This window comes from Mesorhizobium sp. M0808 (assembly GCF_040320025.1).
Taxonomy (GTDB): Bacteria; Pseudomonadota; Alphaproteobacteria; order Rhizobiales; family Rhizobiaceae; genus Mesorhizobium.
On record NZ_JAMYOX010000014.1, the window covers coordinates 55,420 to 110,868 of the forward strand.

The following is a 55,449-nucleotide window of genomic DNA, read 5'->3' on the forward strand; positions in this document are numbered from 1 at the left end:
ATCGCCTTGAACGTCTGGCGGATGAGGTCGGAGCCGATGTCCTGATGGGCGAGGCGCTCGGCCAGCCGGTGAATGACCGCTTCTTCCAGGTTTTCCTGATTGAGGATGGTCGAATAGAGGAACGCCGCCAGCAGCGGATCGCGGTTGACCGCTTCCATCGCTTCGTCGCGGATCGAACGCCAGATCGGATCTACCGGCTGCACCCTGGTGGGACGGGAAATCGTAACGCTGTTCATCTGATGTCTCCGGCCATCCAATGTCTCGGCCATCCAATGTCTCGGTTGGCGGCTTGCCTATTCTCCGGCCGCACCTATAAGCCAGATCATAGCACGGGTGAACTCAATTTTCCTTAGTGCTTCGTGAAATGGATTTGGTTGGCGGAATTTCAAGCAGCCATGGAAAACGCAACCTTGATGGACGAGACCCTGAAGCGCGAGCTTTCCGCGCTCTATGAGGCCGAAGATCGCCACTACCACGACCTTGGCCACATCGAGGCGATGCTGGCGCTGGCCAATGATTACAAGGCGTTGTTGCATGATCCTGAAGCTGTCGAGGCAGCGATCTGGTTTCACGACGCGATCTACGACAGCCGCGCCAAGGACAATGAGGCGAGGAGTGCCGAACTTGCCGAGGAAAAGCTCGCCGGTCGCGCCGATGCACAACGCCTCGGCCACATCGCGGCGATGATCACTGCCACCGCCGGCCACGAATTGCCGCCCCTTGGCGACCAGCATTCGGTTCGCGACGCGGCGCTGTTCCTCGACATGGACCTGGCGATCCTGGGTGCTGCGCCCGACGTGTTCGACGCCTACGAGCAGGCGGTTCGCCGCGAATATAAGTGGGTCGATGAGCCGATGTGGCGGGCCGGCCGTGCCGCAGTGCTAGAGGGCTTCCTCGCGCGGCCGCATATCTTCCACAGCGAGGAATTCCGCCGGCGCTTCGAAACCCAGGCCCGGCATAACATGACGCGCTCGCTCAGGGCGCTGGGGCACAGCCCGCGCCGATCGTAGCCCGACGCGTCGCTCGCTTGCCTGCCGGAGAGTTGCCCGAAATCAGGTAAACGCGCCGATGGTCGATGCCATTCCCCACAGCATGAACACCCCGGCCGCAAGCGACGCGCCGTTGACTACGATGCCAGCCAGACCGAGCACACGACTGTCGTTCGAACGACCGAGCGCCATCAACCCGAAAACCACGCCGGTAAGATGTGCCAATGGCCCGGCCAGAAAAAATACGGCGGCGAAGAAGCCTGTCGCACTGTTCTGGAGCAGTGGGGACGCGTCGCTCGGCATTGCTATCAATGCGGTGATCGCAATCGCCCCTGCCGCCAATGCGGTCAGCGCTAGAATAACGGATCGTTTGCCGAACGTGCTTTCCGCAACAACGCCCGGCAAAGCGGCGTCGCTTCTTCCCCATTGTGCCATCGTACCCCCTGCCCTCGTTCAGCGCGCGGCGGGTTTGAACCGATCCACACGTCGCTCTTATTAATTCCTGTATCGTTGCAAAACCGCTAAGAATCCCAGCTTCAGGCCCTATGGCCGCTTTTGGAACCATCCATCAAAGCGGATGCTCGGCATAAAACTCCAGCACGCGCTGCTTGAAGGTCTTGTCGCCGACCGCCAGCATATGGTCGCGGCCTTCGATATGAAAAGCCCTGGCGTTGGGCATCAGGGTGGCGAGTTCATCCGGCGAACCACCGATGTCGTCCTTGCTGCCGACGGCGATCAGCGTCGGCTGGGCAATGCGGGCAAGGTCGGCCTCGCTCAGCAATTCGCGCGAGGTGGCGATGCAGGCGGCGAGCGCCCGGCGATCGCTGCGGGTCTGATCGGCGAAGGCGCGGAACGAGCGGCCGCGCGGATCGCTGGTGCCTGCCGGATCGTCGGCCAGAAGGGCGTCGGCTATCGGATCCCAGTCGCCGACGCCGTCGACCATGCCGATGCCGAGACCGCCGAAGACCAGCGTCGCCACCTTCTCCGGGTCGGAGAGCGCCAGGAAGGCCGATATGCGCGCGCCCATCGAGTAACCCATGACATGAGCGCGTTCGATGCCGAGATGGTTCAAAAGCGCTGCCGCGTCCGACGCCATTTTTGCCGGCGTGTAGTCGGCTTCGTCATAGCTCTTCGACGACGAGCCATGGCCGCGATTGTCGAAGGCGATCGCACGGTAGCCGGCGTCGTTCAGCGTCTTGAACCAGCCGGGCGACACCCAGTTGACGTAATGGCTCGAGGCAAAGCCGTGGATCATCAGCACCGGATCGCCCTGCCCCGATGCCGGCTGGCGGTCAAGGAAAGCAAGGTCGAAACCGTCATGGGAGAAGAACTGCATCGGCCGAAGATCCTGCCCGCTCAGTCGGAATCGACACTCGGCGCATCGCCCTTGTCGGGCGGCGGCATGGCCGGCCCCGCCGCCGTGCCGATGGCCGGATGGCGCAGCAGGTCGCCGTCCTCAATGCCCTTTTTGGCAGCCGTGCCCGCCTTGAGCTCGAGCACGAAGCGCACCGGTTCGTCCGGCGAGATGATCGCCTCCGACTGCGGCTCGCCTTGCTCGATCGCCCGGATCCGGCCGTCCTGGCCGACGAAGATCAGGTCGAGCGGCATCGGCGTGTTCTTCATCCAGAAACTCACATCCTGCGGCGCGCCGAACACGAACAGCATGCCGTGATTGTCGGCCATGTGCCGGCGGAACATCAGCCCGGCTTCGCGCTCGGCGGGCGTGTCGGCGATTTCCACGGAAAAAGAACGCTCGCCGGCCTTCGTCACCGCGACCAGCGGCGCCGGGTCGACGGGAAGGATCATCGCCTTGCCGTCGGCGGAACTCGGTTGTTGAAAATAGAAGAACGCACTTGTGGCGACGATGAGGAAAATCCCGGCGCAGAGCGCGCCCGCCGTCACCCGGTTCCTGTGAGCCATATGAAATCCTCGGCCGGAACTAATGCGAGACCGGCAAGGTACCCATATCGGGGTGAATTTCGGCAGCCATAAGGCCTTTGTCGCCGCGTCCGAAGCGGACCAGCACCACCTGGCCCGGCCGGAGTTCGGTGATGCCGTAGCGGCGCAGCGTCTCCATGTGGACGAAAATGTCCTCGGTGCCCTCGCCCCGGGTCAGAAAGCCGAACCCCTTGGTACGGTTGAACCATTTGACCAGCGCCCGTTCGAGGCCGCTTTCCGGCGTCACCGCGACATGGGTGCGCTGCTCCTGTAGCTCCGCCGGATGCACCGCCGTGGTGACATCCATCGAGAGCACGCGGAAGGCCTGCAGCCCGCGCTCGCCCTGCTTGACCAGGCAGACGACACGGGCGCCTTCCAGGGCGGTCTGAAAACCATCCTTTCGAAGGCATGTCACATGGAGGAGGATGTCGCCCGAAGTACCATCATCGGGAAGGATGAAACCGTAGCCCTTGGCCACGTCGAACCATTTGATGGCGCCGGCGATTTCGACGAGATCGGCCGTATCGGCGCTCTCATCCCGCTTCAACGTATCGTTACCGGCCCCGTCCCGCCCCATGAAAGAGGCCTTTTCCCCCATAAGAACGCCCCCTTTTTTCAAGAAACACTGCAACTGATTCTTGGTATCAGATTAACACCGCGGCTTCCGGTGTGTGCAAGACCTGACGTGCCTTTTTTCACGGTTCCATACAGGAATAGCGGATTTGCCGTTTGCCGGCGCCGGCAAACGTGGCCAATTGCCCTTTGGCCGGGCCGCCCCTATGTTGCGCCGCAACGCAACATAAGGAGGAAATCATGCGCTATCTGCACACCATGGTCCGCGTCGCCGACATCGATGCTTCGCTCGATTTCTACTGCAACAAGCTTGGCCTCAAGGAAGTGCGCCGCCATGAAAACGAGCAGGGCCGCTACACGCTGATCTTCCTCGCCGCCCCCGAAGACGAGCAAAGCGGCATCAGCGAGAAAGCGCCGCTGGTCGAGCTGACCTACAATTGGGACCCGGAAGACTACAAGGGCGGCCGCAATTTCGGCCATCTCGCCTATGAGGTCGACGACATCTACGCCACCTGTCAGCGGCTGATGGACAATGGCGTTACCATCAACCGGCCGCCGCGCGACGGCAACATGGCGTTCGTCAAATCGCCGGACGGCATCTCGATCGAGCTGTTGCAGAAAGGTCCGGCCAAGCCGAAGGCCGAGCCGTGGGCGTCGATGCCGAACACCGGCAGCTGGTAACCGATCACGCCATCTTGAGCCGGCATTGCTGGGCGGGTTGTGTCTAATGGGGAGGATCGCTCGGCAAGCCTTTGGCTGGTGAGCCGTGGTCCTTCGGTGAGCTTGCTACTCAGGCAGCAGCGGTACAATCCTGACGGTGGCGGACCGAGCGCGCGCACCGATCATCGGGCTAAGGTACGGGTTTCCGCGATGCTTCGCCCGATAGGCGTCATCGATACGGTCGTTGATCGGCCCGTCGACCGGCTCGAAGGCGACGTCCTTCGTCATGCGAGCGGCGATGATCCGTCCGCCCTTCTGCCGGATGGCGGCTTGGTACCATCGTGAGTCCTGTCCATTGTAGCCGCGCGCATAGAGGACGCCGTCGACTGCCACGGACCAGATCCAGGTTGGGGTGCCATATGTCACGCCATCTTCCCTGAACGGCGCAATGTGCAAGTTGTCGGCTTCGGCGATCTCGCGCAATTCGTCTTCAGACCATCTCGTCATGTCTGGGCCTCCCCTCTTCGACGAGTCCGCAATATTCATGTCCCATCGGTGTCGGCCCGGAGGACGCTTGCAGGCCGCGGTAGGGCCAGAGGTCCGACCCGCATACGCAGGTCGCCGCGATCCGGATGATGGCATCGGTCGAGGCCAGGATTTTCGGCTCGGCACGGTCCTCGAAACGCACGTCTCCCGGACCGTATAGAACTGCTCCTTGCATGGTTTTCCTCGTCCTCTTCAGCGCATGACAAAACCGCCGTCCACCGAGATGGACTGGCCGGTCACATAGCTCGCAGCGTCGCTGCAGAGCCACAGGACTGCATTCGCAATTTCCTCGGGGCGGCCAACCCGTCCCATCGGAATGCTCTTTTCCATCGCCCTGAGCGCATCGCCCTGACCGCCGGCCACCATCTGGTCGGCCATCGGCGTCCAAATGAGCCCTGGGCATATGGCGTTGATACGGATGCCGCGTGCTGCATATTCGAGAGCCGCGCTCTTGGTGAACCCAAGCACTCCGTGCTTGGCGGCATGGTAGATCCCGCGCTCGGCACCTCCCACAAGTCCCCCGAGTGAAGAGCAATTGACGATCGCGCCGCTACCCTGGTTGCGCATCTGCTGCAGTTCGAATTTCATGCAGCTCCATTCGCCGCGGAGATTGATCCCCATGACTCGGTCGTAATCTTCCCGGGTGGCGTCGGCCGTTTCCGCGAGGACATTCTGCACGCCCGCATTGTTGTAGGCGGCATCGAGCCGGCCGAAGGCCGCGACCGTATGCGCGACCATGGCTTCGACCTGTGCGTCATCGGCGACATCGCAACGAATGGCGAGGACCTTATGGCCTTGAGCGGTCAGTTCATCGACCGCAGCACGCACCGCGTCTTCGTTCCAGTTGGCGAGCGCGACGGACGCCCCCGATTCCGCGAAGGCTTTCGCTGTGGCGAGGCCCAGTCCGGACGCCGCGCCTGTCACCAGCGCGACCCTCCCCTCGAATGCAATGTTCATGGAAATATCTCCTGTAAATGTGTCGGTTCGGCGTGTGCGCCGCTAACGCCGCGTGAGCTCCGCCTCCGCCTGAGGGTAACGGTCGCCTTGCACGGTGATTTGCGCGGCAGCGTCCTCGATGTGCCGTAGATCGTCGGGCGAGAGCTCGATCCCTGCCGCGGCGATGTTCTCCTCGAGCCGGTTGAGCTTGGTGGTGCCTGGGATTGGGACGATCCAGGGCTTTTGCGCCAGCAGCCAGGCGAGCGCGATCTGTGCGGGCGTCGCGCGTTTCTGCGCGCCGATTCTTTCCAGCAGGTCGACCACGGGGCGGTTCGCCTTGCGGGCCTCGGGCGTAAAGCGCGGCAAGCTGGCGCGGTTGTCGTTACCGCCGAAGCTGGTGGTTTCGTCGATCTTGCCGGTGAGGAAGCCCCTGCCCAGCGGGCTGTAAGGGACGAAGCCGATCCCCAGTTCCTCGCAAGCGGGCAACACCTCCGCCTCGGGCTCACGCCACCACAGGGAATATTCGCTCTGGATCGCCGCGACCGGCTGAACCGCATGGGCGCGGCGGATGGTCGAGGCGCCTGCCTCGCTGAGACCGAACTGCTTGACCTTGCCTTGCGCGATCAGGTCCTTCATCGCGCCGGCGACGTCCTCGATCGGGACGTCGGGATCGACCCGGTGCTGATAGAACAGGTCGATCGCATCGACCCGCAGCCGCTTCAGCGACCCTTCGGCCGCTTGCCGGATGCGTTCGGGGCGGCTATCGAGCCCGCTGGATCTGCAGCGACTGAAGTCGTGGCCGAACTTGGTGGCGATGACGACGTCCTTGCGGAACGGCTCCAGCGCCTCCCCCACGAGTTCCTCATTGGTGAACGGACCATATACCTCGGCGGTGTCGAAGAAGGTGACACCGCGCTCGACCGCCGCCCGGACGAGCGCGATCGTCTCCTGACGGTCTGGAGCCGGGCCACGGTGATAATTCAGGCCCATGCAGCCCAGCCCGATGGCCGAGACCACAAGGCCGCTGTCACCGAGCGTGCGGTTCAGCATTCTCATTCTCCCGCGTCGGTTTCTTCGAAGACCTTGCGCGCGATTCCGACCGCCGTGCTGGCGGTGGGCCAGCCGGCGTAGAAGGCGAGATGGGTGATCGTCTCGACCAGTTCGTCGCGCGTGACGCCGTTCTGGAACGCAAATTTCAGGTGGAACGGCAGCTCGTTTGTCCGGTAGAGGGCGATCAGCGTCGCCACTGAGATCAGGCTGCGGTCGCGCGGCGACAGGCCGGGCCGCTTCCAGACATCGCCGAACAGAACGTCATCGGTGTAGCCCGCGAGCGCGGAAGCGATGTCCCCAAACGGACTGCAGAAGGCTTTGGGCTTTTCGCTCATCGGAGACTCTCCTTGGTGGGCCGGCGAGATATTCCTCATCCGTCACTTTCTCCGTCCACTCGACCGCCTTGCCGTCGAGGGCTTCGGTGACGGGAAGATGGATCATGGCCGTGGTGGGCGTCGCGCCGTGCCCGTTGTGTGGCAGGCTGTTCTGCTCGCAAGCAATATAAGGGTCGCCCAATCATGCGATTAGGTGCTAGTTTGTGCATGTATTTGTGAGTGAGATTCAGCAATGGCTCGAGCGAACCTCAACGATCTTGCCGCCTTCGTCATGGTCGCGAGCGAGCGAAGTTTCACTCGGGCCGCCGCCAAGCTCGCCATCTCTCCATCCGCCCTGAGCCACGGGATGCGTGCGCTCGAAGAGCGCCTGGGAGTTCGGCTGCTCACGCGGACGACCCGCAGCGTGACGACGACAGAGGCGGGTGAACGCCTCCTTCGGACCTTGGCTCCGCGGTTCGCGGAGATCGACTTCGAACTCGCGGCGCTCAGCGAATTGCGGGAGAAGCCGGCCGGCAACATCCGTATTACGACGGATGAATATGCCGTTGGGGCTGTGCTCTGGCCCGCGCTTCACAAGCTGCTTCCGCGCTATCCCGACGTAAAATTGGAGATCGTCATCGACTACGGCCTGACCGATATCGTCGCGGAGCAATACGACGCCGGCGTGCGGCTCGGCGGGATGGTGGCCAAGGACATGATCGCCGTGCCCATCGGACCGAATTTGCGCATGGCAGCGGTCGCGGCGCCGTCCTACTTCGCCGGACGCCCAATGCCGCGAACGCCTCAGGATCTGACGAGCCACGACTGCATCAATCTTCGCCTGCCGACCTATGGCGGACTTTATGCATGGGAATTTGAGAAGAACGGCCGGGAGCTGCGGGTGCGCGTCGACGGACAACTGACGTTCAACAGCGGGAATCCGATGTTGCAAGCCGCTCTGGATGGTTTCGGCGTGACTTACTTGCCGCAAGGCCAGGTTCAGCCCTACCTCGACAGCGGCCAACTCGTCCAAATGCTCTCGGACTGGACTCCGCCCTATTCGGGATATCACCTCTATTACCCGAGCCGACGCCAGCCGACGCCCGCGTTCAGCATCGTTGTGGAGACCCTGCGATACCGGGGCTGACGCGGGAGAAGATCGGCGGTCAATCGACCTGAGTTAATGATCGCGAGCACGTTCGTCCGCGCGGTCCGCGTCGGGCGCCTATGTGTCGCGAGTTTTGGCCCCGCCTGGGGGCGGATGCGTCCGGCAGCCTTTGCCGATCCGCGAGACGGCACCTATCTATCCGGTTGTCGCGCCCGCCTCCCAGGCTGGCGCCCAATCACGCCAACAGGGGCGTGCCCCAGGAGAATTCATTTATGCCGACCAGCCATGTCGACGTCGCCACCGAACACGCCAGCCGCTATCTGCAGCAGCTGTGCAAACATTGGGCGCACAAGTTTCCCGTCGAATTCGACCCGAACCACGGCACCATCGATCTGACGCTCGGCCGCACGGTTCTCGATGCCGACCCGGCTGCGCTGCACATTGCGGTGACGACCGATGAAGCCGGCTCGCTCGAGCGCCTGGAAACGGTCGTCGCCGAGCACATCAAGCGCTTCGCCTTCCGTGAAGAGCTGGCATTCGACTGGAAACGCGCTCCGGCCGCGTAGACGACCTGTCAACCGCCGGCCTGGGCCATGTCCAGCAGCATCAGCACGGTGCGCCAATTGCGCGCCGTGCCCGGCACCTTCAGAACGCGCGGAATGAGATTGGCAAACACCGATTTGCCGAGCCCGTCAGGCGCATGCAGGTAGAGCACGTCGCCCTTGATCTCGAAGCGTTCTGGCCCGGTACATTTTTCCGCCAGCCGGGCGACCTCCTCGGCGGTCGGCCGGCGCTCCAGCGCATAGGCATGCAGCTTGGTCGGCTCGCCGGCCACTTCCGGATAGGGATTGTCCGCCGCCAGCCGCTCGAGCCAGCCGAGATCGCGCACCATGATGCGTGAATGGAATCCCCATTTCTTCTCGAATTCCGCTTCCAACCGCTTGGTCAGCGTCGCCGCATCGCCATCTGGCGACCGGAACACGGCGTTGCCGCTCTGCACATAGGTGGCGACATCGGAGAAGCCGAGCTGCTCGAAAAATGACCTGAGTTCCGCCATCTTGACGATGCGGTTGCCGCCGATATTGATGCCGGAAAACAGCGCGATAAAAACGTTCGCCGGAGCGTTCGGAAGATCGTTGCTGCTCATATGATGAACCCGGCGAGCGTCTCGTTGTCTGTGATGTCCTGGTAATGGACGCTCTCGGCGTCGAAATTCGCCTTGAGCAGGTCGAAATTGCGGCGGTCCTTGGTTTCGATGCCGATCAGCACCGAACCGAAATTGCGCGCCGATTTCTTCAGATATTCGAAGCGGGCGATGTCGTCGTCGGGACCCAGCAATTCGAGGAAATCGCGCAGCGCGCCGGGCCGTTGCGGAAAGCGGATGATGAAGTATTTCTTCAAGCCCTCGAAGCGCAGCGCCCGTTCCTTCACATCGGGCAGCCGCTCGAAATCGAAATTGCCGCCCGACACCACGGCAACGATGGTCTTGCCCCTGATTTCCTTCCTGGAAAAATCCTTGAGCGCATCGATCGCCAGCGCGCCGGCCGGCTCGAGCACGACGCCTTCGACATTGAGCATTTCGATCATGGTCGCGCAGAGCCGGTTTTCCGGGATCAGCCGCACGGTGTCGGCGGCAAACTCCCTGAGGTGGCGCAGCGGCTCGCGGCCGATCTCGGCCACCGCCGCGCCGTCGACGAAATTGTCGACCTTGGCGAGCTTGACCCGCTTTCCGGTGGCGAGGCTCTCGCTCAGGCTCGGGGCGCCGGCCGGCTCGCAAAAGACGAAGCGTGTCTCTCGCTGCTGGTCGGCGAAATAATGGATGACGCCGGCGGCCAGGCCGCCGCCGCCGACCGGCAGCATGACGATATCAGCCATGCGCGCACCGGGCATCTGGCCTGATATCTCGTAGGCGACGGTCGCCTGCCCTTCGATAATGTCCTTGTGGTCGAAAGGCGGCACCATGTGGGCGCCGGCAGTTTCGGTGAATTCGAGTGCGGCGCGGTAGCAGTCGTCGAAAAAATCGCCGACCAGCCTGATCTCGACGAAGACGCCGCCGAACAGCCGCGTCTTGTCGATCTTCTGCTGCGGCGTGGTCACCGGCATGAAGACGACGCCCTTTTTGCCGAAATGGCGGCAGACGAAGGCAAAGCCCTGTGCATGATTGCCGGCGGAAGCGCACACGAACAGCTCGGCCTCGTTGCCGGCGGCGAGCGTCTTGCGGAAGAAGTTGAAGGCGCCGCGGATCTTGTAGGAACGCACCGGCGTCAGGTCCTCGCGCTTCAGCAGCACCCGCGCGCCGGTCTTCTTCGACAGATAGTCGTTTTCCTGCAGCGGCGTCTCCGGAAAAATCTCGCGGATCGCCGCAGCGGCAGCAGCGACGCGAGAGGAGAAACTAGTCATGGCAAGAGCACTCCACAGGCTACGCGAGTTCGGTCCCGCTATTGCATATCCGGCCTCGCGAAGCCATTGTCCGGCCGCCCCGAAGGGGCATTTCCGGAATCAACGTAAGCATTTGGGGGCGTTTGCTCATGCCTGTCGCATCGGTTGCCCGGAAAACCGTGTCGCTGCCGGAATTCGGCGAGCCGACGGTGATGCCGCTGGTTACGCGCGCCACCTGTGAGGCCCGCATCGCGGCACTGGTCGCGCGCGGCGGGTTCGATGCCTTCGTCGTCTATGGCGACCGCGAACATGCGGCCAATGTCGCCTACCTCTGCGGCTACGATCCGCGCTTCGAGGAGACGCTGCTGGTCATCGTTCCCGGCAAGCCGCCGAAACTGCTGGTCGGCAATGAGGGCTGGGGCTATGCCGAGATCTGCGATGGGCCGTACGAGCGCGTGCTCTACCAGACGTTTTCGCTGCCGGCGCAGCCGCGCGACCGCTCGCAAGCGCTGGCCGACATCCTCGTCGATTGCGGCCTGAAAGCCGGCCAGCGCATCGGCGCCATCGGCTGGAAGCCGTTCGGCCCCGGCGATGCGGGTTTTGGCGAAACGACGCTCGACCTGCCGTCCTTCATCGCCGACACGTTGCGCAGCCTTGCCGGCGATAGGGGCGTGATCGTCAACGCGGCGAACCTTTTGATGAATCCTACCGACGGCCTGCGCGCCATCAACGAGGCCGACCAGCTGGCCGCGTTCGAATTCGCCGCGACCTATTCCTCGCAAGGCCTGCGCAACGTCCTGCAAGGCATCGAACCCGGCATGACCGAATTGCAGGCGGCGCGGCTGATGGGCATCAACGGCCTGCCGCAATGCTGTCACCCGATGCTGTCGACCGGCAAGCGTGCGGCCTATGGCCTGCCGAGCCCGCGCCTCGACATCATCAAGCGCGGCGACCCGATCACCATGGCCTATGGCATCCAGGGCTCGCTCAATGCGCGCGCCGGTTTTCTGGTCGAGGACGCGGCCGAGCTTCCGAGGGGCATCCAGGACTATGTCGAGAAGCTGGTCGCGCCCTATTTCTGCGCCGTCGTCGACTGGTACGAGACGGTCGGCATCGGCGTTCCCGGCGGCGCGTTGTGGCAAGCGGTGCACGACCGCATCGGCGATCGGTTCTTCGGCGTAGCGCTCAACCCCGGCCATCTCATCCATATCGACGAATGGATGCATTCGCCGGTATTTTCCGGCTCCGACATCAGATTGAAGTCGGGCATAGCCTTGCAGGTCGACATCATCCCGGCGACCGGCACCGATTATTTCACCACAAACATCGAGGACGGCATCGCGCTGGCCGACGAGGCGCTGCGCGAAGAGATCGCCGCGCGCTATCCCGAAGCCTGGCGCCGCATCGAGGCGCGCCGCGCCTTCATGACCGACGTGCTCGGCATAAGGCTGAAGCCGGAAGTGCTGCCGTTTTCCAACATTCCGGCGTTCCTGCCGCCGTTCTGGCTTTCGCGCAACAGTGCGATGGCAGTCGCGAGGCGCTGAGCGCATTTCGGCGCCTGCGACTTACTTCCGCCGCACTTGGCCTGTCCGGGAGGTGCGGCGGAGGTGGATGGGCCTTTGGTCAGGCCGGAGTGGAATTGCTTAAGTGCCCTTGAAGACGATTTGCATCATTCTCATTGCCGCGCTGCTCGCCGGCTGCGGCGGGCGTCAAACCGAGGAACTGCTCGGCAGCGCCATGATGGCGGTGCCGGTGACGGAAATCGCCGGCAACCACTCGATCTTCATCGCAACCACGCGCAAGCGCTCCGACGATCCCGACAAGGTCTTCGACGGCGAGCGCTCGGCGACGCTGAACTATGCCCGCGTCAACGTCACCGTCCCCGGCATCCACAAGACAGGCCAGATCGAGCGGCGCTCGCGCGGCAAGTCGGACGATCCGGCCAAATACTTCATGGCTTCCGAGGTCGTCGGCTACGACACCCAGCCGAAATTCTCCAGCGCGCTCAGCGCCGACATCGCGGCGCGCGGCGGCCGTGTCATGGTCTTCGTCCACGGCTACAACACCGGCTTCGACGACGCCGTCTACCGCGTCACGCAGATCACCCATGATTCCGGCTATCCGGGCACCCCGGTGCTGTTTTCCTGGGCGTCGGGCGCAAAGACCACCGACTACGTCTACGACAAGGAAAGCGCCAGCGTTGCCCGCGACCAGCTCGAAGTGACGCTGAGAATGCTGGCGCAGACCGGCGCACGGCGCATCGACATCGTCGCCCATTCGCTGGGGACCTGGGTTACCATGGAGGCGCTGCGCCAGCTCGCCATCACCGGCGACCGCGATCTGGGCGGCAAGCTCGGCGACGTCGTGCTGGCCTCGCCCGACATCGACGTCGACGTGTTCAAGAGCCAGATGCGCCGCTACGGCAAGCCGGACAAGCCGTTCATCCTGCTGCTCTCCGACGACGACCGGGCGCTGCGGCTCTCCGGTCTGATCGCCGGTGCGCGGCCGCGCGTCGGCGACTACAAGGACGCCGCCGACCTCGCCAGCTATGGCGTGTCGGTCGTCGATCTCTCCAGCGTCAAGGGAGCCGACCGCTTCAACCACACCAAATTCGCCGATAATCCGGAATTGGTGCAGTTGATCGGCCAGAAGCTGCGCGAGGATGACGGGTTTGCCAGCGACCGCGAAGTGACAGACCGCATCGCCTCGGTCGGACAATAGCTGCATTGCGCGGCAGTGACTGTTGACCATTGCCGCACCATCGGAACAGTTTGAACTGGACCGTGCCGGGCTCTGCCTCTATCGAATAGGCCAAGACGTCTCCGGCTCGACGTCGCCTTTGCGGGAGCCCGCGTGACCGTGCCTTCGAAGATCTTTCTCGTCGTTGCGTTCGCGCTCGCGCTGGCAAGCTGCGCCGGCCAGAACACGCACGACTTGCTCAACAAGACGACAATCACCGTGCCTGCTTCCGACATTGCCGCGACGCACAAGATCTTCGTCGCCACAACCCGGCAAAAGGCAATGAAAGCGCCCCGGCAGGTGTTCGATGGCGACCGTTCGCCGACCACCAGCTTTGCCAGCGTCGAGGTGACGGTGCCCAAAATTCACCAGCTCGGCGCCATCGAGCGGGTCAAGGGATCGGCCAACAGCAATCCGGCGAAGGATTTCACGGCGACCGGCGTCACCTTCTACGAAGGCGCGCCGCAATTCGCCAAGGCGGTCGGCGCCGATATCGCGATGCGCGGCGACCGCGCGCTGGTTTTCGTGCACGGCTTCAACAACGGCTTCGACGACGGTATCTACCGGCTGACGCAGATCGCGCACGACACGAAATACCCGGGCACGCCGGTGCTGTTTTCGTGGGCGTCGAGCGGCAAGACGACCGGCTACATCTACGACAAGGAAAGCGCCAATGCGGCGCGCGACGATCTCGAAGCGACGCTGCGCATGCTCGCCAAGAGCCGCGCCAAGAGCATCGACATCATTGCCCATTCGATGGGGACCTGGGTGACGATGGAAGCGTTGCGCCAGCTTGCCATCACCGGCGACCGCGACCTCGGCGGCAAGCTCGGCTATGTTATCCTGGCTTCGCCCGATATCGACGTCGACGTGTTCAAAAAGCAGATGATCCGCTACGGCAAGCCCGACAAGCCGTTCGCCGTGCTGCTTTCGGGCGACGACCGGGCGCTCAGACTGTCGACCCTGATCTCCGGCGACAAGCCACGCGTCGGCGACTATGGCGACGCGGCCGACCTCGCCAGCTATGGCGTCTCGGTGGTCGACCTGACCAAAACCAAGGGCGGCGACCGGCTGAACCACGCCAAATTCGCCGACAACCCGTTCCTGGTGCAGCTGCTCGGCGACCGCTTGCGCGCCCCGGCCGGCCTCGCCTCCGAAGAGACCGCGCCGGCCCAGCTCGACAATCTCGGCCAGGGCCTCGGCAAGGCCGTCGGTTCGGTCGCCGAAATCGTCATCACCACGCCGTTCAAAGTGCTGACCATCGCCACGGGCGGGTGAGCCGACCTCTACTGCCAAACGCGCCGGTGATTGGCAGCTGTCAACAAAAACGCTCTGTAGCGATCCTTCGCGCCCCCCTCTGTCCTGCCGGACATCTCCCCCTCTAGTGGGGAGATTGGCCGCCACTTTCGGCTTTCGCCAATCTCCAACTCTGACGAACAACGCGCTGTCGACGAAACTGCCAATCTCCCCCCTTGAGGGGGAGATGTCCGGCAGGACAGAGGGGGGGCGCTGTCCCTCCAGGGTTCAGTGATTCTTCAAACGAACAAATCAACTTTCTGGAAAGTCGTCACGTCGATCAGGCCGACGTCGGAAATCCTGAGCTCGGGGATGACGACCAGCGCCAGCAGCGAGTGCTGCATGTAGGCGTTGTTCAGCGAGCAGCCCATCTGGCGCATGGCGTCGCTGAGTTTGTCCGCCTTGGCGGCGACGATTTCCGCCCGCTCGTCCGACATCAGCCCGGCGATCGGCATTTCGACCAGCGCCAGCTCCTTGCCCTTGGAGAACAGCACGACGCCGCCGCCGACCTCGCCCAGCCGGTTCACGGCCAGAGCCATATCCTGCTTGTTGGTGCCGACGACGATGATGTGGTGGGCATCATGCGCCACGCTGGAGGCCATGGCGCAGTCGCCGATGTAGCCGAAGCCGGAGACGAAGGCGTTGGTGACGCCGCCGGTGCCCTTATGGCGCTCGACCAGCGCGATCTGGCAGACATCGTTGCGACGGTCCATGGCGACCAGCCCGTCCTCGACGGCAAGATCGGCCTCCAGCGCCCGCGTCGGCGCCTGGTTCTCGATGACGCCGATGACCCGCACCCGCACCTCGTTGGCGCCCATGGGTGCGGCGATGTCGAAGTCGCCGGGTTTGAGCTTCCTGCCGAGCTTGACGGTGTTCTTCGCCGTCTTCGGATAGTCGTAGGCCGGAATGTCGATTTCGAGCTTGCCGCCCTTGGCCAGCCTGACGCCGCGGCCATAGACCTCGTCGATGGTCATTTCGGCCAGGTCGGAGATGATCAGCAGATCGGCGAGCCGTCCCGGCGCGATCGAGCCGATCTCGCGCTCCAGCCGGAAATGCTGGGCGGTGTTGAGCGTCGCCATCTGGATCGCCGTCACCGGCTTCAAGCCCTGGCTGATGGCGTGGCGCACGACCCGGTCCATATGGCCTTCGTGCACCAGCGTACCGGAATGGCTGTCGTCGGTGCACAGGATGAAGTTGCGCGGGTCGAGCCCGCTCTCCGTCACCGCCTTGATCTGCGAGGCCACGTCGTACCAGGCCGAGCCCAGCCGCAGCATCGCCTTCATGCCCTGGCGGACGCGCGCGATGGCGTCCTCGGCGCGTGTGCCTTCGTGATCGTCCTCGGGGCCGCCGGCGACATAGCCGTGGAACGGCAGGCCGAGATCGCGCGAGGCATAATGCCCGCCGACCGTCTTGCCGGCCCTCACCGTCGCCGCGATCTCGCCCGACATCACCGGATCGTTGGCGGCGACGCCCGGAAAATTCATCACCTCGCCGAGCCCGATGATGTTCTCCCAGGTCATCGCCTCGGCAACGTCGGCGACGGTCAGCTCGGCGCCGGCATGCTCGAGCCCCGGGGCGGAGGGCACGCAGGACGGCATCTGCACGAGCACGTTGACCGGCATGGCGACGGCCTCGTCATGCATCAGCCGCACGCCCGGCAGGCCGAGCACGTTGGCGATCTCATGCGGATCGATGAACATCGAAGTTGTGCCATGCGGGATCACCGCGCGGCAGAATTCCGTCACCGTCACCATGCCGCTCTCGACATGCATATGCGCGTCGCAAAGCCCCGGCACCAGATAGCGGCCGCCGGCATCGACCACCTTGGTGCCCTGGCCGATGGCATGGCCGGCATTCGGCCCGCAATAGGCAAAGCGGCCGCCGGCAATGGCGATGTCGGTGCCGGCGATGATCTCGCCCGAATGGACGTTGACCCAGCGCCCGTTGCGGATGACGAGATCGGCGGGTTTGCGGCCCATAGCGACATCGACCAGATGCGTCGCCATCTCGGCCCAGGGTTTTGGTTTCGTCGCATTGGCGGTCTTCGGCATCAACAGGCTCCTCTTTGCCCGACTGTGCCAAGCCGCGAGGATTTTGACCAGCGAGGAAGTAAGCGCGGACGGCGAAGTTGCAGATCTCCCCCCTTGAGGGGGAGATGTCGCCGAAGGCGACAGAGGGGGTCGGGACGTCCTGACGCGAACCTTTACCGCGAAACAAAACAGGCTGGCGCTCGACGCGCGACGACCCCCTCTGGCCTGCCGGCCATCTCCCCCTCAAGGAGGGAGATCGATGCGCCATGGCTTTCGCCAATCGTCAAGGGCATTTTGTGCCGGCCGCAGCAACTTTGTTCTTGCTTTGTGCCGGCAGCTATGCTACTAATTTGGGTATGGTGCCAATTGGCTCCAACGACCCGCCTCCCGAGGCGGGTTATTCTGTTATGGCGCCATTCACGGCAAAATGGCCCAAACGGAATACGATTCCGTTGCGGCCAATCAGCTTTCGTCTCGTTAGAGGATCCTTCTGAATCGACGGTCGCGGAGTTTGACGCACTCCATCGTTCGAGCCTTCGGCCGGTTCACTCAATTCGATCCCGAACTGTCACTTTTTGCTTGGATCGTCCGCCGGGTTGACGTAGGTGATCTTGAATGGCCCCTCGCCATGAACCTGGATGATCGTATCGCTTGTCGTCCAGGCGAAGTGATTCATTCCGGCCGGCGCGACGCCGAAGCCGCCAGCAGTCAGTTCGACACCTTTCGCCTCGTCGAGCTTATCGCCCATTCCAATATGGAAGTTGCCGGAAAGCACCGTTACGTATTCCGTGGTGGGATGATTATGTGCGGCAATTTTGTAGCCGGCGGGTGTCTTCAACCGCAGCACATAGGCGCCGTCCTTTGAGGGATCTCCAGCGACAACAGCCATTTCCGCGCCAGCGGGAATGACAGCTGGAGCAGGACCCCATTTGATGTCTTTGGCGTTCATCGGCATCTCATCGGCAAACAGAGGCGCCGTCCCAACAAGCAGCAGTGCCAGGGCAGAGGCAAGCTTGAGCATGACAATCTCCCAGTGTTTGTAGAGGACGGCGTCGAGTATCGGCGCGCCGATCCACTTGCCACTTCGAGCCTACCAGGGCAGAGCGCCCGAACGCATCCTGCGAACGGGGGACGCGCATTCGCGGTAGCCGCGGAAGCTGCCGCTAAAAACATTTCCAGGTGAAACGATTTTGTTTGTATCACTGGAGGTGATCGGCCTCGCTAGCTTCCAGTGCCAGATTTGTCGACGGCAGAAGACGGCTTGACGGCCCCTGCCCGGCATCTGAAAAGGACTGGCCTGCGGACGTGGCGGAATTGGTAGACGCAAGGGACTTAAAATCCCTCGATCTCTGATCGTACGGGTTCGATTCCCGTCGTCCGCACCAGATTTGGATTTGCTCACCGATTCTCCTTTTTCCTTTTTGCCGGACGCCCCGGCAAAAATCGGACAGGGTATCCGCTCGCTATTCTCTAAGATGGAGTCGCGCCATGGCCTGGTCTGACCATCTATTTTTCGTCCCCCCATCATGGGCGTCGCCGGCTAACCTATTCGGTTCCATTGGCCACCAATATTTATCAGGTAACCAACTCGAACCTTCGGCATTGCCCTTTGCTCTTCTGGAACGTAACCAACCCCGATGGGGAAGTTGCCGAAAGGGGTGTGATTCTTCTCCGCGAGATATAAGAGCAGCGTTTCCGTAATCGCTGTTAGGCCCTCGACCCACGCAGACATGAATGCGGTAAGATTGGTTTCCTCAATAGGGGTCTTGGGATGCACGACTGTAATTGACGGCGGGGAAATTGTTCCGTCCAGTCTGAGTTGAAAATCCTTGGCCACGACCTGCTGATTTTCTTTACGATGCTCCACGCAATGTCGCGTGTTGCGGACATGATGGGCAAAGAGTGCCACTGCCTTGGCATACACTGTTGCTGGGTCATTCTCCCCAAAAGCTTTTGCTAGGGCCAGCGTGAGGTTGTCAGGAAATTTTCCTTCGACTTTCATTTGCGAGCCATAAAAAATCTCCGCTAGGCGATATATTGCCTGGAGTGCGTGCTCCGCCTTCTGAATGAACGTATTCGCTCGAGCCTCGACTTCCGTAGCGGCCGGCAATCTGGTCGGGTCTTTGGATGCCCTCACCTCGGCGATCCGCCTTTCCTCATCTGTCTCTAGCTGAGCAAGAACCTTCTGTGCTGCCAATAGCTGAGACATGATTTCGGCTGATATTAAAACCACACGGTCTCTTATCTTGGCGTCCGGAAAATGGGTTTTCGTAAAGAGTTGGCCAGCCGATAGTAACGTCCGGGCAACGATATCAGAGTCAGAACCGGCGTCAGCGAACAATTGCTGAGTGTTGGGGAGGTTAATGTTCGTGCGTTCAGGATCAATTTGATCCGCAAGTCTGACCGCATGCACGGAATCCTGCTTCACCATAAAGAGCGAATCCGTAGTCGCAACCATATCAAGGATTGCTGTTCCGTCGCCATGGTGGCCGATTTTCATCGAGAAAGCGGATTCTCGCTTTTGATCGATTGGACGCTTTGGAGGCTCGCTCATTGTCCCGCCTAGAAAGAGCCGCCGTTACAAAATCGCTGTGAGGATCAGGCCGGCGATAACCTTCACCGAGAATATCATGACAAAGAAGGCCAACAGGATCATGCCGAGAGACAAGGCGATGTTCAAAATCCATTCCCGCCTCAGGTTTGACGGATACAAGATAGATTGTGGGAAATGGGATATGACATAGAAGAGGATAGTGACCATGATCACGAACGAGCAAGCCCACAGTATGGTGCTCTGGGTCTTGAGATAGGCCGCATAGAAGGCGGACAGCAGGATTAAATATTCGAAGAACTCCAGGATGCGTTGAGCCGCCTCTCTCGCCACGGCGGTTTTAAACGAAAATGGTGTGAAGAATTGGTGCGCTTTCATCGTTCGTCCCCCAAGCACGACCGGCAGGCCGTGGCCTTACAAATATATATCGGGAGGCGGCATCATCCGAGTCAGGATTCGGCTATAATCGATTCGATTCCCGTCGTCCGCACCAGAACCAGCACTACCGGTTCAGCCTACGACCATTCCGGAAGTAACCAGCATCGACCGCCAGAGCCTACCCGCCCGGCGGGCGGCTCAGACAACTGACGCGGTGACGTCGCAGCCCCCGTCCACCACCTTCACCCACCGATCGGGTTCAGCTTCAAATGCTGGATCAGGATAATCGTCTTGGCGTCGATGATCCGACCATCGTGGATGCCGGCCAGTGCCTCGTCGAGCGGCATTTCCAAAACTTCGATGTCTTCGCCTTCGTCATGCGCGCCGCCGCCGTCGGAAATGCGGTCGGCGGGCGAATAGCGGGCGACGAAGAACCAGAGCCGCTCAGTGACGCTGCCGGGGCTCATATAGGGCGAAAACAGTCGCTGCACGTCCTTCAGACGGTAGCCGAGCTCCTCCTCGGCCTCCTTGCGAATGCAGGTTTCGGGATCGTCTTCGTCGAGCAGGCCGGCACAGGCCTCGATCAGCGGCTCCTTGTGGCCGGTGACGTAGGCCGGGTAGCGGAACTGCCGCACCAGAAGCACCGTCGAGCGGTCGGGATCGAAAGGCAGGATCACCGCGCCGTCACCGCGATCGTAGGTCTGGCGGGTGTGCGTTTCCCATTTGCCGTCGCGCCGGCGGTAGTCGAAGACGGTTTTTTTCAAAACCGCCCATTCGTCGGAAAGGACTTCCTCGGAGCGGATGCGAATGCGATCTTCCATGGTGGACTCCCTGCTGCCGCGGCAAGGCGTAGCCGCGAACGGCGGTTCGTGCAATCGGGCCACCAATTGGTCCAGTGCACCGGTTCACCGTCTCGTGTCTGGCGCTGGCACAATCGGCTGCATAAATAGCGGCAACCCTTTCCGGAGTTTTTTATGACCTCATCGCTTTTCCAGCCGATCACCCTCGACGGCCTGATCTTCCCCAATCGCATCGCGGTCGCGCCGATGTGCCAGTATTCGGCCGAGGACGGCTCGGCCAGCGATTGGCACCTCTATCACTGGATGAACCTGGCGATGTCCGGCGCCGGCATGGTCACCGTCGAGATGACCGATGTCGAACGGCGCGGCCGCATCTCGCATGGCTGTCTCGGCCTCTATTCCGAGGACAACGAGGCGGCCGCGCGACGCACGCTGGATGCAGCCAAGCGTGTCGCCGCACCGGGCACGAAATTCGGCACGCAGCTTGCCCATGCCGGCCGCAAGGCCTCGAACCGCAAACCTTGGGAGGGCGGCGGCCCGCTGCATGCCGATCAAGATCCGTGGCCGATCGTGTCGGCGTCGGCCATCGCCTACGACACCGGCTGGCAGGTGCCGCGGGCGCTGGAGGACGACGAGATCCTGCAAATCATCGAACGCTTCGCAGAAGCGGCACGGCGGGCCGAGCGCGCCGGCTTCGACTTCATCGAGCTGCATGCCGCGCATGGCTATCTGATCTTCCAGTTCCTGTCGCCGCTCTCCAACCGGCGCACCGACCGGTGGGGCGGCTCGCTGGAAAACCGCATGCGTTTCGCCGTCGAGATCGCCAAGGCGGTGAAGAAGGCGGTGCCCAGGCTGATGCTGGGCGCGCGTCTGTCGATCAAGGAATGGGTCGATGGCGGCTTCGAGGTCGAGGATGCGATCGAAGTGGCAAAAGCGCTGAAGGAAGCCGGCGTCGCCTATCTCTGCTGCTCGAGCGGCGGCAATTCACCGTTGCAGAAGCTGCCCTCCGGGCCCGGCTACCAGGTTCATCTGGCCGAAGCGGTGCGCAAGGCCGTCGGCATCCCGACGCGGGCCGTCGGCCTGATCGACGATCCGAAACAGGCCGAGGCGATCGTCGCCGACGGGCGCGCCGACATGGTGGCGCTGGCGCGCGCCTTCCTCGCCGATCCGCGCTGGGGCTGGCGCGCCGCGGCCACCTTCGGCGAAAAAATCCACCCGGCGCCGCAGCTTGCCCGCTCGGTGACGACGATGCAGCATTGGATGAAAGCGGCGAGCTGAAGGGGCGGGTTCTCGTCTCACCGGAAGGCGCGGGTAGTGTCTCAGTTTGAAATTTGACGGGCTGCTATTAGGCATCGGCCGATTGTCGCGCCACGCGCCGAACTCCTATATGCTTACCGGAAAGCATGGAGTGATTGAGCGGTGGTCCGATGCCTTGTCAGAATTGAAAACGAAGCAACGATGTGGACGTTCGCATCAATGCCTGTAGTAGGTGACCGGGTACACATGCCATCAGGCGATAGTCTGGCCATGTATGCGGTGACCGAGATAACGCATGTCCCGCAGCCGGCCACAGCAAGCGCGGAGAAAGTGCCGCTAGTGTTTGTCACTCTGGAAGGTGCAGGGGAGTAACAACAAGAGTGGGGCCTGATAGATAGAGCAAGCCGGCGTTCGCCCGAATGGTAAGGCCATGGCAAACCATGTCTTTAGAGAGACTGCGGTTCGACTCCCGTCGCCGGTAGGCCGCCTTCCAGAAGCGGCCTTTTTCATGTGAGAATTTTCAAACTGAGACACTACCAAGGCGCGCCACAGCTTCGCTTTGATCCTCTGCCGTTGTATGATGCGCAAAGGCTGCGGGTGGCGCGGCTGAGCTGGGGGAGCGAAACCATGTCTTTCAGAGGGATTTATGCTGCGGCTGCCGCCGCGGTGTTGGCCGGGCTGTCGTTCGCCGCACCGACGCCGGCCGAGGCGCAATATTGCGAAGGTACGGTGCACGGACTTTCCAGGCACTACAATCTGGCAACGGGAAGCGGCTTTCTCGCCGTTCGAGCCCGACCGAACTCGTCGTCGCGCATGATCGGGCAATTATTCAACGGCGACCAAACCGAGATCTTCGACCGCCGCGGAAGCTGGTACAAGGTCGATTTCGGCGGCCGCACCGGCTGGGCGAATGCACGCTGGCTGCGCAACGACTGCGGCTATTGAGCTATTTTCGCCTGAGCTAAAATAGCAGTTGCAACCAAATCGGCCGCTCCGCGTTGGCGGCGATGATGGACAGCAAGCCATTTGAAAAGCCGGTCGTGGTCGAACTCGGCCATGTCGGCAAATATCGGCAGATCCGCAGCGCCCAGGAGGCGGCGGAGTGCCTGATGACGGTCTGGCCACTCAATCGCGGGCCGCGTCATCGTGATGCCCTCGACACTTGCCTAAAAGTGCTGGAAGGTTATCGTTCGACGGCGGATGCGCGCCGGGCACTGATCGAAGCCGCCAGGGAATCGGACGTGCTGGTCACAGACGACAGGCTGCCAGACGACAGACTGGCCGACGACAGGCTGCATTGAGGCAACGGGCTTTCAACCGGAGGGTTTCATGGCGAAACTGACCTACAAGATCGTCGAGCATGACGGAGGCTGGGCCTACAAGGTCGGCTCGACATTCTCCGAAACGTTCCCAACCCATCAGGACGCGTTGCGCGCCGCCGAGATCGCTTCGGCCGAACAGCAGGTCGCCGGCAATACCGACGGCATCCAGTACGAGGACGCCGACGGCAAATGGCACGACGAGCTCGCAGATGGCCGCGACCGGCCGCAGACGGAGGTTTCGGATTAGGGTGTGTCGATATCCAGGTGATGCCGGGCTGCTTTACAGGTCGGTTTGGTAGCGCTACCGTCTCACATCGCGCGTGACCGGAGAGGAGCCTGGGCGCTGTCGCGGTCCAGGCAGGAAAGCGGTTTCCTTCGAAGTCGTTGCGGGAATCAATCGGGAGGAGATCGATGGCGTCTGTCGCGATCGGCGATGTCTACAAATCATTTGGGACCGTCGAGGTCCTGCACGGGGTCAGCGTCGATATAGACGACGGCGAGTTCGTCACGCTGGTCGGTCCTTCGGGTTGCGGAAAGTCGACCCTTCTCAGGATGATCGCCGGCCTGGAAAAGATCTCGCGCGGCCAGATCGCGATCGGCAAACGTGTCGTCAACAACGTTGCGCCAAAGGAGCGCGACGTCGCCATGGTCTTCCAGAACTATGCGCTCTACCCGCATATGACGGTCGCCGAGAACATGGCGTTCTCGCTGATGCTCAAGGGCGTTCCCAAGACGGAGAGCGATGCCGGCGTGCGGCGCGCGGCCGAAATCCTGGGACTGGTGCCGCTGCTCGACCGCTATCCGCGCCAGCTTTCCGGCGGCCAGCGCCAGCGCGTCGCCATGGGCCGGGCGATCGTACGCGACCCGCAGGTCTTCCTGTTCGACGAGCCGCTCAGCAATCTCGATGCCAAGCTCCGGGTGCAGATGCGCGCCGAGATCAAGGAACTGCACCAGCGCCTGAAGACGACGACGGTCTACGTCACCCACGACCAGATCGAGGCGATGACCATGGCCGACAAGATCGTCGTCATGCATGACGGCATCGTCGAGCAGATCGGGCCGCCGCTCGAGCTGTACGACCGGCCGAACAATCTCTTTGTCGCCAGCTTCATCGGCTCGCCCGCCATGAACATGCTCAGGGGCGAGATCGTAAGCGACGGCTCGCCGTCATTTCGCGGCGCCGGAGGGATTTCGGTCCCGTTGGCCTCGGCACTTTCCATCGGCAATGGTGAGCCGGTCGTGCTGGGGATACGGCCCGAGCATTTACGGCTGTCCGACCATCAGGGCATCCCGGTCACCGTCGTGGTGGTCGAGCCGACAGGGTCCGAAGTGCAGCTCATCGGCCGCACCGCCGGCGGCGAGGAGATCGTCGCAAACTTCCGGGAACGCCATTCCTTCACGCCAGGCGAAACCATCCGGCTTACGGCCGAGCCTGGCCTCATCCATCTCTTTCACGGCAAAACCGGACAGCGGTTCGAAACACCCATCGGGCAGTAGGACGGCAAGGACAATAAGCAGGAGGAAGCGAGCATGAAATTCACCAGACGCGACGTGATCCGCACCACCGCCGGTGCGGCGGCGGGAGCCTTGGGAAGCCGGTTCATCGGCTCTCCCGCCTTTGCCCAGGAGGGGTTGAAATACAAGCCCGAGGACGGCGCCAAGCTCAGGCTGCTGCGCTGGTCGCCCTTCGTGCAGGGCGACGAGGATCAATGGCTGGCCAACACCAAGCGCTTTACCGAAGCGACCGGTGTCGAGGTCCGCGTCGACAAGGAAAGCTGGGAGGACATCCGCCCCAAGGCGGCGGTCGCCGCCAATGTCGGCTCCGGCCCGGACCTGATGTTCGTCTGGTTCGACGACCCGCACCAATATCCCGACAAGCTGCACGACGTGACGGAACTGGGCGAATATCTCGGCTCGAAATATGGCGGCTGGCACGATGGACCGCACCAATATGCGACACGGCAAGGCAAATTCCTCGGCCTGCCGCTGGCGACCATCGGCAATGCCATCGTCTATCGCGAAAGCTGGGTGAAGGAGGCCGGCTTCTCCGAATTTCCGAAGGACACGGCAGGCTTGCTCGAGCTTTGCAAGGCATTGCAGGCAAAGGGGCACCCGGCCGGCTTCACGCATGGCCACGGCGTCGGCGACGGCAACAACTACGCCCACTGGCTGCTGTGGAGCCATGGCGGCCAGATGGTCGACGAGAGCAGCAAGGTGACGATCAACAGCCCCGAGACGCTGAAGGCGATCGAATACGCGCAGGAGCTCTACAAGACCTTCATTCCCGGTACCGAAAGCTGGCTCGACGTCAACAACAACCGCGCCTTCCTGGCCGGCGAATTGAGCGTCATCGCCAACGGCATTTCGGCCTACAACACCGCCAAGATCAACAAGGACAAGGATCCGAAGCTCACTGAGATAGCCAAGGACATCCGCACCACCAACCTGCCGATCGGCCCGGTCGGGAAATCCGTCGAGCTGTTCCAGGTGACCACGGCCGTGATCTTCGACTACACGCCCTACCCCAACGCCGCCAAGGCCTACCTGCAGTTCATGTTCGAGGATCCGCAGATGTCGCAGTGGATCACGTCGTCGGCAGGCTATTGCTGCCAGACGCTCAAAGCCTTTGACAACAACCCGGTGTGGACGGCCGATCCGAACAATGCCGCCTACGCCAAGGCCTCGGCGACGCTGCGGCCCAACGGCTATGCCGGCCCGCTTGGCTATGCCTCGGCAGCGACCATGGCCGACTATGTGCTGGTCGACATGTTCGCCAAGGCGGTGACCGGCCAGGCGACGCCGCAAGAAGCGATGGAAGAAGCCGAGAAGCGCGCAAACCGCTACTATCGCGTTTGAGCCGGGTTCAGCCGGGCAGCCATGCTGCCCGGCTGGCTTTGGACTGCGTCGCGGCCGCCCGCCGATCAATGAGACCTTAGAGGAGCAGACCCATGGCCGTGACCTCCGCTGCCGTTCAGCCACGCCGGTCGACGCTGTCGCGCATTCTAGCGTTCGTGTCTGAAAGTCATAACGCGCTTGGCTTCGGCTTCATGCTGCCGGCGGCGGCGCTGCTACTGGTCTTCCTGACCTATCCGCTCGGGCTCGGCGTCTGGCTCGGCTTCACCGATGCCCGCATCGGCCGCCCCGGCATCTTCATCGGTATCGAGAACTACGAATATCTGTGGGATGACGCCGTCTTCTGGCTCTCCGTCTTCAACACCTTGCTCTACACGATCAGCGCCTCGATCCTGAAGTTTGCGCTCGGCCTGTGGCTGGCGCTTATCCTCAACCAGAACCTGCCGTTCAAGTCGTTCTTCCGCGCGATCGTCCTGCTGCCCTGGGTGGTGCCGACGGTGCTGTCGGCGATCGCCTTCTGGTGGATCTACGATTCGCAATTCTCGATCCTGTCCTGGGCGCTTATGGAAATGGGCCTGATCGACCATCGCATCAACTTCCTCGGCGATCCCGAGAATGCGCGGGCTTCGGTCATCGCAGCCAATGTCTGGCGCGGCATTCCTTTTGTGGCGATCACGCTGCTTGCCGGCCTGCAGACGATTCCGCAGTCGCTCTACGAGGCCGCCACGCTCGACGGCGCCAGCCGCTGGCAATTGTTCCGCTATGTGACGCTGCCGCTGCTGACGCCGATCATCGCCATCACCATGACGTTTTCGGTGCTGTTCACCTTCACCGATTTCCAGCTGATCTATGTGCTGACGCGCGGCGGGCCCGTGAACGCCACGCATCTGATGGCGACGCTGTCGTTCCAGCGCGGCATTTCCGGAGGCCAGCTTGGCGAAGGCGCCGCGATCGCAGTTGCCATGATCCCGTTCCTGCTGGCGTCGATCCTGTTCAGCTATTTTGGCCTGCAGCGTCGCAAATGGCAGCAGGGCGGCGGAGATTGACATGACCGCGATCGAAACGAGCAAACGCCCGGAACTCGACGAAGGCGGCATGGGCTACCTGCAGAGTTTGCCGCGCCGCGTGGTGACGGTCTACCTGCCGTTGCTGATCTTCGTCATCGTGCTGTTGTTTCCGTTCTACTGGATGACGATCACGGCGGTTAAGCCCAACCTCGAGATGACCGACTACGCCAATTTCAATCCGTTCTGGGTGGTGCATCCGACGCTCGAGCATATCCGCTACCTGCTCTTCGAGACGTCTTATCCGGGCTGGCTGCTCAACACGATCATCATCTCGACCGCCGCCACGTTCCTGTCGCTGCTGGCTGCGGTGTTCGCTGCCTATGCGATCGAACGCTTGAGGTTCTCCGGGGCGCGGCAGGTCGGCCTCGCGGTGTTCCTCGCCTATCTCGTGCCGCCCTCGATCCTGTTCATTCCGCTGTCTGTGATGGTGTTCAACCTTGGACTTTACGACACGCCGTTCGCGCTCATCCTCACCTATCCGACCTTCCTGATCCCGTTCTGCACATGGCTGCTGATGGGTTATTTCCGCTCGATCCCGTTCGAGCTGGAAGAATGCGCGCTGATCGACGGGGCGAGCCGTTGGCAGATCCTCACCAAGATCGTGCTGCCGCTATCGGTGCCGGGCCTGATTTCCGCCGGCATCTTCGCATTCACGCTGTCATGGAACGAGTTCATCTACGCCTTGACCTTCATCCAGTCGTCCGAAAACAAGACTGTGCCGGTCGGCGTGCTCACTGAGCTGGTGCGCTCGGACGTCTACGAATGGGGGGCGCTGATGGCGGGAGCGCTGATCGGCTCGCTGCCGGTGGTGGTGCTCTATTCGTTCTTTGTCGAGCACTATGTTTCCTCGATGACCGGAGCCGTGAAGGAATAGCCGATATCCTGATTAGGTTCGGAGGTATTCCCGGCGGCCGGGAATGCCCGGGGCGGGCACCCTGCCGGCCGAGACCGCGTTCCGGAAGGGTGTCAGCTGCCGGTGTCGGACTTCGGCGCAAATGCGCGGTCGGCAATGCGTTCGATGAAAGCGACGACCTGTTCCGGCTCGACGAATTGCGGCATGTGGCCAAGCCCCTCGACAGGCTCGAAATGCAGCCCGCTGATCTTTTCCATCACCGGCCAGCCGTGGATATCCACGCCCAGCACGCGGTCGGAAGCACCAAACAGAATGCCGGCCGGCATGGTGATCTCGCGATAGCGTTGCTCGATGCGGCCAAGGTCGTGCTCGATGGCCACGACATCGGTCGACGTTGCATAGAAATGGCTTGGCCTCAGCCCGCACCAGCCGCCGCCCTCGACCATATAGTCGGCCGGCGCCGTCTGCGGCGCGAAAATGAAGGCAAGCGTCGCTTCGGCATATTTGAGAGCCGCCGGGATCGCCACCGTATGAGCCATGATCCGGCGCCGCAGCGGCGACTTAATGTACAGCGGGCCGAACTTCGCGCGCGCGTGCGGCTCCAGATGGGTCAGCGGTGCCAGCAATGCGATGCCGGAAATCGCCTCTGGATGCTCGATAGCCAGCGTCAGCGCGATGGCGCCACCCAGCGAATGACCGACGACCAGAGGCTTTTCCAGCCCAAGCGCGTCGATAAAATGCCGCACGATCTCGGCCTGCTCGGGCAGCCGTCCGCTGGCGCCCCTGGCCCGCACCGAATAGCCGGAGCCCGGACGGTCGAGCGCGACCAGCCGATAGTTCGGGCCGAACCGTCCGAACAGCGTATGGCCGAATTGATGAAGCTGCGCGCCGAGGCCGTGCAGGAAGACGATCGGCCGCCCCTCGCCCGTCTCGACATAATGGATGCGGTTGCCGTCGATCTCGATGAATTTGCCACTGGCCGGCACCAGCCTTTCGGCCTTCGCCGCGATCCGCAGCGTCGCCAGCATCGGATAGGCTGCCACGACGAGCGCCAGCAGAAACAGCGCACCGGGTAGCCATAGCAGAATCGATGCCGGCATGTCTTGCTCAGGGCTCCAAACCGGCACGCAGCATCACCCGCCGACGGGTGCACTGCAAGGGAGGTCGCACAGGTAGATCCGTCGTTTGGCGGCATTGCCGCCGGCCGTTTGCCGCGCTATCTCAGGCGACCCGTTTGCCGGAGCCAGTCATGACCGAAATCGTCACCGCCGCCATGCTCGTCATCGGCGACGAGATTCTGTCCGGCCGCACCAAGGACAAGAACATCGGCCACCTCGCCGACATCATGACGGCGATCGGCATCGACCTGAAGGAAGTGCGCATCGTTGCGGACGAGGAAGACGAGATCGTCGCTGCGGTGAATGCGCTGCGCACCCGCTATACTTATGTCTTCACCACCGGCGGCATCGGCCCGACGCATGACGACATCACCGCCGATTCGGTTGCCAAGGCCTTTGGCGTGCCATGCGAATACGACGCCAAGGCCTACGCCCTGCTGGAGGCAAGCTACGCCGCCCGCGGCATCGAATACACCGAAGCGCGCAAGCGCATGGCGCGGATGCCGCGCGGGGCAGACCACATCGATAATCCAGTATCGGTTGCGCCGGGCTTTCGCATTGGCAACGTCCATGTCATGGCCGGCGTGCCGGCGATTTTCCAGGCGATGCTCGACAATGTCGTGCCGACATTGCGGGCCGGCACCAAAATGCTGTCGGCAACCGTGGAATGCCCGTTCGGCGAAGGCCTGATCGGCGGGCCGCTGGGCGACATCCAGAAGGCGCATCCGGACACGATCATCGGCTCCTACCCGAAATATGGCGACGGCAAGTTCTGGACGGAACTGGTGGTGCGCGCCCGCAGCCAGCAGGCGCTGGACTCCGCACGCGCCGACGTAGAGGCTATGGTGGCGGGCTTGATCAAGGAAAGCCGAGTGGGCTGATCGGCCGGCCTGACGGAACCAGCATCGCGCAGTGACGTTTGTCACGGATGGGATCGCCGTAAGAAGTGAGGGACTGCCATGCGCTTCAAGACCATCGTCGCCATACTACAGAACGAACAGGATGCCGAGCGCGTCCTCGACTGCGCGATCCCGCTGGCCGGCCGGTTCCAGAGCCATCTGATCGGCATCCATGCCGAGGCGCTGCCCGTGCCCTACACCTCTGCCACCGGCTTTCCGGACACCGAGTTCCTGCAGGTTTCCGCCGACATGAACCGGGAGCGCGCCGAGAAATTGCAGGCGGCCTTTCACAAGCGCATCGAGAATTCCGGCCTGTCGTTCGAGTGGCGCAGTCTCGAGAGTTTTTCCGGCGACAGTGCGCTGACCGGCATCTCGACCGTTCGCACCGCGGACCTGATCATCGCCGCCCAGCGCGAATCGGGCAGCGACCCGAGCGCCGACGTCGACACGCTGGTCTACGACGCCGGCCGGCCGGTGCTGGTGGTGCCGCATTCGGGTCCGCTGGTGACCAGCTTCAAGCATGTGCTGCTCGCCTGGAACGGCAGCAAGGAAGCCGCGCGCGCGGCCTTCGATGCCCTGCCCTTCATCATCGAGGCCGAGAAGACGGACATCGTCGTCATCGACCCGCCCGATACGCTCGACGAGGCGCCGGAAACAGCCGGCGCAGAGATCGCCGCCTCGCTGTCCAGGCACGGCGCGACCGTCAGCGTCTCGGTGCTGAGGTCCGGCGGCGCCTCGGTCGACGACATCATCCAGACCAGGGTCGCCGAGTCGGGTGCGGACCTGCTCGTGCTCGGCGCCTACAGCCATTCGTGGCTGCGCCAGCTGCTGTTCGGCGGGGTGACGCGAACGGTGCTGCGCACCGCACCCGTGGCGGCCTTTCTGTCGCGGTAGGTTCACAGGGATAGCTGGCAGGACAATAGCTTTGCCGCGCCCTTGCCAAAGCCAAGCCTTTCCAGTTAATTCCGCGCGCATTCCATAGTGTCTGCGCGCGATGCGCGCTTTGCGGAGTGCGCGAAAGATGTCCCTGCCCGAAAAAGCCTTCCCGGTCTCCTGGGACCAGTTCCACCGCGATGCGCGCGCGCTCGCCTGGCGGCTTGCCGGCGCCAACAAGGGGCAATGGAAGGCGATCGTCTGCATCACGCGCGGCGGCCTGGTTCCGGCCGCCATCATTTCGCGCGAGCTTGGCATCCGCATCATCGAGACGGTCTGCGTCGCCTCCTACCACGATTATACCAGCCAGGGGCAGTTGCAGGTGCTGAAGGAGGTCACGCCGGCGCTGCTCGCCGATGACGGGGCCGGCGTGCTGATCATCGACGACCTCACCGACACCGGCAAGACGGCGGGCATCGTGCGCGCGATGATGCCCAAGGCGCATTTCGCCACCGTCTATGCCAAGCCGAAAGGCAGGCCGATGGTCGACACTTTCGTCACCGAGGTCAGCCAGGACACCTGGATCTATTTTCCCTGGGACATGGGCTTCACCTACCAGAAGCCGATCGCCGATGACCACGCCGGCTGATTCGCGCAACGCCGCTTGATGCACCGAGTCCGCCCAGGGGACCTCCGCACACCGATAAAGGCGTGGCGCGACGCTGCTGCAGTCGCGCCATTAGGCTGAGATCGGCGCAGATTGACGGAATCTGGCCGATCCGTGAAACATTTTTTACTTTCATTGCTTATAATTAGCCGTAAGATTCGTGAGACGGCAAATGATTCTGGAAGCTGGGGCAAGCTTCTCCGATGTTGACGAGGCCAACGACGCACAACCATAAGGCCGAAAGGGTCCGGCGACTCTTCGGCGCGGTGCCGTCCCGCCTTCAGGTTGCAGCCCTGCCCTGGCGCGATGGCGGCGACGGCGTCGAAATCATGCTGATCACCAGCCGCGATACCGGCCGCTGGGTGCTTCCCAAGGGCTGGCCGGAAGCAAAGGAGCCGCTTTGCGAGGCGGCGGCGCGCGAAGCCGGCGAGGAGGCCGGGCTGCGCGGCACGATCTCGCATCACGAGGCCGGCCGCTATTTCTATGCCAAGCTGCTGGATTCCGGCGAGGAAGTGCCGTGCGAGGTGCTGGTCTTCCCACTGCAGGTCGACAAGGTCGCCGACCGGTGGAAGGAAAAGCGGGCACGCACCCGCAAGTGGGTCAGCGCCGCCGAGGCTGTGCGCATGGTCAACGAACCCGACCTCAGCCAGATCATCGCCCATTTCTGCGCGGATCCGCATCGGTTCTCCTGAGTCTCAGTCGCGCATAGCCTATCGCTCAGGTGCTGTGAACGTCGTTGCCGAAGCGCCTCCACCCAAAGCCGACCCTTCCTTGCGCTCCGCTTCTATCCCCGTTATCCACATGTGTGACACACAAGATGTGGGGGTCATAAAAGCTACGCAAACGAATCCTTGACGTCGCAAAACGAGTCGCCTTTTATAGGCCATGCGCTCTTGTTGAGAGTGCGACCGGAAAAGTTTCGAGGCCGGTCTTTTTCCCGGAATATGTGCGTTTTGATCCGCGTTCCCGCCTGTTTACGAGGCCGGCGAATGCGTGGGATTTTGAAGCCTTGGGGGGCGAGAGGGGAGGATTGTCGGACTTGAATAAATTGTCTGTTAATACTATATTTAGTGTTTGCAGGTAGGTTCGACGCTAGATAATGTGAAGTTCCCTCGACCGAGGGCGTTACAAAAAGTTTTCAGCTTTGAGGGACCCACAGGGTCCGTGAGCGCGTTGGACAGCGGCCTCGCAAGAGGTTCGACCGGCAGGGCGGCGGAGACTGTGATGATGAGAGCCGGCGGGTTTCGAACGCCGGCAGACGGCGGACATGCGCGTTTCGCCAAGAGGGCAGAAATCCTCTGGGAAAAGCGCTATATGTAGACAAAAGGGACCGGACCAATGCGCATCGAGCGTCGTTTCACCAAGCCAGGGCAATCAGCTTATGCGGAGATCGAATTCCGCAAGGCGCTTTCGGAGATCAAGAATCCGGATGGCTCGGTGGTGTTCCGCTTGGACAACATCGACGTGCCGGCGCAGTTCTCCCAGGTTGCCGCCGATATCCTGGCGCAGAAATATTTCCGCAAGGCTGGCGTCCCGGCACGGCTGAAGAAGGTCGAAGAGACGCAAGTCCCCTCCTTCCTGTGGCGCTCGGTCGCCGACGAGGCTGAACTGGCCAAGCTGCCGGAAGCCGAGCGCTACGGTTCCGAGACCGACGCCCGCCAGGTCTTCGACCGGCTTGCCGGCACCTGGACCTATTGGGGCTGGAAGGGCGGCTACTTCAAGTCGGAGGAAGACGCGCGCGCCTTCCGCGACGAGCTCGCCTATATGCTGGCCACCCAGCGCGTCGCGCCGAACTCGCCGCAATGGTTCAACACCGGCCTGCACTGGGCCTATGGCATCGACGGTCCGAGCCAAGGTCATTTCTATGTCGACCCGTTCACCGGCAAGCTGACCAAGTCGAAGTCTTCCTACGAGCATCCGCAGCCGCATGCCTGCTTCATCCAGGGCGTGCAGGACGACCTCGTCAATGAAGGCGGCATCATGGACCTGTGGGTGCGTGAGGCGCGCCTGTTCAAATACGGCTCCGGCACCGGCTCCAACTTCTCGTTCCTGCGCGGTGAAGGCGAAAAGCTGTCGGGCGGCGGTCGTTCGTCGGGGCTGATGAGCTTCCTCAAGATCGGCGACCGCGCGGCGGGCGCCATCAAGTCGGGCGGCACGACACGCCGCGCCGCGAAAATGGTCATCGTCGACGCCGATCATCCCGACATCGAGGAATTCATCGACTGGAAGGTCAATGAGGAGCAGAAGGTCGCCTCGCTGGTCACTGGCTCGAAGATCGTCAAGAAGCATCTCGAAGCGATCATGAAGGCCTGCATCAACTGCGAAGGCAATGGCGACGATTGCTTCGATCCGGCGGTCAACACCGCGCTGAAGCGCGAGATCAAGGCGGCCAAGAAGGACGCGGTGCCGGAGAACTACATCTACCGCGTCATCCAGTTTGCTAAGCAGGGCTACACCTCGATGTCGTTCAAGACCTACGACACCGACTGGGATTCGGACGCCTATCTCACCGTTTCCGGCCAGAATTCCAACAATTCGGTGTCGCTGAAGGACGATTTCCTGCGCGCGGTCGAGCAGGACGGCGACTGGCATCTCACCGCCCGCAAGGACGGCAAGGTGCTGAAGACGCTGAAGGCACGCGATCTCTGGGAAAAGATCGGCTATGCCGCCTGGGCGTCGGCCGATCCCGGACTGCACTTCAACACGACGATGAATGACTGGCACACCTGCGCCTCGGCCGGTGCGATCCGGGCGTCCAATCCGTGCTCGGAATACATGTTCCTCGACGACACCGCCTGCAATTTGGCCTCGATCAACCTTTTGCCCTACCGCAACGCCGACGGCACTATCGACATCGCCGCCTACGAGCACACGGTTCGGCTGTGGACCATGGTGCTGGAAATTTCGGTGATGATGGCGCAGTTCCCGTCGAAGGAGATCGCCAAGCTTTCCTACGAGTACCGCACGCTCGGCCTCGGCTATGCCAATATTGGCGGCCTGCTGATGACCTCCGGCATTCCCTATGATTCCGACGAAGGCCGCGCCATCTGCGCCGCACTCACCGCGATCATGACCGGCACGGCCTATGCCACTTCGGCTGAAATGGCCGCCGAGCTCGGCGCCTTCCCCGATTATGACCGCAATGCGCAGAACATGCTGCGCGTCATGCGCAACCACCGCCGTGCTGCCTATGGCGAAAGGGACGGCTACGAGAAGCTTGCCGTCAACCCGGTGCCGCTGGTCGCCTCGGATCTCAGGCAGCAAGAGCTTGCCGACCACGCCAAGGCCGCCTGGGACCGCGCCATCGAGCTCGGCGAGGAGCACGGCTACCGCAACGCGCAGGCAACGGTGATCGCCCCGACCGGCACGATCGGCCTGGTGATGGATTGCGATACCACCGGCATCGAGCCCGACTTCGCGCTGGTAAAATTCAAGAAGCTCGCCGGTGGCGGCTATTTCAAGATCATCAACCGCGCCGTGCCGGAAGCGTTGCGCACGCTCGGCTATTCCGAGAGCCAGATCGCCGAGATCGAGGCCTATGCGGTCGGCCACGGCAATCTCAACCAGGCGCCGGGCATCAATCCTGGCTCGCTCAAGGCAAAAGGCTTTACCGACGAAAAGATCGCCGCGCTCAATGCGGCATTGAAGTCGGCCTTCGATATCAAGTTCGTCTTCAACCAGTGGACGCTGGGCTCTGACTGGGTGAAGGAGACGTTCGGCTTCACCGACGAGCAGCTCAACGATTTCTCATTCGAGATGCTGCCGGCGCTTGGTTTTTCGAAGAAAGATATCGAGGCCGCCAACATCCATGTCTGCGGGGCGATGACGCTGGAAGGCGCGCCGTTCCTGAAGGCCGAACACCTGCCGGTGTTCGACTGCGCCAGCCCGTGCGGCAAGATCGGCAAGCGTTCGCTGTCGATCAACAGCCACATCATGATGATGGCGGCGGCGCAGCCCTTCATCTCCGGCGCCATTTCCAAGACCATCAACATGCCGAACGACGCGACGGTGGAAGACGCCAAAGGCGCCTACATGCTGTCGTGGAAGCTGGCGCTGAAGGCTAACGCGCTCTATCGCGACGGCTCGAAGCTGTCGCAGCCGCTCAATGCCTCGCTGCTCGCCGACGTCGAAGACGACGAGGACGAAGCCATCGAGCAGCTGATCGCGGCGCCGGCCGCACAGCGCGCCGTTCAGGTGACCGAGAAGATCGTCGAGCGCGTCGTCGAGCGTCTCTACCGTGACCGCGAGAAGCTGCCGAACCGCCGCAAGGGCTATACCCAGAAGGCGGTCGTCGGCGGCCACAAGGTCTATCTGCGCACTGGCGAGTTTGATGACGGTCGTATCGGCGAGATCTTCATCGACATGCACAAGGAAGGTGCGGCCTTCCGGGCGATGATGAACAACTTCGCCATCGCCATCTCGCTCGGCCTGCAATATGGCGTGCCGCTCGAGGAATTCGTCGAGGCCTTCACCTTCACCAAATTCGAGCCGGCTGGCATGGTGCAAGGCAACGACGCGATCAAGAACGCCACGTCGATCCTCGACTATGTCTTCCGCGAACTCGCCGTCTCCTATCTCGGCCGCCACGACCTGGCCCATGTCGACCAGTCGGACTTCGACAAGACTGCGCTCGGGCGCGGCATCAACGAAGGCAAGGCAACGCCCTTCTCCAAGGGCCTGACCCGCGGCGCCTCGCCGGTCAAGCTGGTGTCGGGCGCCGAGCCGAAAGGCTTTGCGGGTTCCGGCTCCGGAACTCCAGCCCGTACCGCCCCGACCGCCTTCTCCGGCTCCAACGTGCTGACGCTGAAGCCGGCCAGCGACGAAGCCATCGCCTACAAGCGCGACTACGAGGAGCGCGCCAGGGAACTGGTCGAGGACATCGTCTACGCGGAAGCCTCCGACCCGACGGAGCTGTTCACCGACGAGGCCGCGAAAGAAGCAGCCGAAGCCAAAGCGCTCGCCGCCAACCGGCGCCAGCAATCGCTGATGCAGGGCTACACCGGCAACGAATGCTCGGAATGCCATAACTTCACGATGGTGCGGAACGGGACTTGCGAGAAGTGCGATACTTGCGGGGCTACGAGCGGGTGTAGCTGAGGAGCTGAGGTCGCGCCCTCCCTTCTCCCCCTTGTGGGAGAAGGTGGCCGAGCGAAGCTCGGTCGGATGAGGGGTGCTCCAGCTTGGCACCGGCGGCGCTCCGTCCAACACCCCTCAACAGTCTCGGCGCTGCGCGCCGAGCCACCTTCTCCCACAGGGGGAGAAGGGAAGAGCGCGCGATTACCGCCAAGGCTGCAAACTGTCATCGCGGACGTAAGCGATGATGGTGTCGCAGACTGCGTTCAGATCCCGCAGCACGTCGTCATTCCAGAAACGCAGCACACGAAAGCCCCTCGCCTTCAATTCCGCATCTCTCTCCCGGTCATAATCAGAATCCGCATGCTGGCTGCCGTCGATCTCGACAATCAGTCTGGCCTCGGCGCAAATGAAATCGGCAATGAATTTGCCGACGGGGACCTGACGCCGGAATTTGATGCCATCGAGCCTGCGTCCGCGCAGTTCATGCCACAGGCGGTCTTCCGCTTCCGTTGGCTCGCGCCGCATCGAGCGGGCAAAACGACGTTTGGTCGGAGCAACGGGCTGATGCGGCATGGGGCGACGTTATCCAATCCTGGGGACGACCTCCAAGGAATCCTCAGATAAGGGCCGACGTTCGAGACCAACCAAAGGGGATGGCGCGGCGCCTCCCCTTCTCCCCTTGTGGGAGAAGGTGGCCTCGCGAAGCGAGGTCGGATGAGGGGTGCTCCAGCTTGGCACCGGCGGCGCTCCGTCCAACACCCCTCAACAGTCTCGGCGCTGCGCGCCAATCCACCTTCTCCCACAGGGGGAGAAGGGAAGAGCGCGCGATTACCGCCAAGGCTGCAAACTGTCATCGCGGACGTAAGCGATGATGGTGTCGCAGACTGCGTTCAGATCCCGCAGCACGTCGTCATTCCAGAAACGCAGTACACGAAAGCCCCTCGCCTTAAGTTCGGCGTCCCGCTCCCGGTCATAGTTCGAATCCGCATGCTGGCTGCCGTCGATCTCGATGATCAGTCTGGCCTCGGCGCAAATGAAATCGGCGATGAACTTGCCGACCGGAACTTGGCGCCGAAATTTGATGCGATCGAGCCTACGTCCGCGCAGTTCGTGCCACAGGCGGTCTTCCGCTTCCGTCGGCTCGCGTCGCATTGAGCGGGCGAAGCGACGTTTGGTGGGCGCAACGGGCTGATGCGGCATGGGGCGACGTTATCCAATCCTGGGGACGACCTCCAAGGAATCCTCAGATAAGGGCCGACGTTCGAGACCAACCAAAGGGGATGGCGCGGCGCCTCCCCTTCTCCCCTTGTGGGAGAAGGTGGCCTCGCGAAGCGAGGTCGGATGAGGGGTGCTCCAGCTTGGCACCGGCGGCGCTCCGTCCAACACCCCTCAACAGTCTCGGCGCTGCGCGCCAATCCACCTTCTCCCACAAGGGGAGAAGGAAGAAGCTGCCGCGCTACTCCGCCTCGGCCACCATCTGCCGGCCGCCCACCCAGTCGCGCCAGGCCCTCTCATCGCCGTGGAAGACGTTGAGGTCTATGCGGCCTCTTACGCCGTGCGACAGGCCGGAGCCGGAATATTGCCAGAACAGCCATTTGCGGTCGGGATAGACCTTTGACGGGTGCGCCGCCACGGCGCGCAGCCAGAACGGATAATCGAGGAAGGCGCCCCTGAGATTGTCACGGTAGAAGTCGGGCGCGGTGTAGATGATCGGCCGCTGGCCGTAGTGGCGCTCGAGCTTGTCCATGAACACCTGCATCTTTTCCAGCACCTTTTGCCGCGATGGGCGGCGCTTGCAGCTGGAGTCGCCGTTCCACTCGACGTCGATCACCGGCGGCAGCGCACCCTCGACCCGCGGCACGTTGCGGATGAACCAGTCGGCCTGCTCGCCGGCGGTGCGGCACCAATAGAAGAAGTGATAGGCGCCGCGCTTGAGGCCGGCGGCATCGGCACTGCGCCAGTTCCTGGTGAACATCGGGTCGAGATGATCGCCGCCGTCGGTGGCCTTGATGTAGGCGAAGTTGGCGCCCTGGGCACGCAGCTTTCCCCAGTTCACATTGCCCTGCCAGCGCGAAACGTCGACGCCGTGGACGGCGAGACGCCTCGGCGAGGATGCCTTGCCGAAATTGATCGGCTTGGCATCGCGAAAACCATAGCGTGTGACCGGTTCGGCAAGCATTGCTGGTGCCGCGCGTGTCAGCCGCTTCGGCGGCGACATCAGCGCGATCACCTCGGCCGGCGGTTCGACGTCCTGATCGGGTACGTCCATCGCGACCGGCTGTTCGTCCTGCTCCTGGTCGGCAAAAGCGGGCGCAGCATCAGTTTTCGCCACGGATGCCACCGGCGCGGGTGGCCGCACAACCGAGCTGGTGGTCTCGCTGGACGGCACTTGCAGCGCATCGACGCCGGAGGTTGACGTGCAGCCGGCAAGGCACAGCGCTGCGATCGAAAAGATGACGACGCCTGATAACCGCATCTGGACCTGTACGCAAAACACAACAGACCGAAGGCAGGACAACGCCGCCGGACAAACCAAGCTGGATTCCTAACAAGAAACTACCAACAAAGTTTGAATCGAATTGTTAGGGCTTTGCGGCGGACGTTGGCCGGGCGGAGGTGCGCTGTCCCTCCAATGTTCGGCCACGTCGCTGCCTCGGCTTGACAACTCACGGCATGAGATTAGTCTCCACTAATCTTACGGTGTAAGGCACCACGTGGAGGACGTCATGCAGCCCGCCGCCCTGTCAGAATTGCAGCCCGTAGTCCCGCCGGAGCCATGCTCGCCCGCCATCGGGGTCGACGAGATACCTCGCAACCTCAGCCGCGCCATCGAACGCGCCGAGGTCAATGCGTGGCTCGATCTCTATCGCGCCGCCCCGGCAGACTTTGCCGCAAAGCAAGGCCTTGCCATCGCCGAAGATGGCGATCTCGTCTGGGCCACCTGCACGACGATCCCGTTCATCCATTTCAACTGTGTCAAAAATTTCGGCGTCGAGAGCGCGGCCACCGAGAGCCGGCTCGACGCGCTTCTGGCGCATTATCGCGACGCCGGCATTCTGCGGCCCTGGTTCTACACCAACCCACACACCGAGCCCGCGACGCTCAGCTGCTGGCTCGAGGCGCGCGGCCTGCAACGTCAGGGCGGCTGGGAACGCATCTTTCGCGACGCCACGCCATTGCCCGCTGAGCCGCTTTTCCCGACGGAGGATGTCTCGGTCGAGCGGGTGACGCCGGCAACGGCAAGGGAATGGGCTGGGTTCATCGACAGCCAATATCGGTTGCCGACCTCACCGTGGTTGCTGGCGCTGGCCGGCCGACGCGGCTGGCATCATTACATGCTGCGGCGGGAAGACGCGGTGGCGGCGGTGCGCTCGATGTTCATCGGCGCCGACGGCATGGCCTGGAGCGGCATCGACGCGCCGGTGCCCGGCATCATGGCGCCGAGCTTCGACCTCGATGCAATGCTCGGCGAAGCGATGGTGCGCGACGGACTTGCGGCCGGTGCAAAACTGTTCGTGGCCGATATCGAGGCGCCGCGAGCCGAACGTGACGGGCCAGCCTACCGCAACTATGCACGCCTCGGCTTCAAGCTTGCCTATTTCCGCAGCCATTACAGCTATTTGCCGGCAAATTCCGGCTGACCGCTTCAAGACCCTAGCTGCACAACCACAGCTTGTGACAGGTCGTGGCCATGAGGTGGGCCGGCGGTACAAAGCGATCGTTGACCGGCGCATCATCGTCTACCCGGCGGACCTTTTCTTCGAGCAACGTGCGAAGTTGTGCCGGTTGCACGCGGTCGCGCTCCATTACCAGCTTGATCATCGGATCGCTCAAGAGTTCATCCAGGGTGTTGATGCTGTCGTTCATCCGTCGCCTCCTCGACTGCCTGCCCGCATGCCAATAGATAGGCAGCAATGATGGCCCGCCAATGACGCTTTGCCGGCTATCTCGTGTCGCTTCGGATTAAATTTTGTCCAGATTCCACCTCAAGCCGGAGGTGGCGCGCCTTCAAACTGCGGCAGGCCGTCGTCGATCTGCACCCAGGGCTGCTTCGAGGCGGTCCAGATATGCATCTCAGGCCTGAACAACGAGGGATCATCGAGCGAGCCGGTGGTGATGCCGATAATGCCGGCGGAATCGCGCCGGGAAAACATCGTCGTGCCGCAGCGCGGGCAAAAGCCGCGCTTGAGATCGGGCGAGGAATTCACCGTCGCCAGCGGTCCGTCGACCGTCACATCATCGATGCGGAACAGCACGCGCGCATTGAAGGCGGCACCCAGCGCCTTCTGGCACAACCGGCAATGGCAGACGCGCTCATTGATCGGTGCCGCCTCGGCGCGGTAGCGCACCGCACCGCACAAACACCCGCCCTGATATCTTGCCATCACCCGCGTCCCTGCCCTGTGAGGATAGGCGGCATACCTATCGATAGGCGTGGCAGCGTCAATTGAAAAGCTTTGATGGCGCCATCTATAGCTGTGATGCGGCCAATACACGATTGGCCGATGCGCCGGGCCAAGGCCCCATGGGCGACATGCCGGCCATCTCGCGGAAGACGGCCGGCAGACAATTGACTGGGCGTCAGTTCGTTTCGTTGACGACCTCGTCCCAGGTCTTGACCTTGGTCTGGCCATTGAGGAACGGCAGCGCGGCAGCTGTCAGTTCCGGCGCGAAGAACACATCGTAGTGGGTGCGGTTCGGCACGATCGCCAGGCGGTTCTGCGACAGGTTCTCGCGCATCCAGCCGGCGTCCTTCAACCCGCCGCCGAGCATCTGATAGAACTTGATCTCGTGCTCGGGCCGGTACATGTCGCTGTCGCCGAACACCAGCATCACCGGCATTTTCAGCTTCGGCACGTCGGCCGAATAGTCGTAGTCCTTGCGCATATAGGCGCCGAGCTGGTCGAGCAGTTTCGGAAAATCCTCCGGATGCGGCGCAACCGCGACGTAGGATTTGTACATCGGTGTGTCCTTCATCATGTCGGCCATCGCCGCGCCGACCTGTGCCTGCTGGCCACGCATCTCGGCATAGAAGCCGTCCGCGGCGTAGCCGGTCGAGACCAGCACCAGGCGGCGCACCGTTTGGGGATGCTGGACGGCCATGCGGAAGGCGACGCCGCCGCCCAGCGAATAGCCCATCACGTCGACCTTGTCGTAGCCGAGTGCCTTGACGATCGCCGCCATGTCGTCGCCCATCGCCTCCAGGCTGAGCGGCCGGTCGCCGAGTGCGGTGCGGCCATGGCCCTGCAGGTCAACGCCGATGACGGTGCGGTTTTCGGCAAGTTTTGGCAGGATCGGCGCGAACATGTCGGTCGTGCCGAGGCCGCCATGCAGCAGAAGCAGCGGCTCGCCCTTGCCATAGACGGCGTAATAATAGTTCAGGCCGTTAATCGGCAGCAGGCCGGATTTTTCCGGCGTCGGCAGTGTTGCGGTTGCGGTCGTCATGGCGGGCTTGGCCTCCTCTGCGTTGATGGTGCCCGGCGCGGCAAACAGCGCGGCGGCCGAGGCGAAAATGGCGAAAAATACCGATCTGGACATCAGTCTCCCTCTCCCGTTTGCATCAAAGTCGCTTGGCGACCTCCTCAAGCTGTTCGGCGCACTGGCCCCAGCCCTCGTGAAAACCCATTTTCTCGTGCTGTTCGCGGTCGGCGACCGACCAATGCGCGACGCGGGCAATGTAGCGGGTCTTGCCCTCGCCCTCGTCCTCGAAGGTCAGCACGACCGTCATGAACGGCTTTTCGGACGGCTCCCACGCCTTCGTATAGGCATCGGTGAAGACGAGCTTTTTGCCCGGTACGACTTCGAGGAAGATGCCTGGATTCGGGAACTCCTTGCCGTCGGGATCGGCCATGACGACAAGGGTGGAGCCACCGGTCCGCACATCCATTTCGGCGTGCGGCGTCGTCCACGGCTTCGGCGAGAACCATTGCGTCAACAGCTTTGGCTCGGTCCAGCAGCGATAGACGTTCTCGTGCGGCGCATCGATGATGCGGGCGAGAACCAGCTCGCGATCGGAGTTGGGGGCGATGTCGAGCTTGGTGGTCATGATGTTTCCTCACACGTCGGTTTTGGCTTCCGTGTCTAGGACGAACCGACAAGACGCAAGCCGACACGGTCCGCGAAAAAATCCGCGGGACAGGAGATTCGAACGACGGAAATAAGTGGCTTCAGTGGCGCTTGGCTTGCACCAGATAGGCGTCGATCTCGGTCTCGCCGAGCCACTTGGCCGCTTCCAGCCGATGCAACCCTTCGACCAGGATATGGCGCTTGCCGTCATGGCGCACCTGGATCGGCATCTTCATGCCGTTTTCCAGAATGTCCTCGGCCAGATGGCGGACGGTCTCGGGATGCAGCGTCTTCTTGCGCGCCGTCGGCACGTAGATATCGTTGACCCTGACCTTTTGCACTCTCAGCATATCGGCTCCCGTGGCGGACAAGGCCGCCCTTTGTGAGATAGTCTGTTTGGCCGGCAAGGCCAAGGGAGCAGCCCGGCAATGGCTGGTCCGATCGTTTCCAATTGACGCTTGGCCGGCGGATGGCCGAAATGGCGGCCTTCGACCTTAGCGGTGTCCATGAACCATCTGCCGACCGAGTTTCCCGATTTCGGACTGACGCCGGAGCAGCGACGCCAGGCGGTGCGCAGCCATTACTGGGAATGGCCCGGTATGGATGGCAGGCGCGGCGAAATCTGGTGCTACAGCGACCGTTTTTCCTACCGTCCTGGCGACATGGTGGCACTGCATGTCAGTTCGACGGCCGCCAGTTTCGGCATCGCGATCATCCGCGACGGCGGCGCGGAAACGACAATGTTCGAAGGGACCGGAATCGCGGCGCGCTGGCAAGATACGCCGGACCAATGTTCGGTCGAAGGCTGCGGCTGGCAAGCGTCGTTCGAGTTTCGCATCGGCGACGACTGGCCGTCCGGCGCCTATCGCGTGACGCTGACGGCAGATGGCCGGGACGGCAAGCCGATCCGCTGCCACCATCTTTTTATCGTCGCGCCGCAGCCCGGCAAGAAGCCTGGCCGTGTGCTGCAGGTGGCGGCCACCGGCACCTGGCTCGCCTACAATACATGGGGCGGTTCCAACCATTACGAAGGCATCACCGGGCCAGGCCGGGACCAATATGCACGAATGGTGTCGACCCAACGGCCGTGGTGCCGCGGCTTCGTCGTGCTGCCCAGGGACGCGCCGCGCGTGCCGCTCGAAGTCGCCGTGCCGCCGAAAACCGTGCCGCGCTATCCGCATATGGAATGGGCCTTTGCCACCGGCCATTCGAAGAAATACGCCTCGTCCGGCTGGGCAAGCTACGACAGCCATTTCTTCCGCTTCGCCGAGCGTGCCGGCTACGCCGTCGATCTCGCCAGCCAGCACGATCTGCATTTTTCGCCCGACATTCTCGACGGCTATGACTGCGTTGTCTTGGTCGGCCACGACGAATATTGGACCTGGGAAATGCGCGATGCGGTCGACACCTATGTCGAGCGCGGCGGTCATGCGGCGCGCTTTGCCGGCAATTTCATGTGGCAGACCAGGCTGGAGGACGAAGGCCGCCGGCAGGTCTGCTACAAATACCGCGCCCGCGCCGAGGACCCGGCCTATCGCGGCGACGATATAAGGCGCGCCACCAATTCCTGGGAAGCGCCGGAAATCGGCCGGCCGGGTGCGGCGACCTTCGGCCTCAACGCGACAAGAGGCCTCTATGCCGGCTGGGGCGGCTGCGCGCCGCGCGGCGTACGCGGCTTTCCGGTCTACCGGCCGGAGCATTGGGCGTTTGCCGGCACCGGCATCTACTATGGCGATCTGCTCGGCGCCGACAGCCATGTCTATGGCTACGAGGTCGACGGGCTCGATTTCGAGATCCGCGGCGGCCTGCCCTACCCCAAGCCCGACAGCGGTGCACCGGACGGGCTGCAAGTGCTGGCCGTCGGCATGGCGAGCCAGGTCGAGGAAAGCGCCGACATTGCGTTCGAGGACCAGTTTCTCGGCGACGAGGACGGACGCTTCACCGCCGAGACGCTGTTCGGCGAGGCAAGCGATGCCAACCTCGACAAGGTCAAACGCGGCAACGGCATGATCGTCAATTTCCCGCGCGGCAAAGGCGAGGTGTTTCACGCCGGAAGCTGCGAATGGGTTGCCGGCCTGCTAAGGCAGGATGCGATGGTCGAGCGCGTCACCAGAAATGTCCTCGACCGCTATCTTGGAAAGCCATGACATGTTGAAGTCTCCTGCCCCGGAAACTCGCGAAGCCTCGCATCTGTTTTATCTATCCAGCCTGCGCCGGCCGCTGATCGACCGCGCCGAAGGCATCTACATGTGGACGCAGGATGGCCGCCGCTTCATCGACGGATCGAGCGGTCCGATGGTTGCCAATATCGGCCACTCCAATCGCAACGTGCTCGACGCGATGAAAAGGCAGATGGACCGCGCCACCTTCGCCTACCGCCTGCATTTCGAGAACGAACCGGCCGAGGAGCTCGCGCGGCAGCTGGCCGCCAAACTCCCTGAAGGCATTGACCGCATCTTCTTTGTCTCCGGCGGCTCGGAAGCGACCGAATCCTGCGTCAAGCTGGCGCGGCAATGGGCGGTCGCCACCGGCCAGCCCAGCCGTTGGAAGGTGATCTCGCGCTTTCCCTCCTATCATGGCGGCACGCTCGGCGCGCTCGCCGTTACCGGCGACGATGCGCTGTCCGAAACATTTGTGCCGATGATGCAGATGATGCCGACCGTGCCGGCGCCCATCGCCTGGCGCGACCGCGACAATCTTTCGATGGAACAGCGCGGCATCCGCTACGCCGACATGCTGGAGGAAAAGATCCTCGCCGAGGGACCGCAGAGCGTGCTCGCCTTCATCATGGAGCCAGTCGGCGGCGCTGCCACGGCAGCACTGGTGGCGCCGGACAGCTACTATCCGCGCATCCGCGAGATCTGCGATCGCTACGGCATCTTGCTCATCCATGACGAAGTGATGAGCGGTGCCGGCCGCACCGGAAAATTCCTCGGCGGCGACCACTGGAACTGCAAGCCCGACATCGTCGCGCTGTCGAAGGGGCTGGGCTCTGGCTACGCGCCGCTCGGCGCGCTGGCGGCACCGATGCGGCTGGTGCAGCCTTTGCTCGCATCGGGCGGCTTTCAGCACGGCCATACCTACGCCGGCAACCCGCTCGCCTGCGCCGCCGGGCTCGCCGTACTCGGCGAAATGGACCGTCTCGGCCTGATCGCCAACGCGGCTGTCATGGGCGAGCTTTTGATGGACGAGCTGAAGGGATTGGCGAAGCGGTTTCCGTTCATCGCCGACATCCGCGGCAAGGGCCTGCTCACCGGTGCCGAAATGGTCGCGGACCCAGAAACGCTGAGGCCGATCGAGCCGGCAAAGAAGGCCACCCAGCATCTACTCGACCTCGCCTATGAGCGCGGCCTGATCATCTACGGACGCAAGGTCAAGGGCGGCGTCGATGGCGACAATTTCATGGTCGCGCCGCCGATGATCGTCACCGCCGCGCAGATCGGCGAGATCATATCCATCATCGGCGACTCGCTCGACGTGCTGGCCGGCGAGCTCGACCTGCCGGTCGAAGGCTGAAAGGCGAGCCATGGCGCCGCGAAAAGTCATTATCACTTGCGCCGTCACCGGGTCGGTACACACCCCGTCGATGTCGCCGCATCTGCCCGTGACGCCGGACCAGATCGCCGCAGATGCGATCGCCGCCGCCGAGGCCGGCGCTTCGATCCTGCATCTTCATGCCCGCGACCCCAAGGATGGGCGGCCGACCGCCGACCCCGAGGTGTTCATGCAGTTCCTGCCGCGCATCAAGCAGGCGACCGATGCGGTGATCAACATCACCACCGGCGGATCGTCGCTGATGACGCTCGACCAGCGGCTGGCCGCGCCGCTCAGGGCCGAGCCGGAAATGTGTTCGCTCAATATGGGTTCGATGAATTTTGCGCTGTTCCCGATGCTCGAGCGGCCGCGAGAATGGCAGCACGAATGGGAGCCGAAGCTGCTCGAGGCTACCCGTGACACGATCTTCAAGAACACCTTTGCCGATATGGAGACGGTCCTGGAAAAGCTTGGGCGCGGCTGTGGCACGCGTTTCGAATTCGAGTGCTACGATGTCGGCCATCTCTATTCGCTTGCGCATTTCCGCGACCGCGGGCTGGTGTCGGGACCATTGTTCATCCAGTTCGTATTCGGCATATTGGGTGGTATCGGCGCCGATCCAGAAAACCTGGTCCACATGAAGCGCATCGCCGACAAACTGTTCGGCGACAGCTACCGGTTTTCGGTGCTGGCCGCCGGACGCCACCAGATGCCGATGATCTCGATTGCGGCGGCGATGGGCGGCAACGTCCGCGTCGGGCTGGAGGACAGCCTCTACGACGGGCGCCAGCTCGCCAAGTCCAATGCCGACCAGGTCCGCCGGATCCGCGGCGTGCTGGAAGGGCTGTCGCTGGACGTCGCAACGCCGGCCGAGGCACGGCAGATGCTGGCGCTCAAGGGCTGCGACCGCGTGGCGTTCTGAGATGAAGGCAATCTGAAATGTTTGGCTCCCGGTCCACCCCCCTCTGTCCTGCCCTCTTTACCACTACTTGGCATCTCCCCCTCAAGGGGGGAGATTGGCAGCTTCGCCGTCCTGCCCCTTTTTCAGCGTTGGAGATTGGCGAACGCGGAGGTGATCCGATCTCCCCCCTTGAGGGGGAGATGCCAAGTAGTCGTAAAGAGGGCAGGCCAGAGGGGGGTGCCTTGGCATCGTACCTCCAGTGACTGTCGCTTTGCCCGAGATCAACATCCGGCCCGGGACCGTCGAGGACGTCGAAACCATCCACGCCGCACTCCTACGGCTCGGCGCGCATGTCGGCGCACATCAGGAGATCACCTCGACAGCTCAGGATCTCCGCACCTATGGCTTTGGCGAAAAGCCTGCCTTCTCGACCTTGATCGCCGAAGTCGGTGGCGAATTTGCCGGGCTTTGCCTGTATTTTCCGATCTTCTCGACATGGATGGGACGGCCCGGCGTCTATGTGCAGGACCTCTATGTCGAGGACCGTTTTCGTGGCCGCAGGATCGGCGAGCGCCTGCTGCGCCGGGTGGCGGCGCAGTGCCGGAAGGCAGGCGGCGTCTATCTCAGGCTGTCCGTCGACACCGACAACGAGACCGCCAAGGCTTTTTACGAACGATTGGGCATTGCCTGGTCCAGCTACGAGCAGGTGCAGAAGATCGTCGGCGACGCCTTTTTCGCCTTTGCCGATGCACCGGAGGAGCCAACATGAAAGCCTTCTATGCCGAAGAACAGAAGCGCCACGACCCGAAGGCGTTCCTCTCCAGCGGGGCGCCGCAGCCCAATCCGGAAAAGCCCGAACGGATCGAGCGGTTGCTAGCCGGCGCAAAAGCTGCCGGCTGCACGATTGAACGGCCGCGGGATCATGGGCTCGGCCCGATTGCGGCGATGCATACGCCCGAATATCTCGATTTCCTCCAGCATATCTTCGCGCGCTGGCAGCGCATCGAGGGTGCCTCAGCCGAGGTCATCCCCAACATCCATCCGATCGCGCGGAACGGCTTCTATCCGGCCTCGGCGGTCGGCCAGGCCGGCTACCACATGGCTGACACTGCCTGTCCTATCTCCGGCGAGACATGGCAGAGCGCGCTGTGGAGCGCCTGGAGCGCGGTTGAAACCGCCGAGGCGGTGATGTCGGGAGCGCCGGCCGCCTATGCGCTGTGCCGGCCGCCCGGCCATCACGCCTTTGCCGATGTCGCCGGCGGCTTCTGCTTCATCAACAATTCGGCGGTCGCTGCACAGGTTCTGCGCAAGCAGGCGGCGCGGGTGGCGATCCTCGATGTCGACCTGCACCACGGCAACGGCACGCAAGGCATCTTCTATGCCCGGCCGGACGTGCTCACCGTGTCGCTGCATGCCGACCCGGTGCGCTTCTATCCGTTCTTCTGGGGCCATGGCGACGAGCGCGGCGAAGGCGCCGGCCTCGGCTACAATCTCAACCTGCCGCTGCCGCGCAAATCCGGCGATGCAGCGTTCCTCGAAGCGCTGGAGGCATCGTTCCAGCGCATCAACGCCTTCTCGCCCGATGCGCTTGTGGTGGCGCTGGGGCTAGATGCCTTCGAAGGCGATCCGTTCGGCGGGCTGTCGGTGAGCACGCCTGGTTTTTCGCGCATTGGCGAGGTGATCGCCGGGCTCGGCCTGCCAACGGTCATCGTCCAGGAAGGCGGCTATCTCTGCGACGAGCTCGGCGACAATCTCACCGCCTTCCTCACCGGTTTTGGCGGCGCCCACAAGCGATGATCCGCCCGCGAGGGCCGCTCAGGATCGTTCCTGCCTCAGCATGGCGACAACGCGGTGCACGCTCTCCAGCGTCTCGTCGATTTCGGCTGAAGTGTTGTAATGAGCGATGCCGATGCGCACCACCCTCTGCTCGGCCGGAATGCCGAGCTGGTGGACGATCTCCCAGGCGTAGTTGTGGCCGGACCACAGGAAGATGTTTTCGGCATTCATCTGCCGCACGATCGTCTCCGGCACGATGCCTTCGACAGTGAACGACACCGTCGGCACACGCTCATTGATCCGCTTCGGATCGGTGATGCCGTGGATGGTCAGGCCGGCAATATCCGACAGACCGTCGATCAGCTGTTGCGCCAGCGGGTTCTCGTAAGCGATTGAAACTTCGAAGGCCTTGGCGATTTTCAGCCGACGCGATCCTTGCGCGCCGGCTGCCGCGCCCAACTCGGCAAAATAATCGACAGCCGCCGACAGGCCGGCCATCAGTTCGATTTGCGGCGTGCCGAGCTCGAAGCGCTCCGGCAGGGCATTGGACGAGCAGCGGCATTTATACGGCTTAAGCGCATCGATAACGTCCAGCCTGCCCCACAAAATTCCCATATGCGGGCCGAAGAACTTGTAAGCCGAGCAGATCAGGAAATCGCAGCCGAGGTTTTGGACGTCGATCAGGCCATGCGGCGCGAACTGGACGGCATCGACGTAGACCAACGCACCAGCCCGCCTGGCGATGCCGGTCAACGCCTTCACCCGGTTGATCGACCCGGTGAGATTGCTGGCGTAGTTGAGCGCGACGAGCCGCGTCCTCTCGGAAAGCAGCGCGGCGAGCGCCGCCTCCTCGATCTGCCAGCTCTGCTGGTCGAAAGGCAGCCAGCGCACGACAAGGCCAAGGTCTTCAGCCAGTTGCAGCCAGGGTGATACGTTGCCCTCATGGTCCATGCGGGTGAGGATGATCTCGTCCCCGGGCTTCATCGTGCGGCCGAGCGTTCGCGACATGTGGTAGGTCAATGTCGTCATGTTGGCACCCATGATGATTTCCTGCGGGCTCGCAGCGCCGAGAAAATCCGCCATCGCCAGATGGGCCTCGTCCACGATGTCTTGTGCGGCAACGGTGGTCTCGAAGAAGCCGCCGAGGTTGGCATTGGTGGTCAGCAAGCAACGCGATACTGCGTCCGCCACCGCCTGCGGGACCTGCGAGCCGGCAGGATTGTCGAGATAGATGCGCCGGCGGCTCTTGTCGGTCAGCGACAAAGCCGGAAATTTCGCGCGCACCGCGTCGATCCGGAAGTCCACGGCTGTTCCCCTCTCCTTATGACGATCGGACAACCACGTCCCGACGCATCAAGGGCACGGATTGCCGACGCGCTGGTGGATCGCATCAACGGCTTTCTGCATGTCCTCGGTCCAGACCACGTCGGCGGAAGAGAGCGCCATTTCGAGTTGCGAAATGGTGGTGGCGCCGATGATGTTCGAGGTGACCAAGGGCCGGTTCGAGATATAGGCATTGGCAAACAGCGCCGGCTCCATGCCGAAGGTGCGCGCCAACCGGTTGTATTCGAGCTGTACCTCGGCAGCATTCGGAGTCTCGTAGCGCTGGCCGCGGTTGAACAACTGCGAGCGCGAGCCCTGCGGCCGCGCGCCATGATCGTATTTGCCGGTCAAATAGCCTTGCGCCAGCGGCGAATAGGCAAGCAGCGACACCTGCTCGCGCTCGCAGACTTCGGCAAGGTTCACCTCGAAGGTGCGATTGACGAAATTGTAGGCGTTCTGCAGCGAGGCGACGCGCGGGCCGAGGCCCTTGTCGGCTTCGGCGATGAAACGCATGACTCCCCAGGAATTCTCGTTCGACAGGCCGAAATGGCGGATCTTGCCGGCCTTCACCAGTTCATCGAATACGGCAAGCGTCTCGGCGATCGGCGTCTCGCCTTCCGGCACGCCGGCGGCATCGGAGCGTCGCGGTACGGCGCCGATGCGGTTCGGATTGGCGCCCCACGGCACGTCGCGTTCCGGCCAATGGATCTGATAGAGGTCGATGTAATCGGTGTTGAGCCTGGCGAGTGACTTATCGATAGCGTCGAAGATATCGGCGCGCACCAGCTTAGACGGGCGGTCGCCGCGAAACCAACTGTTGGTGGTGCGACCAACTACCTTCGAGGCGATGATCACCTGGTCGCGATTGCGCTTCTCCTTCATCCAATTGCCGATGATTGTCTCGGTACGGCCTTGTGTCTCCGCCTTGGGCGGGATCGGATAGAGTTCGGCGGTGTCGATGAAATTGACGCCGCGAGCAAACGCCAGATCCATCTGGGCGTGACCGTCCGCCTCGGTGTTCTGCTGGCCCCAGGTCATCGATCCGAGGCAGATTTGCGACACGAAAAGATCGGTCTGGCCGAGACGGCGTTTGTGCATGGAGTTTCTCCGGTGGGAATTTTTGCGCGGCTGCGCGAGGAGGAAACAACAGCATACAGGAAAGCGCCGCCCGCTTCCAAGCCCACCGCCGGCAGGCCAGGCGACTTTCCCAGGACGCCGGCGAACGGGGTTTATCCCCGCGGCCAATAAAAAGCCGGACCGCATTTTCATGCAGTCCGGAATTTCGCCAGGAATGGCGAGGAAAAACCGGCCAAGTGCCGGCACTGACTCCTACGGTCGAAGCGCCACAGAAGTTTCGCCGGAACAGCCGAATTATGTCAAAAAAGATCGGGGCAGCATGGCTGCCATGCGGATGCTGCACTGCACAATTGTCATGATCTGCCTATATTGGAGGCCGTGGAGGTTCAATAAAGGGGCTTGAATCATGGGATTCTTAACTGAAATGTTCGCCCGTCCGCGTCCGCGGGAACAGCTGCGTTATCGCGCGGCGCTGGCGCTGCTCCATTCGATGAGCAATGCCGATCGCGCCGATATCGGCGTCAAGCCGGCCGATTTCCCGCGCATCGCCCGGGAAATGTCCCTACGCTAAACAGCGCGCCGCGAGATATCCCGGCGCGGCCGGGATATCTCCCGAGCGAATCTCAACGCAATCCGAGGAAAATCGACTTGCCCAATGGCACGCCGTTGTGACGCAGGATGTCATAGGCGGTGGTCAGGTGGAAATAGAAATTGGGCATGGCGGCATGCAGCAGATACTGCATTCCCGGCATCGAAACCTCGCGTCCCGCAAGCCGCAGTTCGATCATCCTGTCATCTGAACCATCGAATTCGGCCGCCGAAAATGTCGCGAGATGAGCCAATGTCTTGGCAAGGCGGGCCTGCAGATCAGCGAAGCTCGCCTCATTGTCCTCATATTTTGGCACCTCGCGCCCGGCAAGCCGCGACGGCGCACCTTTGGCGTGATCGGTGGCAATCTGTACCTGCCTGGTCAGCGCAAACATGTCCGGCGCCAGCCTCGCCGTCAGATACACCTGCGGATCGATCTTGCGATCAGCCGCATTTTGCTCGGCAATGTTCAGCACGTTGGCTAGTGCCTTCAGCCTCGCCGAAAATACCGGCACGGATGCTTCATACATTGATATGGTCACAAGAAATCTCCACGCGGCCCGACTGCCCACGGCGAGAGGTAGCGCTTTCGCAGGCGATTGTTCAAGCGTCACCACGCCGCCGCAATCGATATGATAGGATTTTTCATCGAGTGGAGGTTCCCGATGAGACGCGCCTTGTTCGCAGCGACCGCTTTTTTCTCCCTTGCCGCTACCAGCCAACCGGTGCTCGCCGCCGACGCGCCTTACATAGACGACAGGTCGAATGCCGAAGCGGTCATCCGGTCGCTTTATAGTGCCATCAGCCGGCACGAATTCGCGCGCGCCTGGGACTATTTCGGCGACACCAAGCCGGCCAAGGATTTCAATTCCTTCGTCAAAGGCTATGACGGCACGGACACGGTCGAAGTCAAAACCGGTGGCGTATCCGAAGACGGGGCTGCCGGCAGCATCTACTACAGCGTTCCGGTCGCCATCCGGGCGACGGCCAAGGACGGCAGCGAGAATGTCTTTGCCGGCTGCTATACGCTGCGCCAGATCAACGCCTCGATCCAGGAACCGCCATTTCGCGCAATCTTCATCGACAAGGGTGCGCTGAAACCCTCAAAGGCCGATTTCGAAGATGCCGTGCCGGCAAGCTGCGGCGAAGGACCGCCGCCGCCGAAGAAGGACGCAGCGCTTGAGCAGGCCAACAAGGCGTTTGCCGCGACTTATGGCGACCAGTGCGACAAGGACATGCCCGGCGGCGATCCGCGAGGAGAGCCGGACGCCTACTCGCTCCGCTACAAGGATGCGGGGGCGGCCGAAAACGAGCCCGAACGCGAGACACGGCTGTTTCGCTTTTTCTGCTCGATGGCCGCCTACAATGAGAGCGCAGTCTATTACATCTACGACGACGTATCGGGCGTCCGGCAATTACAATTCGCGTCACCGGAACTCGATATTCGCTATGAGAACAACAATAGCGAAGGCAAGGTCGAGGGCATCAACATCATCGGCTTCCAGACTGACGACCAGTTGGTCAACTCCGAATATGACGAGGCCACCAAAACGATTTCATCCTTGAACAAGTGGCGCGGCGTCGGCGACGCCTCGTCGGCCGGCACCTACCTGTTTCGCCACGGCAATTTCTCGCTGGTGCAGTATGAGGTCGATGCCTCTTATGACGGCGAGATCAACCCGCAGACCGTGCTCGACTACAACACCGCGCCCTAAGGGACCTTCGATAACATCCAGTTGAGTGTGCCCCGCCAGTCGGTCATGCGGATCGGCGTGCCATGTGTGCCGGTCTCGAAGCGGACAAAGCGGGTCGGGTAGGCTTTCGATTTGCCCAGAATCGATCGGAAGAAGGCTTCCTGTTTCTCGATTGGAAACACCGGGTCCTTGCTGCCCTGGCCGAAGAAGACCGGCACACGGCGCTTGAATGCGGAGCTTGAGAAGAAACTCTCGTCCCACAGCGAGCCGAGCAGCAGCAGCCCGTCGATGCGCCCGCCGGAGTCCTTGCGGCCTGCCAGCTTCCAGCACAACGCGCCGCCCATAGAGCCGCAGGCGACGAAGATTTTTGCGCGCGGCGACTGTTCGGCATAGTGGCCGATCAATGCGGCGATCTGGGCGGCACCGGTGTCGCCGAAATCGGAAAAATCCGGCGACAGATAGAGGCCGCCATTACCGGCCATCAGGTTCTTGATACGGTTGAAATTGCCGCCGAAAGTGAAGTCGTCAGCACCCTGCTTACGGCTGCCGCCCTGCCCGTGCAGATAAAGCACGATGATGCTGGCGCCCCCGGTCTTGCCGACGGCAATGTGGCGGACATCGCCTGCATCGGTCGGCAGCAATAGATCCTGCTGCACCTTACGCACGCCGGTGTCGGTGTATTGCGCGTGCACACGACGCTCAGGCACTTCGTCACGAGCGTTGATGTCGCGCAGCTCACGATAATCGACGACCGTATAGGCGCCGTTGCTCTCGGACGAGAGTGTGACCGGATAGGCGAACAGATCGTCCTTGAAGGGTTTGAGTTCGAGAGCGTTGGCGTAAGTGGCACAAAAGAGCGACCAAAGAATCGCGATCAGAAGGGCCGGGAGGCCGGAGGGGGGCAAGCGGAACCGGAGGCAGGAACGAAAGGCCATTCCGCAGCCATGCGTTTTTCGGCTTCGGTTTGTCAATCCTGCAGCACGCCGCCGGCGCTTTCCAGCGCCTCGCGCGTGTCGACATCGACGGCTGCCCCTTCGCCGATCTCGACATCGATGACGTCGAGCCCTTCGGCCTCGACCAGATGGCGGGCACCGGTATCGCCTTCGAGGTGAGCGATCGCGGCGAACAGCGAGCGCGGCAGCAGCACCGGGTTGCCGCGCCGGCCATCATGAGCGGCGCGCACCACCGATCGCCCTTCGGACTTGCGGAACGCCTCGATCAGCCTGTCGAGGTCGGCCGAGGCGACGCCGGGCATATCGCCGAGGACAATCATGGCGCCGGCGGCGTCGCCGGAAATCTTGGCGATGCCGGCCTTCAGCGACGAAGACAGACCCTCGGCGAAATCCGGATTGTCGGCGAAGGTCACATCGAGCCCAGACAGTGCACTGCGCACGCGCTCGCGCTGGTGGCCGGTGACGACGATGGTGGCCGCGGCTTTCGAACCGACCGCGCGTTCGGCAGTGCGACGGACCAGCGGCTTGCCGTCGAAGAGCGCCAAGAGCTTGTTCGGCCCGCCCATGCGGCTGGAGCGGCCGGCGGCCAGAAGCACGATCTCGACCTTTGGTTCGGCTTTGGCCGGCAATGGCTCGCGCGGCTGCGGCCGCGTCGGAATTTCCATCAACAGCCCGCCGACGCCCATGCCGGCGATATCCCTGGCGGTCACGTCGAGACCGGCGATCAGCCGGTCGAGCACCCAGTCGAAGCCGTTCTCCTTGGGACTGCGGGCGCAGCCCGGCGCACCGATAATGCGCTTGCCGCCGAGTGTGCCGAGCACCAGCAGATTGCCGGGATCGACCGGCATACCGGCGCGGATGACAGTGCCGCCTGCCTTTTCGATGGCAGCGGGAACGACGTCGCCGAAATCGGCCATCGCCGAGGCGCCGAAGATAACCACCATATCGTTGTCGCGGATCAGCGAGGCCGCAGCCTCGGCGACGGGGATAATTTCATGCGGGGTTCGACGCTCCGCCGTCAGCCCGCCGCCCGAACGCGCCAAGCGTGCTTCGGTGACGCGCAGCGTCTTGTCGAGCACGCTGGGTTTGATGCCGGGCAGCACCGTCTGGATGACGCCGACGCGCACCGGCTGATAGGCGTTGACCGCAAATATCTCGCCGCCGGCGCAGATCCTTGCCACGGCATCGACCAAAGCGGAGGCGACCGCAAATGGGATGATCTTCACCGTTGCTACCATCTGACCTTTTTCGACCGGCGCATGCTG

The 55,449-nt window shown here is 62.6% G+C and carries 58 protein-coding genes, 1 tRNA gene and 1 pseudogene (2 of these 60 cut by a window edge); 29 read left to right on the forward strand and 31 right to left on the reverse strand.

Annotation, left to right across the window (positions count from 1 at the left end; genetic code table 11):
• Positions 1-236 carry the 5' end (the start) of a serine O-acetyltransferase gene (gene cysE / locus NKI25_RS17650; protein ID WP_023717455.1) on the reverse strand. Its footprint begins 613 nt before the window's first position, so the window shows 236 of its 849 coding nt (coding positions 1-236); the start codon lies at positions 234-236; the stop codon falls past the left edge of the window.
• Positions 237-395: 159 nt separating this feature from the next.
• Here cysE and NKI25_RS17655 point away from each other — a divergent pair, with 159 nt between their 5' ends.
• The gene (locus NKI25_RS17655; protein ID WP_023674797.1) at positions 396-1,010 is read left to right on the forward strand and encodes an HD domain-containing protein; all 615 of its coding nucleotides are present in this window, start codon (positions 396-398) and stop codon (positions 1,008-1,010) included.
• A gap of 42 nt (positions 1,011-1,052) precedes the next feature.
• On the opposite strand, the gene NKI25_RS17660 is transcribed toward NKI25_RS17655, so the two are convergent.
• The 4 genes from NKI25_RS17660 to NKI25_RS17675 form a co-directional block, all read right to left on the reverse strand.
• Positions 1,053-1,424: a hypothetical protein gene (locus tag NKI25_RS17660; RefSeq protein ID WP_156937280.1), complete on the reverse strand. Its 372-nt coding sequence runs from the start codon at positions 1,422-1,424 to the stop codon at positions 1,053-1,055.
• A gap of 133 nt (positions 1,425-1,557) precedes the next feature.
• Positions 1,558-2,325, reverse strand: a complete 768-nt coding sequence (locus NKI25_RS17665) for an alpha/beta fold hydrolase (protein ID WP_023674795.1) — start codon at positions 2,323-2,325, stop codon at positions 1,558-1,560.
• A 20-nt stretch (positions 2,326-2,345) separates the two neighbouring features.
• A complete protein-coding gene (locus NKI25_RS17670; protein ID WP_023674794.1) occupies positions 2,346-2,909 on the reverse strand; it encodes a DUF192 domain-containing protein in 564 nt (187 codons plus the stop codon).
• A 19-nt stretch (positions 2,910-2,928) separates the two neighbouring features.
• Positions 2,929-3,525 carry a cold-shock protein gene (locus NKI25_RS17675; protein WP_036238076.1) on the reverse strand — a complete coding sequence of 199 codons (597 nt, stop codon included), beginning with the start codon at positions 3,523-3,525 and terminating at the stop codon, positions 2,929-2,931.
• 215 nt (positions 3,526-3,740) lie between these two features.
• Here NKI25_RS17675 and gloA point away from each other — a divergent pair, with 215 nt between their 5' ends.
• Positions 3,741-4,181 (forward strand): lactoylglutathione lyase, encoded by a 441-nt coding sequence (gene gloA, locus NKI25_RS17680; protein WP_023674793.1) that lies wholly within the window; start codon positions 3,741-3,743, stop codon positions 4,179-4,181.
• A gap of 105 nt (positions 4,182-4,286) precedes the next feature.
• Here gloA and NKI25_RS17685 read toward each other — a convergent pair whose 3' ends face one another.
• The 5 genes and pseudogenes from NKI25_RS17685 to NKI25_RS17705 all read right to left on the reverse strand — a co-directional run bounded on the left by NKI25_RS17685 (position 4,287) and on the right by NKI25_RS17705 (position 7,027).
• A complete protein-coding gene (locus NKI25_RS17685) occupies positions 4,287-4,667 on the reverse strand; it encodes a DUF2255 family protein (RefSeq protein WP_023674792.1) in 381 nt (126 codons plus the stop codon).
• 13 nt (positions 4,668-4,680) lie between these two features.
• Positions 4,681-4,881, reverse strand: a pseudogene (locus tag NKI25_RS17690) (alcohol dehydrogenase catalytic domain-containing protein); the annotation flags it as partial.
• A gap of 17 nt (positions 4,882-4,898) precedes the next feature.
• A complete protein-coding gene (locus tag NKI25_RS17695) occupies positions 4,899-5,663 on the reverse strand; it encodes an SDR family NAD(P)-dependent oxidoreductase (protein ID WP_352593819.1) in 765 nt (254 codons plus the stop codon).
• Positions 5,664-5,705: 42 nt separating this feature from the next.
• Positions 5,706-6,692 (reverse strand): aldo/keto reductase, encoded by a 987-nt coding sequence (locus NKI25_RS17700; RefSeq protein WP_352570889.1) that lies wholly within the window; start codon positions 6,690-6,692, stop codon positions 5,706-5,708.
• Positions 6,693-6,694: 2 nt separating this feature from the next.
• A complete protein-coding gene (locus NKI25_RS17705) occupies positions 6,695-7,027 on the reverse strand; it encodes a carboxymuconolactone decarboxylase family protein (RefSeq protein WP_023674789.1) in 333 nt (110 codons plus the stop codon).
• 232 nt (positions 7,028-7,259) lie between these two features.
• Here NKI25_RS17705 and NKI25_RS17715 point away from each other — a divergent pair, with 232 nt between their 5' ends.
• Both NKI25_RS17715 and NKI25_RS17720 read left to right on the forward strand, forming a co-directional pair.
• Positions 7,260-8,153 (forward strand): LysR family transcriptional regulator, encoded by an 894-nt coding sequence (locus NKI25_RS17715; protein WP_023674788.1) that lies wholly within the window; start codon positions 7,260-7,262, stop codon positions 8,151-8,153.
• Positions 8,154-8,386: 233 nt separating this feature from the next.
• Positions 8,387-8,680, forward strand: a complete 294-nt coding sequence (locus NKI25_RS17720) for a DUF2218 domain-containing protein (RefSeq protein ID WP_352787345.1) — start codon at positions 8,387-8,389, stop codon at positions 8,678-8,680.
• An 8-nt stretch (positions 8,681-8,688) separates the two neighbouring features.
• Here the strand turns inward: NKI25_RS17720 and NKI25_RS17725 are convergent, their stop codons facing one another.
• Positions 8,689-9,261 (reverse strand): DUF1697 domain-containing protein, encoded by a 573-nt coding sequence (locus NKI25_RS17725; RefSeq protein WP_352998879.1) that lies wholly within the window; start codon positions 9,259-9,261, stop codon positions 8,689-8,691.
• Positions 9,258-10,514 (reverse strand): threonine ammonia-lyase IlvA, encoded by a 1,257-nt coding sequence (gene ilvA / locus NKI25_RS17730; protein WP_352998881.1) that lies wholly within the window; start codon positions 10,512-10,514, stop codon positions 9,258-9,260. The genes NKI25_RS17725 and ilvA overlap by 4 nt, the downstream gene beginning before the upstream one ends.
• 128 nt (positions 10,515-10,642) lie before the next feature.
• Here ilvA and NKI25_RS17735 point away from each other — a divergent pair, with 128 nt between their 5' ends.
• The 3 genes from NKI25_RS17735 to NKI25_RS17745 all read left to right on the forward strand — a co-directional run bounded on the left by NKI25_RS17735 (position 10,643) and on the right by NKI25_RS17745 (position 14,510).
• A complete protein-coding gene (locus tag NKI25_RS17735; protein ID WP_352998883.1) occupies positions 10,643-12,037 on the forward strand; it encodes a hypothetical protein in 1,395 nt (464 codons plus the stop codon).
• A gap of 103 nt (positions 12,038-12,140) precedes the next feature.
• Positions 12,141-13,214, forward strand: a complete 1,074-nt coding sequence (locus NKI25_RS17740) for an alpha/beta hydrolase (RefSeq protein ID WP_352458455.1) — start codon at positions 12,141-12,143, stop codon at positions 13,212-13,214.
• A 132-nt stretch (positions 13,215-13,346) separates the two neighbouring features.
• Positions 13,347-14,510, forward strand: a complete 1,164-nt coding sequence (locus NKI25_RS17745; RefSeq protein WP_023674782.1) for an alpha/beta hydrolase — start codon at positions 13,347-13,349, stop codon at positions 14,508-14,510.
• A 257-nt stretch (positions 14,511-14,767) separates the two neighbouring features.
• On the opposite strand, the gene ade is transcribed toward NKI25_RS17745, so the two are convergent.
• A complete protein-coding gene (gene ade / locus NKI25_RS17750) occupies positions 14,768-16,579 on the reverse strand; it encodes an adenine deaminase (protein ID WP_352593812.1) in 1,812 nt (603 codons plus the stop codon).
• 547 nt (positions 16,580-17,126) lie between these two features.
• Complete coding sequence (locus NKI25_RS17755; RefSeq protein ID WP_352570883.1) at positions 17,127-17,579, reverse strand: cupin domain-containing protein; 453 nt, start codon at positions 17,577-17,579, stop codon at positions 17,127-17,129.
• Between the two features lie 278 nt (positions 17,580-17,857).
• Here NKI25_RS17755 and NKI25_RS17760 point away from each other — a divergent pair.
• A tRNA-Leu gene (locus NKI25_RS17760) sits at positions 17,858-17,943 on the forward strand.
• Positions 17,944-18,098: 155 nt separating this feature from the next.
• On the opposite strand, the gene NKI25_RS17765 is transcribed toward NKI25_RS17760, so the two are convergent.
• The 3 genes from NKI25_RS17765 to NKI25_RS17775 form a co-directional block, all read right to left on the reverse strand.
• Positions 18,099-19,112, reverse strand: coding sequence for a hypothetical protein (locus NKI25_RS17765; RefSeq protein WP_352998885.1), 1,014 nt, complete (start codon positions 19,110-19,112; stop codon positions 18,099-18,101).
• A 24-nt stretch (positions 19,113-19,136) separates the two neighbouring features.
• Positions 19,137-19,487, reverse strand: coding sequence for a hypothetical protein (locus NKI25_RS17770; RefSeq protein ID WP_352998887.1), 351 nt, complete (start codon positions 19,485-19,487; stop codon positions 19,137-19,139).
• A 242-nt stretch (positions 19,488-19,729) separates the two neighbouring features.
• Positions 19,730-20,308, reverse strand: a complete 579-nt coding sequence (locus NKI25_RS17775; protein WP_352998889.1) for an NUDIX domain-containing protein — start codon at positions 20,306-20,308, stop codon at positions 19,730-19,732.
• A gap of 153 nt (positions 20,309-20,461) precedes the next feature.
• Here NKI25_RS17775 and NKI25_RS17780 point away from each other — a divergent pair, with 153 nt between their 5' ends.
• From NKI25_RS17780 to NKI25_RS17815, 8 genes are all read left to right on the forward strand, one after another.
• Complete coding sequence (locus tag NKI25_RS17780) at positions 20,462-21,565, forward strand: NADH:flavin oxidoreductase/NADH oxidase (protein ID WP_352998891.1); 1,104 nt, start codon at positions 20,462-20,464, stop codon at positions 21,563-21,565.
• Between the two features lie 606 nt (positions 21,566-22,171).
• The gene (locus NKI25_RS17785) at positions 22,172-22,489 is read left to right on the forward strand and encodes an SH3 domain-containing protein (RefSeq protein WP_352570878.1); all 318 of its coding nucleotides are present in this window, start codon (positions 22,172-22,174) and stop codon (positions 22,487-22,489) included.
• A 62-nt stretch (positions 22,490-22,551) separates the two neighbouring features.
• On the forward strand, positions 22,552-22,845 hold the full coding sequence (locus NKI25_RS17790) for a DUF982 domain-containing protein (protein ID WP_031211240.1): 294 nt from the start codon (positions 22,552-22,554) through the stop codon (positions 22,843-22,845).
• A gap of 28 nt (positions 22,846-22,873) precedes the next feature.
• The gene (locus tag NKI25_RS17795; RefSeq protein WP_023674770.1) at positions 22,874-23,113 is read left to right on the forward strand and encodes a DUF2188 domain-containing protein; all 240 of its coding nucleotides are present in this window, start codon (positions 22,874-22,876) and stop codon (positions 23,111-23,113) included.
• A 164-nt stretch (positions 23,114-23,277) separates the two neighbouring features.
• Positions 23,278-24,363, forward strand: coding sequence for an ABC transporter ATP-binding protein (locus tag NKI25_RS17800; RefSeq protein ID WP_023674769.1), 1,086 nt, complete (start codon positions 23,278-23,280; stop codon positions 24,361-24,363).
• Between the two features lie 33 nt (positions 24,364-24,396).
• Complete coding sequence (locus NKI25_RS17805; RefSeq protein ID WP_352570877.1) at positions 24,397-25,722, forward strand: ABC transporter substrate-binding protein; 1,326 nt, start codon at positions 24,397-24,399, stop codon at positions 25,720-25,722.
• Between the two features lie 191 nt (positions 25,723-25,913).
• On the forward strand, positions 25,914-26,765 hold the full coding sequence (locus tag NKI25_RS17810; RefSeq protein WP_502897398.1) for a carbohydrate ABC transporter permease: 852 nt from the start codon (positions 25,914-25,916) through the stop codon (positions 26,763-26,765).
• Between the two features lies 1 nt (position 26,766).
• Positions 26,767-27,660, forward strand: a complete 894-nt coding sequence (locus NKI25_RS17815) for a carbohydrate ABC transporter permease (protein ID WP_023674766.1) — start codon at positions 26,767-26,769, stop codon at positions 27,658-27,660.
• Between the two features lie 92 nt (positions 27,661-27,752).
• Here NKI25_RS17815 and NKI25_RS17820 read toward each other — a convergent pair whose 3' ends face one another.
• Entirely contained in the window at positions 27,753-28,739 is a 987-nt protein-coding gene (locus NKI25_RS17820) for an alpha/beta fold hydrolase (RefSeq protein WP_352998895.1), read from the reverse strand.
• A 149-nt stretch (positions 28,740-28,888) separates the two neighbouring features.
• Here NKI25_RS17820 and NKI25_RS17825 point away from each other — a divergent pair, with 149 nt between their 5' ends.
• From NKI25_RS17825 to NKI25_RS17845, 5 genes are all read left to right on the forward strand, one after another.
• On the forward strand, positions 28,889-29,638 hold the full coding sequence (locus tag NKI25_RS17825; protein WP_352998897.1) for a competence/damage-inducible protein A: 750 nt from the start codon (positions 28,889-28,891) through the stop codon (positions 29,636-29,638).
• A 78-nt stretch (positions 29,639-29,716) separates the two neighbouring features.
• Positions 29,717-30,550 (forward strand): universal stress protein, encoded by an 834-nt coding sequence (locus tag NKI25_RS17830; protein WP_352699960.1) that lies wholly within the window; start codon positions 29,717-29,719, stop codon positions 30,548-30,550.
• Positions 30,551-30,677: 127 nt separating this feature from the next.
• Positions 30,678-31,178 (forward strand): xanthine phosphoribosyltransferase, encoded by a 501-nt coding sequence (gene gpt, locus NKI25_RS17835; protein WP_023674762.1) that lies wholly within the window; start codon positions 30,678-30,680, stop codon positions 31,176-31,178.
• Between the two features lie 221 nt (positions 31,179-31,399).
• Positions 31,400-31,888 (forward strand): NUDIX hydrolase, encoded by a 489-nt coding sequence (locus tag NKI25_RS17840; RefSeq protein WP_352458592.1) that lies wholly within the window; start codon positions 31,400-31,402, stop codon positions 31,886-31,888.
• A 646-nt stretch (positions 31,889-32,534) separates the two neighbouring features.
• Positions 32,535-36,293, forward strand: coding sequence for a vitamin B12-dependent ribonucleotide reductase (locus NKI25_RS17845; protein ID WP_352593800.1), 3,759 nt, complete (start codon positions 32,535-32,537; stop codon positions 36,291-36,293).
• 180 nt (positions 36,294-36,473) lie between these two features.
• Here the strand turns inward: NKI25_RS17845 and NKI25_RS17850 are convergent, their stop codons facing one another.
• The 3 genes from NKI25_RS17850 to NKI25_RS17860 all read right to left on the reverse strand — a co-directional run bounded on the left by NKI25_RS17850 (position 36,474) and on the right by NKI25_RS17860 (position 38,748).
• Positions 36,474-36,845, reverse strand: coding sequence for an endonuclease domain-containing protein (locus tag NKI25_RS17850; protein WP_352596432.1), 372 nt, complete (start codon positions 36,843-36,845; stop codon positions 36,474-36,476).
• A gap of 255 nt (positions 36,846-37,100) precedes the next feature.
• Complete coding sequence (locus tag NKI25_RS17855) at positions 37,101-37,472, reverse strand: endonuclease domain-containing protein (RefSeq protein ID WP_023674758.1); 372 nt, start codon at positions 37,470-37,472, stop codon at positions 37,101-37,103.
• 256 nt (positions 37,473-37,728) lie between these two features.
• On the reverse strand, positions 37,729-38,748 hold the full coding sequence (locus NKI25_RS17860; RefSeq protein WP_352590745.1) for a GH25 family lysozyme: 1,020 nt from the start codon (positions 38,746-38,748) through the stop codon (positions 37,729-37,731).
• Positions 38,749-38,998: 250 nt separating this feature from the next.
• Here NKI25_RS17860 and NKI25_RS17865 point away from each other — a divergent pair, with 250 nt between their 5' ends.
• Entirely contained in the window at positions 38,999-39,913 is a 915-nt protein-coding gene (locus NKI25_RS17865; RefSeq protein WP_352590742.1) for a hypothetical protein, read from the forward strand.
• A 13-nt stretch (positions 39,914-39,926) separates the two neighbouring features.
• Here the strand turns inward: NKI25_RS17865 and NKI25_RS17870 are convergent, their stop codons facing one another.
• The 5 genes from NKI25_RS17870 to NKI25_RS17890 form a co-directional block, all read right to left on the reverse strand.
• Positions 39,927-40,139 (reverse strand): hypothetical protein, encoded by a 213-nt coding sequence (locus tag NKI25_RS17870; RefSeq protein ID WP_023674755.1) that lies wholly within the window; start codon positions 40,137-40,139, stop codon positions 39,927-39,929.
• Positions 40,140-40,258: 119 nt separating this feature from the next.
• Positions 40,259-40,657: a GFA family protein gene (locus NKI25_RS17875; protein ID WP_352457758.1), complete on the reverse strand. Its 399-nt coding sequence runs from the start codon at positions 40,655-40,657 to the stop codon at positions 40,259-40,261.
• 196 nt (positions 40,658-40,853) lie between these two features.
• Entirely contained in the window at positions 40,854-41,810 is a 957-nt protein-coding gene (locus tag NKI25_RS17880) for an alpha/beta fold hydrolase (RefSeq protein WP_352788553.1), read from the reverse strand.
• Between the two features lie 22 nt (positions 41,811-41,832).
• The gene (locus NKI25_RS17885) at positions 41,833-42,318 is read right to left on the reverse strand and encodes an SRPBCC family protein (RefSeq protein ID WP_352829495.1); all 486 of its coding nucleotides are present in this window, start codon (positions 42,316-42,318) and stop codon (positions 41,833-41,835) included.
• Positions 42,319-42,439: 121 nt separating this feature from the next.
• A complete protein-coding gene (locus NKI25_RS17890) occupies positions 42,440-42,688 on the reverse strand; it encodes a ParB N-terminal domain-containing protein (protein WP_023674751.1) in 249 nt (82 codons plus the stop codon).
• A 156-nt stretch (positions 42,689-42,844) separates the two neighbouring features.
• Here NKI25_RS17890 and NKI25_RS17895 point away from each other — a divergent pair, with 156 nt between their 5' ends.
• The 5 genes from NKI25_RS17895 (at position 42,845) to NKI25_RS17915 (ending at position 48,570) form a co-directional block, all read left to right on the forward strand.
• On the forward strand, positions 42,845-44,485 hold the full coding sequence (locus NKI25_RS17895) for a N,N-dimethylformamidase beta subunit family domain-containing protein (RefSeq protein ID WP_352998900.1): 1,641 nt from the start codon (positions 42,845-42,847) through the stop codon (positions 44,483-44,485).
• A gap of 1 nt (position 44,486) precedes the next feature.
• Complete coding sequence (locus NKI25_RS17900) at positions 44,487-45,854, forward strand: aminotransferase family protein (protein ID WP_352590736.1); 1,368 nt, start codon at positions 44,487-44,489, stop codon at positions 45,852-45,854.
• A gap of 10 nt (positions 45,855-45,864) precedes the next feature.
• Positions 45,865-46,794 (forward strand): 3,5-dioxohexanoate:acetyl-CoA acetone transferase, encoded by a 930-nt coding sequence (gene kce / locus NKI25_RS17905; protein WP_352998902.1) that lies wholly within the window; start codon positions 45,865-45,867, stop codon positions 46,792-46,794.
• A 238-nt stretch (positions 46,795-47,032) separates the two neighbouring features.
• Complete coding sequence (locus NKI25_RS17910) at positions 47,033-47,542, forward strand: GNAT family N-acetyltransferase (protein WP_352590734.1); 510 nt, start codon at positions 47,033-47,035, stop codon at positions 47,540-47,542.
• Positions 47,539-48,570, forward strand: coding sequence for a histone deacetylase family protein (locus tag NKI25_RS17915; RefSeq protein ID WP_352590732.1), 1,032 nt, complete (start codon positions 47,539-47,541; stop codon positions 48,568-48,570). Before NKI25_RS17910 ends, NKI25_RS17915 begins: the two co-directional genes overlap by 4 nt.
• A gap of 18 nt (positions 48,571-48,588) precedes the next feature.
• Here the strand turns inward: NKI25_RS17915 and NKI25_RS17920 are convergent, their stop codons facing one another.
• Both NKI25_RS17920 and NKI25_RS17925 read right to left on the reverse strand, forming a co-directional pair.
• Positions 48,589-49,854, reverse strand: a complete 1,266-nt coding sequence (locus tag NKI25_RS17920) for a cysteine desulfurase-like protein (RefSeq protein WP_352998905.1) — start codon at positions 49,852-49,854, stop codon at positions 48,589-48,591.
• A gap of 48 nt (positions 49,855-49,902) precedes the next feature.
• Positions 49,903-50,970 (reverse strand): aldo/keto reductase, encoded by a 1,068-nt coding sequence (locus NKI25_RS17925; protein WP_352590729.1) that lies wholly within the window; start codon positions 50,968-50,970, stop codon positions 49,903-49,905.
• A gap of 385 nt (positions 50,971-51,355) precedes the next feature.
• On the opposite strand from NKI25_RS17925, the gene NKI25_RS17930 reads away from it, so the two are divergent.
• Positions 51,356-51,520, forward strand: a complete 165-nt coding sequence (locus NKI25_RS17930; protein WP_352590726.1) for a hypothetical protein — start codon at positions 51,356-51,358, stop codon at positions 51,518-51,520.
• A 52-nt stretch (positions 51,521-51,572) separates the two neighbouring features.
• On the opposite strand, the gene NKI25_RS17935 is transcribed toward NKI25_RS17930, so the two are convergent.
• On the reverse strand, positions 51,573-52,079 hold the full coding sequence (locus NKI25_RS17935) for a DUF1993 domain-containing protein (RefSeq protein ID WP_023674743.1): 507 nt from the start codon (positions 52,077-52,079) through the stop codon (positions 51,573-51,575).
• Positions 52,080-52,202: 123 nt separating this feature from the next.
• Here NKI25_RS17935 and NKI25_RS17940 point away from each other — a divergent pair, with 123 nt between their 5' ends.
• Entirely contained in the window at positions 52,203-53,252 is a 1,050-nt protein-coding gene (locus NKI25_RS17940; protein ID WP_352570859.1) for a DUF1176 domain-containing protein, read from the forward strand.
• Here NKI25_RS17940 and NKI25_RS17945 read toward each other — a convergent pair.
• Both NKI25_RS17945 and NKI25_RS17950 read right to left on the reverse strand, forming a co-directional pair.
• A complete protein-coding gene (locus NKI25_RS17945) occupies positions 53,249-54,166 on the reverse strand; it encodes an alpha/beta hydrolase (RefSeq protein WP_352590723.1) in 918 nt (305 codons plus the stop codon). The two genes, NKI25_RS17940 and NKI25_RS17945, sit on opposite strands and share 4 nt — an antisense overlap.
• A gap of 32 nt (positions 54,167-54,198) precedes the next feature.
• On the reverse strand, positions 54,199-55,449 hold the 3' portion of the coding sequence (locus NKI25_RS17950) for an NTP transferase domain-containing protein (RefSeq protein ID WP_352590720.1). 360 nt of this gene lie beyond the right edge of the window; the window shows 1,251 of its 1,611 coding nt (coding positions 361-1,611); the start codon falls outside the window, past its right edge; its stop codon occupies positions 54,199-54,201.

Coding starts and splice junctions, on each gene's coding strand:
- NKI25_RS17655 (WP_023674797.1), top strand. CDS start 396: ATGGAAAACGCAACCTTGATGGACGAGACCCTGAAGCGCGAGCTTTCC.
- NKI25_RS17660 (WP_156937280.1), bottom strand. CDS start 1,424: ATGGCACAATGGGGAAGAAGCGACGCCGCTTTGCCGGGCGTTGTTGCG.
- NKI25_RS17665 (WP_023674795.1), bottom strand. CDS start 2,325: ATGCAGTTCTTCTCCCATGACGGTTTCGACCTTGCTTTCCTTGACCGC.
- NKI25_RS17670 (WP_023674794.1), bottom strand. CDS start 2,909: ATGGCTCACAGGAACCGGGTGACGGCGGGCGCGCTCTGCGCCGGGATT.
- NKI25_RS17675 (WP_036238076.1), bottom strand. CDS start 3,525: ATGGGGGAAAAGGCCTCTTTCATGGGGCGGGACGGGGCCGGTAACGAT.
- gloA (WP_023674793.1), top strand. CDS start 3,741: ATGCGCTATCTGCACACCATGGTCCGCGTCGCCGACATCGATGCTTCG.
- NKI25_RS17685 (WP_023674792.1), bottom strand. CDS start 4,667: ATGACGAGATGGTCTGAAGACGAATTGCGCGAGATCGCCGAAGCCGAC.
- NKI25_RS17695 (WP_352593819.1), bottom strand. CDS start 5,663: ATGAACATTGCATTCGAGGGGAGGGTCGCGCTGGTGACAGGCGCGGCG.
- NKI25_RS17700 (WP_352570889.1), bottom strand. CDS start 6,692: ATGCTGAACCGCACGCTCGGTGACAGCGGCCTTGTGGTCTCGGCCATC.
- NKI25_RS17705 (WP_023674789.1), bottom strand. CDS start 7,027: ATGAGCGAAAAGCCCAAAGCCTTCTGCAGTCCGTTTGGGGACATCGCT.
- NKI25_RS17715 (WP_023674788.1), top strand. CDS start 7,260: ATGGCTCGAGCGAACCTCAACGATCTTGCCGCCTTCGTCATGGTCGCG.
- NKI25_RS17720 (WP_352787345.1), top strand. CDS start 8,387: ATGCCGACCAGCCATGTCGACGTCGCCACCGAACACGCCAGCCGCTAT.
- NKI25_RS17725 (WP_352998879.1), bottom strand. CDS start 9,261: ATGAGCAGCAACGATCTTCCGAACGCTCCGGCGAACGTTTTTATCGCG.
- ilvA (WP_352998881.1), bottom strand. CDS start 10,514: ATGACTAGTTTCTCCTCTCGCGTCGCTGCTGCCGCTGCGGCGATCCGC.
- NKI25_RS17735 (WP_352998883.1), top strand. CDS start 10,643: ATGCCTGTCGCATCGGTTGCCCGGAAAACCGTGTCGCTGCCGGAATTC.
- ade (WP_352593812.1), bottom strand. CDS start 16,579: ATGCCGAAGACCGCCAATGCGACGAAACCAAAACCCTGGGCCGAGATG.
- NKI25_RS17755 (WP_352570883.1), bottom strand. CDS start 17,579: ATGCTCAAGCTTGCCTCTGCCCTGGCACTGCTGCTTGTTGGGACGGCG.
- NKI25_RS17765 (WP_352998885.1), bottom strand. CDS start 19,112: ATGAGCGAGCCTCCAAAGCGTCCAATCGATCAAAAGCGAGAATCCGCT.
- NKI25_RS17770 (WP_352998887.1), bottom strand. CDS start 19,487: ATGAAAGCGCACCAATTCTTCACACCATTTTCGTTTAAAACCGCCGTG.
- NKI25_RS17775 (WP_352998889.1), bottom strand. CDS start 20,308: ATGGAAGATCGCATTCGCATCCGCTCCGAGGAAGTCCTTTCCGACGAA.
- NKI25_RS17780 (WP_352998891.1), top strand. CDS start 20,462: ATGACCTCATCGCTTTTCCAGCCGATCACCCTCGACGGCCTGATCTTC.
- NKI25_RS17785 (WP_352570878.1), top strand. CDS start 22,172: ATGTCTTTCAGAGGGATTTATGCTGCGGCTGCCGCCGCGGTGTTGGCC.
- NKI25_RS17790 (WP_031211240.1), top strand. CDS start 22,552: ATGATGGACAGCAAGCCATTTGAAAAGCCGGTCGTGGTCGAACTCGGC.
- NKI25_RS17795 (WP_023674770.1), top strand. CDS start 22,874: ATGGCGAAACTGACCTACAAGATCGTCGAGCATGACGGAGGCTGGGCC.
- NKI25_RS17800 (WP_023674769.1), top strand. CDS start 23,278: ATGGCGTCTGTCGCGATCGGCGATGTCTACAAATCATTTGGGACCGTC.
- NKI25_RS17805 (WP_352570877.1), top strand. CDS start 24,397: ATGAAATTCACCAGACGCGACGTGATCCGCACCACCGCCGGTGCGGCG.
- NKI25_RS17810 (WP_502897398.1), top strand. CDS start 25,914: ATGCTGCCGGCGGCGGCGCTGCTACTGGTCTTCCTGACCTATCCGCTC.
- NKI25_RS17815 (WP_023674766.1), top strand. CDS start 26,767: ATGACCGCGATCGAAACGAGCAAACGCCCGGAACTCGACGAAGGCGGC.
- NKI25_RS17820 (WP_352998895.1), bottom strand. CDS start 28,739: ATGCCGGCATCGATTCTGCTATGGCTACCCGGTGCGCTGTTTCTGCTG.
- NKI25_RS17825 (WP_352998897.1), top strand. CDS start 28,889: ATGACCGAAATCGTCACCGCCGCCATGCTCGTCATCGGCGACGAGATT.
- NKI25_RS17830 (WP_352699960.1), top strand. CDS start 29,717: ATGCGCTTCAAGACCATCGTCGCCATACTACAGAACGAACAGGATGCC.
- gpt (WP_023674762.1), top strand. CDS start 30,678: ATGTCCCTGCCCGAAAAAGCCTTCCCGGTCTCCTGGGACCAGTTCCAC.
- NKI25_RS17840 (WP_352458592.1), top strand. CDS start 31,400: ATGTTGACGAGGCCAACGACGCACAACCATAAGGCCGAAAGGGTCCGG.
- NKI25_RS17845 (WP_352593800.1), top strand. CDS start 32,535: ATGCGCATCGAGCGTCGTTTCACCAAGCCAGGGCAATCAGCTTATGCG.
- NKI25_RS17850 (WP_352596432.1), bottom strand. CDS start 36,845: ATGCCGCATCAGCCCGTTGCTCCGACCAAACGTCGTTTTGCCCGCTCG.
- NKI25_RS17855 (WP_023674758.1), bottom strand. CDS start 37,472: ATGCCGCATCAGCCCGTTGCGCCCACCAAACGTCGCTTCGCCCGCTCA.
- NKI25_RS17860 (WP_352590745.1), bottom strand. CDS start 38,748: ATGCGGTTATCAGGCGTCGTCATCTTTTCGATCGCAGCGCTGTGCCTT.
- NKI25_RS17865 (WP_352590742.1), top strand. CDS start 38,999: ATGCAGCCCGCCGCCCTGTCAGAATTGCAGCCCGTAGTCCCGCCGGAG.
- NKI25_RS17870 (WP_023674755.1), bottom strand. CDS start 40,139: ATGAACGACAGCATCAACACCCTGGATGAACTCTTGAGCGATCCGATG.
- NKI25_RS17875 (WP_352457758.1), bottom strand. CDS start 40,657: ATGGCAAGATATCAGGGCGGGTGTTTGTGCGGTGCGGTGCGCTACCGC.
- NKI25_RS17880 (WP_352788553.1), bottom strand. CDS start 41,810: ATGTCCAGATCGGTATTTTTCGCCATTTTCGCCTCGGCCGCCGCGCTG.
- NKI25_RS17885 (WP_352829495.1), bottom strand. CDS start 42,318: ATGACCACCAAGCTCGACATCGCCCCCAACTCCGATCGCGAGCTGGTT.
- NKI25_RS17890 (WP_023674751.1), bottom strand. CDS start 42,688: ATGCTGAGAGTGCAAAAGGTCAGGGTCAACGATATCTACGTGCCGACG.
- NKI25_RS17895 (WP_352998900.1), top strand. CDS start 42,845: ATGAACCATCTGCCGACCGAGTTTCCCGATTTCGGACTGACGCCGGAG.
- NKI25_RS17900 (WP_352590736.1), top strand. CDS start 44,487: ATGTTGAAGTCTCCTGCCCCGGAAACTCGCGAAGCCTCGCATCTGTTT.
- kce (WP_352998902.1), top strand. CDS start 45,865: ATGGCGCCGCGAAAAGTCATTATCACTTGCGCCGTCACCGGGTCGGTA.
- NKI25_RS17915 (WP_352590732.1), top strand. CDS start 47,539: ATGAAAGCCTTCTATGCCGAAGAACAGAAGCGCCACGACCCGAAGGCG.
- NKI25_RS17925 (WP_352590729.1), bottom strand. CDS start 50,970: ATGCACAAACGCCGTCTCGGCCAGACCGATCTTTTCGTGTCGCAAATC.
- NKI25_RS17930 (WP_352590726.1), top strand. CDS start 51,356: ATGGGATTCTTAACTGAAATGTTCGCCCGTCCGCGTCCGCGGGAACAG.
- NKI25_RS17940 (WP_352570859.1), top strand. CDS start 52,203: ATGAGACGCGCCTTGTTCGCAGCGACCGCTTTTTTCTCCCTTGCCGCT.
- NKI25_RS17945 (WP_352590723.1), bottom strand. CDS start 54,166: ATGGCCTTTCGTTCCTGCCTCCGGTTCCGCTTGCCCCCCTCCGGCCTC.